This is a genomic window from Pseudoalteromonas holothuriae (assembly GCF_945859825.1).
In the GTDB taxonomy this organism is placed as follows: domain Bacteria; phylum Pseudomonadota; class Gammaproteobacteria; order Enterobacterales; family Alteromonadaceae; genus Pseudoalteromonas; species Pseudoalteromonas holothuriae.
The window spans coordinates 1-57671 of record NZ_CAMAPC010000013.1 but is presented as its reverse complement, the minus strand read 5'-3'; the positions used below and the strand labels follow the sequence as shown (position 1 = coordinate 57671).

The following is a 57671-nucleotide window of genomic DNA, read 5'->3' as shown; positions in this document are numbered from 1 at the left end:
ATTAGGGTTAGCATTTAAAGTAGAAGACCCTGACAGTTTACTAGGTGGCAAAGAACACCTAGGTATTACTTGTGCGCTGATCCCAAAATCACACCCTGGTGTAGAGTTGGGGAACCGTCATGATCCTATGGGCATTCGTTTTTATAACGGTACTACGCGCGGTGAAAAAGTATTTATACCTATGGACTTCATCATTGGCGGGCAAAAAAATATCGGCCGTGGTTGGCAAATGCTCGTTAGCTGTTTAGGTGCCGGTCGAGGTATTTCATTACCTGCACTTGGTGTTTCAACGGCGCAAGTAGCGCTAAAATCAGCATCAGAATATGCTGCGGTTCGTGAGCAGTTTGGCTTATCAATTGGTCAATTTGAAGGCATTCAAGAAAAGTTAGCTGACATTGCTGGTAAAACATATTTACAAGAAGCCATGCGCGTTTTAACCACTGAAGGTTTAGGCATGGGCTTAAAACCATCAGTAGTTACAGCAATTGCAAAATACCACATGACAGAAATTGGTCGAGATGTTTTAGACTCTGCGATGGACATTCAAGCGGGTAAAGCAATTCAAAATGGTCCACAAAATACCTTAGCAAGTGGGTATGTGGCTCAGCCTATTGCAATAACAGTAGAAGGCGCGAACATATTAACTCGTAACCTAATGATTTTCGGTCAAGGTGTTATGCGTTGCCATCCATATTTGCAATCAATGGTTGAATCTATTCATAGCCAAGAAAGTGATGCAGATAAAAAGTTTAACAAGATTTTTCGTAAAACAGTTGGCTACAGTGTAGCAAACAGCTTACGTGCATTTCGTTTAGGCGTCTTACCATTTACAGCAGGAAGTAAATCATCATTACCTGAAGTGCAAGCATACGAAAAAGCGGCCCACCAGTTATCTGCTAAATTAGCTGTCTATGCTGACTTTTCTTTATTAGTATTAGGCGGTAAGTTAAAGCAAGCTGAAATGCTGTCGGCACGCTTGGGTGACGTAATGAGCTATTTGTATGCGGCTATGGCTTCTATCAAATACTACGAGCAAAAAGTAGCCGTTGCGGATAGACAAGCTGCAGCACCTTATTTTCATTATGCAACACGTTGGGCATTACAAAATGCTGAAAATGCATTACACAAGTTTTTAGACAACTTCCCATCACCGGTAACACGTAAATTTATGCGCGTGATCACCATGCATTTTACACACAAAATGCCAGCTATTAGTGATGATTTAGTACGTGAACTGGCAAAATCAGCACAAATGGATACAGCTTTTAAAGCACAACTTACGCACTTGATTAAGCCAACAGCTGGTGATGGTCATGATATAAATGAGCAGGCATATAAAGCAAAAATGGCTTGCTTAGATTTATTGGCAAAAGTGAAAAAAGCATTACGTAAAAAAGAGATTAAAGCGGGTGTACGTTTTGCTCAAACACTAGATAATGCGCTAGCTGCAAATCTGATCAGCTCAGCTGAATACACACAGTTGATTGATTATAATAAGAAACGTGAAAAAGCGATTCGTGTTGATGAATTTGATTTTGACATGAACTTGCTTGATGACAATGCAAAACCTATTGAGAATGTACAGCAAGCAAGTTAAGTAACTTTCAACAATGCCCTAAGTGCCAGCCGTAACGGCACTTAATTATTTCAAAAAGCCCCAAAACTAAGTTAGGGGCTTTTTTTATGCACGAAACGTGGTAGGGTTTTGATTAAATAACTAACTTTAAAAACATCATGTTATATCAATTTTTGAGTGAACAATTTAGTGAGGTCATTGATAAAGACAAACACACCTTACTTTGGAGTGGCTGTGGTGAAGTTCGTAAAATGTGTCTTGATGAGCAAAATGTTGTGGTTAAGTTTTCATATGTGCCTGAGCAATTGGTTCATCGCCATATTCAGCAGTCTGACTTTGCATTGTCAAGGAAGCGTACTTCTTACAAAATTGAGTTAACATTTTATCAATGGTTTCACACAAATCCAAAAGCGGGGTGTCAAATACCTGAGTTGATATTTTCCAGTCAAAAAAACAATGCGACCTGTTTGGTATTAGCAGACTTTAGCTATCAAGGTTTTGTGCAACATACTGATGTTTCAATGCAGCAACATCATGCAATATTGAGTTGGCTTGCTCGCTTTCATAGTCAATTTATAAATCAAAGTGAGCAGATTGGCTGGCAACAAGGCGGCTATTGGCATTTAGCTACACGCCCTGATGAGTGGCAAAGAATGCATCATCATGGACTCAAAAACCAGGCACAATATATTGACGATTTAGTAACACACTGCCCTTATAGGTGTGTCATACATGGTGATGCTAAAGTCGCAAACTTTGCCCTAGATAATTATTTAAATGTTATAGGTTACGATTTTCAATATGTTGGTGGTGGAGTTGGTGTGCAGGACGTGATGTTGTATTTTACCAGTGTGTTTGACGAAACATCATTATTTAATCATGCTGATAGGTTATTAGAATATTATCTTAAACAGTTAAATGCGCACTTAAGAATTAATCATTCTACAGATTATGTAATAAATGTGATTAACAGTTGGCGAGCACTATGGCCTGTTGTTTGGGCTGACTTCCATCGTTTTTTACTCGGTTGGAAACCTGATCATGTGAAAATAAATCAATATATGCTTGAACACACAAACGCCACTTTAGCGCAAAATAGAGGCTAATATGATTTATGCATTAATAAGTGCGCTGTGTTGGGCTGGGTTTGACCTATGTCGTAAACAACTAGCTCAGTCATTCAGTGCCCCTAAAATGTCGATTATGTTTAGCTCGCTGGTGTTACCCATATTCTTGGTTTTATGGATCTTCAGTGGTGCAACATTGCCAACTAATGATTACTATTTAAGTGCAACGGTTAGTGGATTACTTGCTGCGTTTGGTAGTGTGTCGTTTATCCGAGCTTTGGCGTTAGGTAAAATGGCTATTGTTTTACCTATGTTGTCATTCACGCCTGTTTGTTCAGCCTTACTTGCTTGGCTATGGTTAAAAGACCCTTTGAATTCTATACAAATTATTGCAATTTTAGGTATTACTTTAGGTTCCTTTTGGGTACTAGGTGGGCGTCTTAAAACCCAAGAAGCTGGTGTTTGGCAAGGATTGCTAGCTGCATGCTGTTGGGGATGCTGCATTGTACTCGACAAATTTGCATTACAATACGGACCTAAAGAGTTTCACGCAATCTATATCACTATTATTATTTTATTTACCATTCCAACAATGCTTGGGGTAAAAATAAAGTTTAATATTTTAAAAAAGTTTCCTCTGTGGTGGTTGTTTGCGACTTTATGTTTTTCGGGTGCTGTCATTTTTCAATTTATGGCAATAGAGTTGCTACAACCTGGGGTAGTTGAAGGATTAAAGCGTGCGGTAGGAATTCTAAGTGCATTGCTGGTAGGTATGTTATTTTTCAAAGAGCAAATAAGTGTAAAACAAAGCGCAGCAATTATGTTAATTTTGATAAGCAGTGTAGTTTTGGTGTATTGAAAGCGCCCACCAAAAGTGGGCGCTAAAAATAGCTTAGTTACAAGATCCTACACGTTTCCAAACATTACTAAAGATGTCTGGTTGTGCTTGACGAGACCACCAAATGGCTTCGTACTTATAGTTCTTATATGACACATTATTACCAATTTGGTATGTTTTAGAAGCAGACCACGCGGCAATGCCACCACATCCAATTGGGTCATCACCTTGGATAGTTATTGATTTAGTAACTGAGTTTGATTTATTGCCATCAGAAGCCGTTAATGTCACTTGATATGTACCAGCACTTGCATAGGTATGCGATGGTGATGTTACTGTACTACTTCCTCCATCACCAAACTGCCAAGCATAACTACGCGCGTCTTTAGATGAGTTAGAGAATTTCACATCTTTACCATTAACGCTAAAGTTAAAGTTAGCAACAGGGCCAGTTACAGGGTCGCCACAACCGTTTTGCGCAATATAATCATAGGCTGCTTTAGCTTGTACAATACCGTAACCATAAGAAGTATCACGACCTGCTGCACCTTTATCTTTCGCTGTGTTATTTAAGACGCTACGGATTTCATCATTAGTACAGTTGGTGAAGTGACTCCACACGAGTGCTGCAACACCAGATACATGAGGTGTTGCCATTGATGTACCGCTAATTGACTTGTAAGCGTTATTATTCCATGTTGAATTTACACCAACACCAGGTGCGGCAATTTCAACTTGGTTATTGTACTGAGAAAAAGATGCTTTATTTTCTGAGCTGTCAACCGCAGCTACAGACACAACCGCATTGTAAGAAGCAGGATAGCTTAGGGTGCTGTTACCACTATTACCAGCTGCAGCAATATGTAATACGCCACGGCTATAACTTTGCTCAAATGCATTACGTTCTGCTGTTGAGCTATTGCCACCGCCTAAACTCATACTCGTGATGTTTGCACCAGCAGATTCACATTGTTCGATAGCTTTAATCAAATCAGAGCCATAAGCCCATCTACCTTGATCATTAAATACTTTTACAATGTGCAAACCAAGTTGCCCAGACGGATTAACGCCTACAACCCCTTGACCGTTACCGCCAATCGCAGCAATTGTACCAGCGACGTGTGTACCGTGGCCGTTTCCATCGTTATACCAATTGCCTGTATTATTTGAACCATGCCCATCATTACCTGTGATTCCAGTACTTGGTAAATCTGGGTGATTCAAAGTATACCCAGTATCCATAATACATACTTTACGGTTACCACTCATGGTATCTGCTATTTGGTTCGCTTGAACCATGTTGATCCCGTAAGGTGTTGATTCAGCCATTAAAAAACGTTTAGGATCTACCTCAACGTTGGCAACTTGCGGGTTTGATTTAAGCTCTGCTAGTTTTTCAGATGTTACATTCATAACGACTGCATTAACACTTGGCAGCGCTGTCATTGGCTCTACATTAAGCTGATGAGCAAACGAGTTAAGTGCTTGTTGCTTGTAGTTAGAAGCATCAGAGTTGCTCACAGATAATGGCAATGTATTAATTACATTATCTTTAAGTGTTACTATTACACGTTGTTCCTCACTTGCTGCAACGTGGCTTGCACTTAGTGCTGCACCTACACAAACTGACAGAATTGAAAGTTTTACGCTTTTAGAAACTATATTTTTCATTTTTAATTACCTTTATTACATGTTGTTAACCCCTGTAAATAAAACAGGTAAATAGTTCCATGTCAACAGTCTGTTTTTTGAGCAAAATAAAAGGCGAGAATAATATTTTCATAAATAAACACAAAAAAATATTAATTATTTAATATATTCTTAAAATTCACTTTATTATTCTATTTTATTGCTTATTTAGGTATTAAAAATTATTTGACCAGCGCTGTCATATTATCAAGGGTAAATGGCTTTGCTGTTGGAGTTGCATGTGCAACGGAAAAATAGCGAAAGTCGATTTGAGCTACATTATTACCGTGTATTGCTTGATATAAAGGCGCATATTTAGGTTGGTAAGCTTTAAAAATCGGCAGAGTTAGATCGCCAATGGCATTGCGATTATCGGCGGCAAAATCAGCAATTTTAACAATAGCTAGCGCGCCTAAAGTTACATGGCCACCCACCGAAACATCCAATAACTGATGTTGATTTTTGTCCCAGTTTATTCCCCCAATTTTTATGTTTTGGCGGACCGATAGCTCCTCTGCTGCACGGGATGCACCTACCGCCATTGCATCGTTTGCAGCCCATATTAATTTAGTATTTTCAAAGCGTTTCAATAGCCCTTTAGTAATGCTATAAGCTTCTTGCTCTGACCAACCAGCATTAACTCTTTGTAATAACTTTAAATAGTAAGAGCGGTTACTGTGGCTCAGTAAGCCTTGTTCTCGTAATCTGGCGGCATCTGTTGCTAAGTCACCAAGCAATGCCAAAGTGTTAATAGTTGGGTTTTTTGCAGATTTTATAATAAGATTTTCTAATTCTTGAATAAGTACCCGACCAGCTTGAAAGTTGTCTGGCACTATGCTTCCTAATATTCCCATTCCCCGAGCTTTTAAACGCAGTACTTCTTGCTTGCTAGGTTTATTAAGAAGAAATAAAACTTTATTGTGTATATGCTTTGATGTGAGCAATGCCTGAGCTGCTGCTGATTTTTCATCAACTAAAATGATGTAATGATCTTTGCGCGTTAAAACTTGATCAATCAGGTTTTTCATACGTATATGATTGCGCTGAGCATACACGGTTGTTAATTCAATATTTAGATCATCTGCCGCGGCATCCATTAGTGAAGACACATTAAACCAAAAATTACCGGTAGGGTTTTCTTGTGCAAAGCCTGGGTTTACAAATGTCACTTTTACCTGCTGTGCCTTGCTAGGCAATGCTAAGAGCAATAAAAGTACAATAAATGCAAAGTTTTTTAGCAACACTTACCTCCTTATCTTTTGTTAAGTAACTATTATGGCACAAAAACCTAAAAGTACTTGTGTAACTTCATGCTAGTTTTTTACATTACTTTGCTGGTATTAAAAAGCACATTATAATGCTCGCAATTTTTAGGAGGATGTATGTACAATTTTCTATTACTCGTTTTACTAAGCCTGAGTACACAGTTATTTGCTCAGCAAAGCAGTAAGTTAGAAGTGACAATGAAAAACATGGGCCATGCCTATAAGCAAGCAATGAAAAGCGAGTCACAGCAACAGCTATTAAGCAGTATTAAATTACTGACTGATCACCTATTAGTAAGTAAACAACATCAGTTTAATGCGCAGCTACATGATAAATCGCAAGCAGGACTAGATAAGGTACTTAGAATAGTCAACGATAGTAAATTGTTAGCTAATGAAGGAAAATTAGCCGATGCAAAAACTAAGCTTTTAGAAGTCGACAAATTACGAAAGCAATACCATAAATTGCATGAGCCTCCGAGCATTTGGGATTTGCTGTTTGGAAACTAAGCGCTTGCTCAATGATATTGCTTAAATTTGAGTCCATATTATGAATTATTTCCTTAATCAGTTTGAATATTATGCAACTATGTATAACAGGGCTAGCTATTCGTGTTCAGCCTGATATAAAGGAAAGGGTAATGTTTAAGAAGGAGCCGCTATGACGGAACAAAACCTACAACTAGATAATAGCGTCATTGCAACATTAAAAAATAAAGATCACTCAGCTTTAAGTGAAAAGCTTGATAGTATGGCTTGTACACATACTGATATTATTGAGCTTCTGGCTCAATATCAGGCACTAAGTGAACAAGAAGACGATGAACGATTTGATAATTGGTATGATGGCTTATGCAAGTCTCAACTTGATGTACTGAAGGCTTTTGAAGTCATGCGTGCGCATTTTGAGCAAGAGCATCAATAGCAATATAACTAAGATAAAGCATTTTAGTGTTCCGCTGAGCGAAATCATGAAAACATAACATGCGACAGAAACTGTTGTTTTTATTAAAGATATTTACTGTTTAGTAATTTATGTAGCTGATTTTGCTTTATCTAAGACTTTTGCGTATTTTCATTGAACAATGAATTGGCAATGAAAGTACTACGAAGATGAAATGTTTAGTTTTGTGGACTGTAGTTTTCTGTTAAATAACGTAGCCGCAGCATGTGCGATTAATGCTCAGATATTATTAAGTGGGCCAGTTATTGTGTGCAGCCCAGATGATAATGCAGCAATAAAAAAACCTAGTGCCAGTTAATAAGCTTATTCTTAATACTAGATAAACCTATAAATGGACTATTTGATAGAAAGGTCATACTTGCTAATTAATGCATCAATGTAACGCTCACGCAAAGAATGGTTGTGTTCATGTTTTGCTGGGTGACTAAAAGCACGATTAAGTAATTTAATTGCTTGTAATAAGCGAGGCCGTTGTTCAATGCTTACACTCGGTGAGCTTCTTCCTTCTGTTATTTCATCGACAATAACGCGCCCTAGCTCAATGTGAACCAGCTCTTCAATTAAACCATTTTGGCTTAGCACACCATACTTACTACACAAATATTGTTGCCACGCTGTTTGAATTTGTTCACATAAATCATCACTAAAGCATTCGTCGTGACATTCAAACCCCTGTTGTTGGCATTTACTTAAACTCTGCGTGTAGTGTTGATAAAAAAGTTCATAGGCTTGCGCAGAACTTGATATTTTGTGTTTTATTAAATCTAAGCCCCACTGCGTACACCCTCTAGGGTAATAATCTGTAAACTCTTCACATTCGTACAAGCCAAGAAAAGAACTGCACTTTATTTGGTTTTGAATACTATAACTGGGTTTAGGGAACAACCCGGTTTGTTGCCAATCATATAATTGCTCAGCACTTATTTTTAAGCCATGGCAAAGCTCTTCAGTACGGTAAAAATGTGTATTTAGATGATTAAGTAAGCTCATTATTTTTACTGGATAAATGTACAGTAAAATCATTGTGGCTGATATTACTTTTAGTTTCAAGCAATATGGATGTATTTTTGTAGTCTCTAAAATAACAAAATTAAATTACGACAATGCTAAGTTATCTTTAACCGCAAATTTGGGTAAGAGTTTGGAAATAGTAAACATCCAAAAGCGCTGAACATTCATCATCCAATAACGCGATTTAGCTCAACATCACGTTACTTTCACATGTAATAACCGACTATTACAAGTGAAAGTAACGCAGATAATGGTCGAAATAACTTTATTGGGCAAATTCATCTTACCAAGAGCTAAGGTTATTTAAATAATTGTGCTGTTTTTGCCAAATTTAATACTTTGCTACTCGGATAATATGTCTATTTATGGTAAAACAGTGCGCAAAGTCAAAACTGCAAAATTAGAATACGATGCGAACAATTCAAACGATAAAACAAGCGAGCTTAATCACGGCAATTAAAACTCCGTACACTGAAAATGGAGAAATTGACCTAAATGCTTATGATGATTTAGTTAAGCAACAAATAGCTGGTGGAGTTGAAGGTATCATTGTTGGTGGCACAACGGGCGAAGGTCAACTAATGAACTGGGAGGAGCATTTAATGCTCATCGCGCATAGCGTAAACACATTCTCAGATAAATTATTGATTGTTGGTAATACTGGAAGTAATAACACCCGCGAAGCAGTTAAGGCTACCGAATATGGGTTTGCATCAGGAATGGATGCTGCTTTGCAAATAAATCCATATTACGGCAGAACATCAATCAAAGGTGTGATGACGCATTTTGAACGTTTACTAGATATAGGCCCTGCGTTTATCTATAACGTACCCGGTAGAACGGGACAAGACCTAACTCCCGACATTATAGAGCCATTATCTAAACATAATAACTTTATTGGTGTAAAAGAGTGTGCAGGCAATGAGCGAATTGCTCATTATGAAGCTAAAGAAATTGCTTGCTGGTCAGGTAATGATGATGAAGCACATGATAGCCGCCATCATTATCAATCACATGGTGTTATTTCAGTCACTTCAAACTTAATTCCAGGATTGTTCCGTCAATTAATGGATACTGAAAATAATGAGTTGAATCAGCAGTTACAACCACTCATGCAATGGTTATTTAGCGAACCCAATCCCATCGCGATTAATACTGCTTTAATCATGACTGGCGCCGTAAAACCCGTGTTTCGCTTACCATACTTACCGCTAGAAGACGCGCAACAACAACAGGGTATTAAACTGATCAACCAACTTAACGAAGTTGACATTGTTGGCTCAAAAGCTCGGGTTATTGACGAAACACGATTAAAACTTTGTTAGGCTTGCACAAATAACGTATAATCTGCGGCCCTTAAGTATTGGTCGCAGGTTTTTACCATGAATTTTAAATCTTTTAGCTTTTCACCTTTGCTGCTACAAGCATTAGAGGAATTAAATTTCCATACCTTAACCCCAATACAGCAAGCCGCTATACCTGTTGTGCGCAAAGGGCATGATGTATTGGCAACAGCTCAAACGGGAACTGGTAAAACAGCAGCGTTTGCACTACCTATCTTACAAAAATTACTCGAAGGAGAGGGTGGACCTCAACCACGAGCGCTTATTGTTGCACCAACGCGAGAATTAGCGGAGCAAATAGCGAAAAATTGCGATGCATTTTGTAAACACACGTCGCTTAAAACCGTTGCACTATTTGGTGGCGTGAGCACTGAGGGACAAGCGCAACAGCTCTCTAAAGGCAGTGATATAATTGTTGCCACACCGGGACGACTACTAGACCAAATACGCTTGGGCAATTTAAGTTTAGCGAAAGTTACCCACTTGGTACTTGATGAAGCAGATCGCATGCTAGACATGGGCTTTATTAATGATATGCAACAAGTGATCGAGCTTGCGGATGAGCATCGCCAATTACTATTATTTTCTGCCACTTTCCCTTCAGCAATGAAACAGTTTGCTGCGCAAGTATTACGTCATCCTAAATATGTACAAGTAACACCTGAGAACACAACCGCTGAAACAGTTCGCCATGTTGTATACCCTGTAGAACAAAGCAGAAAAAGAGAATTGCTGTCTGAATTGATTGGTAAGAAAAATTGGCAACAAGTCCTTGTTTTTGTCAACATGAAAGATGTTGCCGATGGGCTAGTGGAAGAGCTAAATTTAGATGGCATACCTGCTATTGTATGCCATGGAGATAAAAAGCAAGGCGCACGTCGCAGGGCTTTACGAGAGTTTAAAGAAGGTAAATACCGAGTGTTAGTGGCAACCGAGGTGGCTGCTCGAGGTATTGATATTGAAGGCTTACCACGAGTCGTAAATTATGACTTACCTTATCTTGCTGAAGATTATGTTCACCGTATTGGCCGCACCGGTCGAGCAGGTAATCAAGGACAAGCGATTTCATTTGTATCTCGTGAGGAAGAGCAAGTGCTGGTACATATTGAGCAGTTGATTGAGCAACACATTAAACGCTACTATTTACCTGGCTATGAAGTTAGTAATCGAGAGTCTTTGATTAAAAAGTTGACTAAAAAACCGGCACATCAACGTCGCCAGCCACGAAGCAACCGCCCTAGCAATCAGGCCAGTGGTGAAGCAAGGGCTAAAAATCGCTCTCGTATAGCCAATGTACGAAAGCAAAATAAAGGCAAAAGCTTAGGCTTAGATAAATAAACTTTGTTTTAAAATTGCCCGCTATCAAATTGGCGGGCAACAATCATTAGCTTCATTATCAAGTTTGACCTTTGTTCACCAGTGCAACTTTCCTGTTTATATAACTCTTTTTAATACATTATCTGTTCTGCCTATTGATATGAATACTTACTTAGGTCTAAAGTGTTGTTTTGCTTTTTTTGATCAGGATGTGTTATGAAATTACCAATTTATCAAGTTGATGCTTTTGCCAGTGATTTATTCAAAGGCAATCCCGCTGCAGTCATACCACTAGATGACTGGCTTGATGACACGCTCATGCAAAAAATTGCTCAAGAAAATAACCTCTCAGAAACTGCTTTTTTCGTAAAAGCTAACACAGGGTACGAGTTACGTTGGTTTACTCCCAAAGAGGAAGTTGATTTATGTGGCCATGCAACACTTGCCACCGCCCATGTGCTCTATCAACACTTAGGCTATGATGAAAAAAGCATATCTTTTCACACTAAAAGTGGCATGTTGGAGGTCAGTAAAACCACACAAGGCTATAGCATGGATTTTCCAGCCTCTGTTTTGGAAGAAGTGCCCGTACCGCTTGCACTGCTACGTGGGTTAGGCGATATAGAACCAGTGCAAGTGCTTGCCGCGTTTGATTATGTTGTTGTGCTCAAAAATGAGGCTCAACTCAAAGCTCTTGAACCTGATTATAATGCTTGGCGTGAATTAGAGCTACGCGGGGTGGTTGTGACTGCAAAAGGTGACAATATGGACTTTGTTAGTCGTTGTTTTTTCCCTAAACTTAAAGTTGATGAAGACCCAGTGACAGGCTCAGCTCATTGTGAATTAGCACCTTACTGGGCTCGTACGCTTGATAAAACGCAGTTATGTGCCTCACAAATTTCGCATCGCGGCGGAACTATTTTATGTAACGTTAAAGATGAAAGGGTGATGTTAATTGGCCCCGCCATTGACTATATGCATGGTGAAATAAATTATATAGAGTAATTAAGTATGACTAGTTTAGGCCTACTTGACTATCAATAGTGGATTTAAGCCTTTACTGCTCAGGTGCTGCTCTTAACAATTCACATATTGTGCATTGGTTTATGCAATACTTACTTTCTACCACTTTTAACCAAACTCGCCTTTATTAGGTCTGTGTTATACCTATATTCACTTTGATTGAATGAGCTTAAATGCGAACAAGTAGATAAAATTAACACCATCTTACGTTGTAATTTTTAGAAACGTTAAACTTGTATGGGTAGTAAAATAACCGCCAGCGTGTGCTGGCGGTTATTAGTCACTTATAGTATTTACTTCGTTGCTTTGTACTTAAGTGTTACATTCGCGTAAGGGAAAATACCTCTTAAACCAAAGTGCCATACACCCGCTTCAGGGTTATCTAATGAACATTGCTCTTCACTTCCCCAAAGGTATGGACGACAATCATATTTGAAGTAGTGTGTTTTCTTATTGTGACGAACATACAGGTCTGCTTCGCCATCGCCACTAATGCTTACTTCAAGGTTTTTATACCCTTCAGGTAGTTCAATAGAAAAACGTTGCCACCAAAACCATCCAGATAAATTAGTAAATTCACCTTCAATAACTTCCTGCTTTGTTTTAGTTTTCAACTCGATGATTATAGGGTCATGATCTGAAGCTCGATAAGCATGCTCTGCATACAAACTGGTTTTGTGTTTATCAGATTTATATTCAGTATTGTAATCAAGCGCTACAGGTTCATCTGCGTTGATATGCCAATCGACAATATCGACCACTTTCTCCATCATAGTTTCACTGGCAAAAGCATGGTCTAAACTGCCTATACGGCCTTGATAAACATACGAGTAATCTGTATTGGTTTGATGAAGCTGCTTTTTAATATCTTGATAACCTTGGGCCACATAAGTGCGAATAGGGTCTTCTTGACCATAGGCATTCATATCACCAAGAATGATTGTATCTGGGTCGTCTTGGCCCGTAGGTGAGGTTGTTAGCCAGTTAGATAATACTTCTACCGCGTTTACGCGAGTTTGGTTCCAACATCCTTGACCATCACTTTGATCTTGGTCTAAACCTTGTGCTTTAGAGCAGCTACCTTTTGAGCGCAAGTGTGCAACCACCAAATTAAAGGTTTCTTCATTTTGTAAATCAGTAAAGGTTTGTATGACCGGCGGACGATTACCATAATCAAATGGTACTGCTTCTGTAAATGCCGCAGTGCCTACTTCTTTTACTTTATTGCTACGATAAATAATCGCAGACATGATAGCATCGCCACCTACTTTATCCGTGCCCAGATCAACATAAGCATAGGTGTTTTCTGAGTCCTGTGCATTAAGCGCTGCGGTTAAATCAGCCAATGCACTTAGCTCACCAAAACCGTCGTTTTCCATTTCTAAGATACCAAATAAATCAGCATCAAGTTTCAACATTGCTGAAACCGTTTTAGCTTTTTGACGCTCAAATTCTTCTGCTTTATCTGCACCACGAGGTGTAGGGAAGCCTGCACCTTGGCCATCACCGTTGAAGTAATTTAGCACGTTAAAGCTTGCTATACGTAAGTCACCTCTCGTGGTAACTTCAGGTGCATCGGTACGCGGGTTGGCTGAAATAAAGTTAGGTTGTGACGTTGGTTGGACCCGATATTGACCAAAGCCATAACCTAAGACACCTTGCACATTCGTTACTTTATCACCTAAACGTAAAGTATTGTAGGCATCTAGTTCAGGGTTTGGATAGGGGATCACATCAGGGTTTTGCGCTGTTGAACCATCATCTAACAATATCTCTTTCGACTTATTTTGTACTTCTACTGCGTTAGCAGCATCACCAGGTAATGTAATTTGAGTCGCTTGAAACAAGCGTTCAGTCGCCAAGCGCACTTCACCATATCTTTTTAAACCATATGTATCATTAACAACTAACTCATTGCTAATTTCCACCAGCATACCTTCAACTGCTTCAAGGCCACTATCATAGGGTAATGTAATAGTTGTTGTTGGTACTGATGCATTAGTACCACACACTTTAAGTGTGGTTACTGAACTCAATTGAGTTTGACCGTATTTTTCTTCTACTTTACCAAGTACTTTTACTATGTCACCGTTATTCACCACTGTGCCAGTGTAGTAAACAAATATGCCTTCTGAAGAGAGTACCTCATTATCTTGGTCAGCTAATTCTTCTTGCAAGAAAAAACCTTTCAATTGTTCATCACCCTGCAAAGCAGCGGTCACAACCCCTTGTAGCTCTACAGTTTGACCTTTAAGGGGGCTTTCATTAGTTGTGCCTTGAACTTGGTTTATCAAGACATTGTTTAAATCGCAGACTAAGTCTTCAGGTTCTGGTGGCAGTTCGTTTGAGTGTACACCTATATTTGAAAAGTCATCTTTTGCATTAGCTAGCCATTGAGTTGATGGTAAAAACTCATCGCTGCCATTGGTATCGCCAATTAAAAATTCTGGTTTGCGAACTAAGCTTTTATCTTTAGTATTAGCTTCATCGTCTGACCAACTAGCACCTGGGTCAACACCAATCTGACCTAAGCTGTCGACAATATTGTCAGCTTTTAGCAATGCAACGGCATCATCGCCATTGAACCAACTTCCACCAGATAATAATTGTGCTTTATTGGTTAGTGTTTCATTTGCACTTGAATGAGCAACAACATAAGTTGTTTTACTTGCTAAGGTGCCATCTAATGTAATTGTACGACCCGCATCGCTTTTGCCATTAAAGTAAAAAGAAATAGCATAGCCTGCTAAATCAATGGATTCATTGCCCGTGTTATAAAGTTCAACTGCTTTGTTGTAGCTACTGCCTTCAACATATTCAGAAATAATTAATTGTGCATGAGCTGGAATGCAAGCCGCTGAGATAAGCGTTGCTAATAGTGTTTTTTTTAACATTTTATTATAGTTCCCGTGTTTAGTACTAATCTAGCGAGTTCACTAGAATTGAATATTCTACCCTATATTTATTGCATTTGTGTTTAGAAAGTTTCTCAATACACAAGCATTAGGTAAATAGATGTAAAATTTTTAATTACATTTGTACGGGTTTGTTGGTTAGAGGGGCTTAAGTTTAGTGATGATTTGGTAAATAAAAAACCAATAAAATTTACATTTTGGTAAGTTATATTGGTTTATGGGAATGCGGTGAGCACGTCAGCGCACCTAAAAATTAAAAGTAGGCATTAAATGAGATGGATGCCATATTGCCTTCATCTATATAACCGATACGATAAAAGTACTTGTCAGATATAAAGTACTTTGCTTCAAGCTGTACTCTAGAATCTAATAACCCTAAGCCAAAAGCCAAATTTTCATTCAAATAGTAATTTGCCATTACGGTAGTCACTGAGCTGCTATAAACATAATTATAATGTGAAGCATCAATAGAAAAATATGCTCCACCGGCAAGTTTTTTGAAGTAACGGCTAGAGACCATCCAGTCATCAGGGTTATCTTGAATGCCTACGGTCACACCTAAGTAGTCGGAGTCATTAATCTGGTGATTATATTGCGCTTGATACCAAATTTTGTCTGAGTGATTATCTGAACGCCGACTCTGTATTGATAGTTTTAGCGCGTCATTGTACAAATAACCAAAACCAATACTGTGGTTATCTTCTTCGCTTAGGTCGCTAACCGCGGCACTAACAAAAAAGTTATTATAAAACGCTTCACCTGAAGCGCTAAAGAAATTGTTATTGTCATTATCTGTATAACTCACAGACACCTTAGAATCTGTATCTAAATACCCAAAGTCATCCCATACCCCTGTATTGTGTTGTGGAGTAAAATAGTACGCACTATTAACTCGCAACGAATTAAAGCTGGTTTTTTCCGTATGCGCGTAACTGGCGCTATTGAACCATTGCTTGTCGTTCGCTTGGGCACTCGTGGTTAATATACTGATTGGAATTAAAAAGGCTGTGATAGGTAATAAGTAACGCATAGTATTCCTTACTGAGTTAAGCGTTAAAAAAATCAACGAGCTATGCAATGTGCATCTCGCTGAGGCGTAAAATATATAAACTTCACTTCTATCGCAAGCCTAAAAATGTAAAATTTATAAATATAAGCTTAATAATCAAAAGGAAAAGCTATATTTTACTAGAGGCTGTTGATCTTTGAGATGTAAATTTTGTTCAAATCAAAGGCTGTCATTACGCGAAATGAGTAATGCAGCATAATAGTTTATGTCAGTTACGAATGACAAAGTAGTGGCAGCCTTTGGCTGAACCGTTTAGGAAGCGCCCATTGGGCATTTTTTCTACGTCATCAGCTGACTTACATAGAATAACTATGGGTGCAGGTTTTGCCTTGAGAAAATACCCGAATAACTGCTGTAAAAGCACATAGCAAAGGTCAACAGCCCCTAGCTATGTTCAAAGTAAATTCTATAAGTTGCAGACCAAATAGGAAAGTCAACATCCATTAGATAGCAAACAAACTGTTCTGCATCGAGGTTAGCATACTCCAAGAGGTATTTAACTTTAGAGTGCATTTTACTGTTTTTGTTCAGTAAGTTTTGGGGAGCCTGTAAGCTTATCACTCTTAGTTCAGGAAAATCTGGCAAACGTTCAGTCCACATATCACTGACATTGAGCTTACCTTCTTCAACTTTTTGGTTACCATGGTAGCAACCCACATTAACGTTGCTACTTCTATCAATCGCTTTATCAAGTAACACAAGTAATGTGAGTCGCTTAGTTGGGTTCTTAATTGAAATGCTGGTTGAACTACATTGGCTCTTATTTGTGAGCGGATTTACCAGCTCATCAGGGTTATTAAAAATAAAAGTGGCATCAAAACGTGGCGCGTCTGGCAGTTCGTCAAATACAATTCCTGAATTACTGGGGGAGTAGCTGCTATAAGCTTGCTCAAGCCCCGGTGTTGAGTACTCTTTTGCAATACCAATGGTAAATTCATTAGCGCTAATTTGACTCGACTTTGAGAGTAATTTAGGGCGAATAAAATCACTTGGGTGGGGGTGAGTATAAAACTGTACGAATGGTGGTGCCCCTCGTTGGCGTTTTATTCCTGTTTTGCTGATCAATGCAACTTCTTGTAAATAATCGGCTTGCGGGTTTTGACGTGTGAGTATATAGGTACAAAATACATGATCTATGCTAAACCCTAACAATGACTTTGCTGCGTAATATAACTGCGCTCGTTTGTCTTGTTGGTGGGGGATTTCATCCGTATTTGGCTCATGTAGCTTTTGCAACTGCCGTTTTAAATCAGCATGGCTGCTGGCATAAGTGCTAATACTTTCAGCAAATAGATGACATGACTGGATAAACTGTTGAAGATTGGATTCGCTGATATGTGGTTTGAGCTTTTGTGAAAATTCTTCTAAGGCTTTAATTCCTGGAAGTTGCAGTAATACCTGCTCACCAGTGGCCGATTTTTTTGCATTAAATACACGCTGACTGTTCGATCTATGGAAATTTAAAAACTGCGTTAGGCCATTGATTGTGTTTGCACTTGCAGGAAGTTCAGCAAAAATTGCATTAAGGTTTTTTTTAAGTCGTTCGCCTAATCTGGTTAGTTCACTCGCTGTTTGTTGATTAAGTCCCATGATATCAAACCGTTATTTGTATATAAAAGGTAGATTACATGGGACTTAGTTGTTTTTAAAGTCCGGTTGAGAAATTAAAAATTTTAATTACTGACATGTGCCAACACGAGCCCAAGGACCCCAAGGACCTGAGTTTGTTGGGTTTTCACCTTGTACCCACCAATTTGCACGATATACAACACCTGCTATTTGAGCCACGTCACCTTTTTGATACACCGTTTGTGCTGACCATACTCCAATACCGTTACAATCACCCGAGCCTGTGTCTGTCACCGTTACTGATTTAGTCACTGACGTTGTTTGGTTGTTGCTGTCGGTAATTGATAGCATTACTTGATAATTGCCTGCTTGGGCATAAGTATGGCCAGGCGAAAATGCATTACTTAAATTGCCATCACCAAAATTCCATTGAACAGCGGTAATGTTGCCAGTACTACTATTATCAAAAGATACTGTTAACCCATTTATTGCAGCAGTAAAATCAGCTACCGGTGTTGACGCATCACCACAACGAGCACCTTTTTGCCATACATTTGGATAGATATCTGGTTGAGCACCTTGAGACCACCAAATTGCTTTGTACTCATAACCATTAAAACTGACCACATCGTTTAGTGCATAGGCTTTATTTGCGTTCCATGTTTCAACACCAGAACAATTACCAGGGTCTGTACCATCTGTTACATTAACTTGCTTAGAAGTGGTGTTAGTTTGCCCCTTAGTATCAGTAACTGTAAGTTGCACATTATAAGTGCCGGCAGCACTAAACTGATAGGTTGGGTTTGCTTGTGATGAAGTGCCACCTTGGCTATCACCAAAGCGCCAGCTGTGACTTTGAACACCTTTATCGTCACGAGAGCGGTCAGTAAAGCTTACTGATAATTGATTAGCACTATAATCAAAATCAGCAATAGGTGCACTATCAATTGGGTCAGTATTACCAATGCCTGTTTTCGCTTTAATCCAATCGAGGTAACTTGTGGTGCGAGTGAAAGCAGATGCTCCTTGACAAGCAATACCCCAGCTAACCGTACCAATACTATAATAATCAGCTCCTACGCGTACTGCATAAGGGCCGCCGCTATCGCCATTACATGCAGAACGGCCACCTTGACCACCACCGCAAATTACTGAGCTTGGAATGTTGAAATTTAATTGACTGCTACAACTTGCGTTACTGATCACCGGTAAATCAACTTCACGAAGTACATCACTTGCCCTTCCTCTGTTTGAAGTTAGCCCCCAACCAGAAACCGTAACATAATTACCAATGCTTGCATGTTGTTGTTCTATGTCAGCAGTAGGAAGTTTTGCCGGTGTATGTTGGCTATTAGCAGGAGATGCTAAGCGCAATACAGCAATGTCGTAACCTGAACGAATACTGTTCGCACCGCGCCACTGCTCATGACTAATAATCTGAGATACGCGCAGTGTTTGGCCATCATTGCGACTAATTGAATGAGCACCAACACGCACAGTTAAGCTACTTGTTGAGGCACTGTCTACGCAATGTGCAGCGGTTAAAACCCAGTCTTGACTTATCAGCGTACCGCCACAACCTTGACGACCATTCATAAGCAGAGCAACTTGGTAAGACCTCGAATTTGGTTGCGTTTCTGAACCACCAACAATATTTATATCCATGTCTGGAGTTGAAGATGGTTTTGCCATTAACAGCGGCGAAGAAAGCGTTCCTAAAACCGCCAATGTGATCGTGGTCATTTTTATGTTGTTCATGTTGTATCCTTGTTGTTACCCGTAAATGAGTAATCTAGGAATAATCTGAGATACACATTAGATCAATAGCTGGATTAAAGTTTAACCATGGTCAGACCAGATTGCAGGGCAAACTTTGAAGCAATAAATTCACCTAAATTAGGAACTTATACGTATTGAATTGTTTACAACTCAAATGTAAATGAATGTAAAAATATTGGTTTTTTATGTTATTTAAGTGAAATTTTTACTTTTGTAGCCAGAGATTCATTGCTTTTAGTTCAATCTTACTCAAAATATTATCATTGGTTAGCGGCACATGTGGGTCTTTCTTTGCTTTGAGTATCTTACATACTTCACAATGAGTTATTGAATTCTGGTTTCAAAAGATTTCCCTCTTATTTACTGATGTGTCTGTTGAATAATATTGTTTTTAGCATAAATGCGAATATGTACTTAAAACACTATTTTTACACTGTAATCTCGGCTAAGAAAAAGTACTGAACAGTCGTGCTGTATTAGTGCTGTTGAATTTTATTTTTGCCGATTTTGGGATTATTTTTGCTTTTGTATTAGACTTAACTGAGGTGGGTAGAAACGATTTAATAATTGGTGTAGCCCAGCGCCAAAGGACATTGGTTCATTTCATGATCTGGGCAAGTTGGAGGCGTATATTGATTGAATTGGTTTATGTTAGTCGAGCTAAGTGGCACTTTTCTGAGCCTGAGTTATTTGGGCTGTTAGAACAAGCTAGAGGCAATAATGCAAGTATGGGCGTGACTGGCTTATTGCTTTATGATAATAAAGGGACTTTTATTCAAGCACTTGAAGGAGAAGAAAAACAAGTAGATATTCTCTATAACAAGATACTTGCAGATGAACGTCATAGCCGAATTAATCGTATCAGTCGCAAAAACATTAAGCTCAGAGCATTTCCAGATTGGCAAATGGGCTTCAAAATGGTGGACTACCAGTCAATACAAACACTCCCCAGTTTTTCTCAATGCATGCAGCAACCAAACCCAATAATAGGTTTTAACGACGAGAGCAGCTTTGCCGTTGACTTGCTAAATTATTTTAAACTCAGCGAACACCAATATTTGGTTAAGGGGTCATAAGTGCTTTCTAAAATTACGATATCGAAAAAAGTATATCTCCTCGGGTTTTCTAATTTAATTTTAATGATAATTTTGGGCTGGGTATCGATTTCAAGTATGAATAAAATAGGCAAAGAGCTGATAGACATTGCAGAGGAAGATATACCATTAACCCAAGCTCTTACAAAAATCACTGAACATCAACTTCAACAAGCAATCTTATTTGAGCGATTTTTATTGCATACTTTGATGGCGGAACACGGTAAATTTCCTGCTGCGCAGATCTCGACTGAACGAGATAGAGTCATAAAGTTATTAAACAAAACAAAGCAAGAAATCATTGATATACAGAGCTTTATAGAAAAATCCATTCCATCATTACATTCCCAACTCGCCAAACAAGAATACCAAAAACTATTAACCGACCTGATATTAGTCGATAAAGATTATGTATTGTTAGCGCAAAAATTGAATGAGGTAATGCAAATGGGGCTAGATGGCGATGTTGATAAAATGCTATCACAGGCAAAGTCTGTTGAGGTTTTAGAAGACAATATTGATCAAAGATTAGTTACTTTGTTAGACAAAATTCATGCTTTTACATTGACTGCTGCTATTACTGCTGAGCAGCATGAACAGCAAGCCATACGTGTAATTATTGTAGTTTTTGTTATTTCAATCATTTGGGGCACTATTATGCCCAGCCTTATTGCTCGAGCTATTACTCGCCCTATTAATAATTTAAACGAACGTCTTAAAGAGTTAGCCAGTGGTGATGGTGATTTGCGTATCCGCTTAAATGATAAGGCTAATGATGAAACCGGCGTACTTGCTAAGTCTTTTAATAATTTTCTCTTGGTTTTAAGTTCAATGATAGGAAAGGTAAATAATCAAGCTAATAATTTAGGGAGTTCTTCTGAAGTGGTTGTATTGTCGATGCAGCAAACCCTAGAAAATGTATTACATCAGCGTGAAGAGATCAGTTCCGTCGCCAGTGCGATTCACGAAATGAGCAGCACAACGCAAGAAGTGGCACGTAATACTGCTGAAGCAGCAGTAGTAACTGAAGCCGTTAAAGAAAAAGTGATACTTGGGCGTTCAGGTGCTGCGCAAACACAAACGGTAATTAAACAAGTTGCTGAAGAAGTAGCTAATGCTTCAAAAGTGATTGAGAGTTTAGTTGCTGAAACAAACAGCATTGGCACCGTGTTAGAATCTATTCAAGGGATTGCTGAACAGACCAATCTTTTAGCTTTAAATGCAGCCATAGAAGCTGCAAGAGCTGGAGAAAGCGGACGAGGCTTTGCTGTTGTAGCAGATGAAGTACGTCAGTTGGCGCAGCGTACTCAAGTTTCAACGGTTGATATCCAAAAGTTAGTAGTGCGTTTGCAACATGAAGCGAATAATGCGGTGGCATCAATGCAAAAAGGCAGTGAAAGTACCCAAATTTGCCTAGATAAAAGTAACGAAAACGTTAGGTTGTTTGAGCAAGCAGCGCAATCGGTTGGTGAAATATCAGACCTGAATACTCAGATAGCAACAGCAGCAGAGGAGCAGTCAGTGGTAGCGAATGAAATTAGCCAAAGCTTAGATAGTATCAATAATATTGCCAATACAACCTCAGAAATGACTGAACAAAGTGCCACTGAAAACAAAAATATTGCAAAGCGTATTATCGATTTACACAAAGCACTTAATATTTTTCAAATTGCGTGTGAAAAGTAATATTTAATCAGTAATTAGAGGAATAACACAATCTCAGTTTGGTGAGTATTGTTTAAGTTCATAAGTAAGTATTTCTCAGCACTGGATTTCTGCAAACCGACTCTTGGTACGTTAAAACTCAAATGCTAATCGTGTACCTACATAATGGTGCTGCAATGGTATGTTCGTTAATATGATTAGTAAGCACTTTTATTCATAACACTCATCGACCAAGGAGGTTAAATGTCCAAAAAGTTACAACAATTACGTGATGTACTAACATCGTATTCAGCTATTTCTGATGCAACATGGCAGCAAATGTTACCTCTGTGTCAGCACGCAGAATTCAAAAAAGATGAATACTTATATCCATATGGCAAACTACCTAACAGCTTTGCTTTTCTTAATCGAGGGGTCGCCCGCTTATTTGCATGTGATAATAATGGTCAGGAGTATAAGAAACGTTTTTTTTGCTCCGGTGAATTCCCAGGTGTTATGAGCGCGCTTCATCAACAAAAAGCACAAGAGCAGGGGGTTCAATGCTTACAAGACTGTGAGGTTACCCTTATAGGTTTTAAACCTTTTCGGCAATTATTATTTGCTAATAATGAACTAATGCAATTTCAAATAAAATACCTTGAACAAAACTGGCTGCTCGAAAAAGACCAGCGTGAGGTCTGCCTAATTCAACAAGATGCGACACAGCGCTACCTATTATTTTTAAAACAAAATAGTGCTCTTTCAACCCAAATCCCGCAATATCATTTGGCTTCACACTTAGGTATCAGTCCAACCCAGCTAAGCAGAATACGAAAAACACTAAAAAGTATGAACTTATTTACATAGGTAAATGAGTCCCGAAATCATCTCCTTTATCCTGCATCGTAAAGTCACAACAAACAAGGTTTACCATGCAATCAGAATCAATCCACACATTACAAGACACACTTTATTGGCGATATGCTGTCCGCCGTTTTAGCAACAAACAGGTAAGTGATGAGACACTAACTGAGATTTTAAATAATACACGTTTAAGCGCTTCTTCTTACGGATTACAGCCCTACAAGATAATTGTAATCAAAGACCACACATTAAAGAATCAGTTAGTAGAGTACAGCTTCGGGCAAAATAAAGTCGCCGATAACAGCCACCTTCTAGTTTTCGCTGCAGATATGAGCTGCATAACAACTATGATTGACAATCATACCCAAAGGTACTCTCTATACAATGATTTGAGTGATGAAAGATTGATTTCTATAAAAAATAGCATGCTTGATGCTTTATCAAGCCTAACCACCGATAAACAATATAAATGGGCATCTGAGCAAGCCTATATTGCACTTTCTACTTTACTAATCTCTGCAGCATCGTTGCAAATAGATACATGCCCTATTGGTGGTATAGAACACCAAGAATATGATCGAATATTAGATTTAGATGGCTTGCAGCTTAAAACTGTGATTGCTTGTCCAATTGGCTACCGCCACCCTTTTGATTATAGCGCATTGAGGTATAAAATAAGGAGGCCCCTTAATGAGTTAGTTCTGGGTATGGAACTATAATGTTGTTTACCTTGTTAGCATTTTTCGCTGGCGCTGCAATAGCCTTACAAGCAAGTATGAACGCACAACTTGGCATGCTACTTAAAAGTCCAATTTTGGCAACAGTTTGTGCACTTTTCTCTCTTGTAATACTAGGTGTTTCAAGTGCCGGTGCTCCTAATTATAAAGTGATTAGTCACATACCTTGGTATCTATGGGGAGTTGGTGGCATATTCAGTGCTGTTGGTGTTGGCCTGTGCTACTTTTTAATTCCCAAAATGGGCGTTGGAAATTTAATGTCGATGGTACTCAGTGGGCAGTTATTAATGGCTATGTTGATTACTCATTTCGGTTGGTTTAATGTGCAACAAGCCAGCATTTCTCCTCAAAAATTACTCGGGATCAGTGCAATGTTAATCGGACTAATTCTAGTGAATAAGGACTTCAGTGCCTCATAGCATTAATGTATGTGGCACCACTCACAATGTCAGTTGTTAAAACTTATTTATATGCACATAAATCGGTTTGCTCATTGTCACATACCGCTTTTATGGCAGGGTGCTTAGCAAGCCCTTTAAGGTATCTATTTAAGTTTTTAAAACTCAGAGGCGGGTTTTTTAATTCATCCGCCCAAATGCAAAGCATAAACATGTAGCAATCGCATACAGTAAATTGCTCATTAACCATATACACTTTTTCACCAATATACCGATTGAGTAACTCCAAACATTCACGAATGCGTGACTGCTGAGTATTCACAATATCGTCATACATAATAGCGCTTTGCGTATGCCTTTCGGGGTAATAGTAAACCATCAATTCATTTTGCAAGGTCGTCGTTAAATACATGAGCCATTGATAAAATTCAGCTTTTGCTTGGGGCTCGGTAGGTATCAAATGACCATTAGGGTGCTTTTCGCACAGGTATAAACAAATTGCAGCGCTTTCAAACAAAATAAAATCGTCATCAACTAACGTGGGGATCCGTCCAGTTGGATTCATTTGTACATATTGCGCAGACTTTTGCATCAGCTTTTTACGGTCAACAAGTTCTAGTTGATAGGGAACGTTAAGTGCTTTAAGAACAAAATGCGGTGCAAGGCTGGCGTTTCGAGGGTAATAAAAGAGTGTATACATAAACTACCTTTGTGATTTAGTCATGTTTCGTGAGAAACCTAAGCTCCTTTTTTGGTAAGTTCTATTGAACTGTAGGTGAGCATTTGTCTTTTAACAAATCTATTTATTACATTATGCTAGTATTTTATATAATCTCGCTCCCTTTATTAACTCACTACAATGAGCAACGCCAGCAAACAAAGCTGGCGTTTTTTTATTATATTTAGGGAGTGTAATAAATCGGTGAGTTCGGCCCTACAGGCAGCCCAAAACCAAATACCCAGATGTAGAACAGCAATACCCAGCCTACAAAGAAAAACATACTGTATGGCAGCATAGTCGCAACCAAAGTACCAATTCCCATATCCTTTTTGTACTTCGTCGCAACGGCTAAAATAAGGCCAAAGTAGCTCATCATTGGCGTTATTAAGTTAGTCACTGAATCTCCAATTCGATATGCTGCTTGAATCGTTTCTGGTGCGTAGCCAACAAGCATTAACATAGGTACAAATATCGGTGCGGTCACGGCCCACTGTGCTGATGACGATCCTAAGCTTAGGTTAACTAGCGCACACATAAATATAAATAATACAAATACTTCAGGGCCAGTGAGGTTGAGCGCGGTAAGTAATGCAGCTCCATTTATTGCCAAAATCGTACCTAAATTAGTCCACTTAAAAAACGCAACAAATTGGGCAGCAAAAAACACTAATACGATATACATGCCCATTGAGCCCATTGATTTGCTCATCGCATCAATAACGTCACGGTCATTTTTCATCGTGCCAACGACACGACCATACACAAAACCAGGAATTGCAAATGTCACAAAGATGAATACCACAATCCCTTTTAAAAAAGGTGAACCAGCAACTAAGCCTGTCTCAGGATGACGTAAAATACCGCTTTGTGGCACTATTGTTAGTGCAAGTAAAGCTGATACAATTAGTAATGAAAAACCAGCCCATTTAAGCCCCGACTTTTCAATTGCCGATAAATGCTCTATGTTGTTTTCACCTAAGTCAATACTTGCGTCATTTGGGTTATATTTACCAAGACGCGGTTCAACAATTTTCTCTGTTACAACAGTACCTACGATAGCAATCAAAAAGACCGATATCATCATGAAGTACCAATTTGCTTCAGGACCTACTTGATAAGTGGGGTCTATCATTTGTGCCGCTGGTGTTGTAATACCAGCCAGCAGTGGATCAATCGTTCCAAGTAATAAATTTGCACTATACCCACCTGACACCCCTGCAAAGGCTGCTGCTAAGCCAGCCAGAGGGTGACGGCCTAAACTATGGAAAATCATTGCAGCCAAAGGTATAAGTACAACATAACCCAATTCAGATGCTGTGTTGGATAATATAGCGGCAAATACCACCATAAAAGTCACTAATCGCTTCGAAGCGCCCATCACCATACCGCGCATTGCCGCTGATAATAGTCCTGAATGCTCAGCAACACTAACACCTAATAACGCCACTAGTACTGTTCCAAGTGGTGCAAATCCAGTAAAGTTCGTAACAAGACCGGTGACAATTTTTTGTAAACCTTCTGCACTTAAAAGACTAACGACTTCAATAATACCATCAGGATCTCTGCCCTTAGCACCTTCAGGGCGAGGGTCAATTGCACTTAACCCCATCCAATCAGCAATACCACTAAAAACAACAATGGCGACACAGAACATCGCGAACAAAGTAATTGGGTGAGGCAACATATTGCCTAAAAACTCTACAGTCGCTAAAAAGCGGTTAAACCAGCCCTTACTTTGCTGGTTTTTGGCCTGCGTCTCTGTAACATTTGACATAGCTTACAATCTCTAAATCTAAAAAATCGCGATAATTTAACATTTTTTACTTTTATAATCACAAAGATTCGTCGACCGACCACTCAGATAGGATAAAATATTTGTTTTGAACATATTACCACCGCCACAAAAACTTTAGCTCATCAAAACAACGACAATTGACTGCGGTGTTGCTTATTTGTACCTGATTTATTATTGGCTTGGCTTGCTCTAGATGCATGTACACGCACGACACGCCGAGTTTCAGAGCTATCTATACACCGCTTATAGTAACTTGATACTTTAGCCTTCGCTTGTCTTGCTGCATCTTTTGGTAATATATCTGGTTTATCGTACAAGTCAGTTTTTAAACCGCTATAAAGCCAAGGGGTATGCAAATAGGCATTCGGTACATGCGCCAGCTCTGGTAAATAGCGACGTATAAAATCACCTTGAGGGTCAAGCTTTTGCCCTTGTGCTACTGGGTTATACATCCTGGGTGGGTTAATGCCAGTCGTACCCGATTGCATTTGTATTTGAGGATAATGAATACCCGGCTCATAGTCGATAAAAGTACTTGCTAAGTAAGCTGCCGTTTTAGGCCAATCTAACCATAAATGATAACTGGCATAGGCAACCAGCATCGCTCTCATCCTGAAGTTAATCCAACCAGTATGTATCAACATGCGCATGCATGCATCAACAAATGGCACACCTGTATAACCTGCTTTCCAACGCTCAAAGTTTATTTCGTCAAACTCACCTTCGCGCATTTTAACCAAGGAGCGATGCACGGCCTCTAATTCATAGCGTGGTTCAGATTCCAGTTTTTGCACAAAATGACTGTGCCAATAAAGCCGAGAAATAAACCCTGCTTTTTGTCGTTTGTTTACGCAAAGGGCATAAGACTCGTTAATTACTTTTTTTAAGCTCAAGCTGCCATAACATAAGTAGGGGCTTAATCTAGAACTACTTGAAACTGAACTTACTGGGCTAGATATGCCATATAAATATTTATTGATGCGAGTATTAAAAAAGCTGTTTAAGGTATTTTTTGCATTTGGTATGCCACCCAGCTGCATATCTTGGGCGACAAAGTTATCGTTTCCTGGATATATATCTAATAACTCTAACCCGCTGTGAAAACTTATTAAAGAATTGAGACGATTCGGCGCACTGATTAATGGGCTATCTAGCCACTGAGCTGCCTTTTTTTGCCAATTTGCTCTTTTAATATTACCCCGAAATACAGCTTGTTGACGATACTCATGTATACCAATGTGTTGTAGGTTACACCAATTAAAAACTTGTTTATCTCTTTCGTATGTCCAATTATTTCCCGTTTCTTGATGACAAAATAACGCACTGATTGGGTAGCAAGTATTAATTTTTGACAAAATATCAACTACGTTACCAAATCGAATACACAAAAAACCTCCAAGCTTCTCAAGCTCTTCTGCGTAAGAACGAATGGTTTGCGAGATGAAATAAAACTGCCTCGCACTGGTGTCATTAAGTTGCCAGTATTTTGGCTCTATGACATACAAAAACAAAGTGGGTAAATTGTTTTTTTGACTGTACTTTAGTGGTGCATGATCCTCTATCCTAAAATCACGCTTTAACCAAACCACATTAATCACAGATAACACCTTTAAACAAAAGTGGATAACGCCTTAAACGATTTCCTATATAATCATCTGCTAGTACTTGTTTGGCGATTCGTTGTACGTCATCGTCTATTGCAAATACCCACTCAAAACGCTCCACTGCGAGCAGTAAACCTCGCTTTAAGTATGGTTGCTGCTTAAATTCAGCACAATTTGTTTTGATGATTTCTAACTTTTCAGGGTGTACCTTTAATTCGTTTAAAGCGGCAATAATAAACTCAAAGTCGCGACTTTGATGTTTATTATTGCTCAGCTTACGCGTTATTTTAGCCATATAGCTATTTGTCACTCTCTAGCTGTTTTTTTAACGACTCTATTTTTACAAGGAAGTCTTCTTTATGCTTATCATGCTCATAATCTAGGTGATAAGTATTATGAAACCCATATCGCATAAGTACACCACTGCCTTTAAAGTAAATCGTATATCCATCGATATCAGAAAAGGCTGTTATACCACCATATAGCTTGCCCTCAGATGTAACTTCACCATGTTTTTGAATATACTCATAAACACTCAAAATGGTTCTGCTATCTATTTCATTTTTCATTGCAACTCCTATTAGTAAGTTATTCTACGTATTAGAATTGGTGTAGGATCAATAAAATACAAGCTTACCAGCACTGAGTTTATGCAAATTCAATTTTTAGGACCACCTTCAGGCATCCCAAGTAATTATCGCCACATGTCAGCGACTGCAATAAGCTTTGCAACATCAAAACAGTGGTTACTCATAGATTGTGGCGAAGACACTCAGCATCAGTTACTTAAGACAAGGCTTTCACCAGCAAAATTGGCGGTTATTTGCATCACTCATATCCATGGTGAACACTGTTATGGATTACTAGGTTTGCTATCGAGTATGTCTTTGCATGGAAGAGTCGCTCCTGTGACATGAATTGCACCTCATAAACTTATTCAGTTTATTCATTCTTGCTTTAGGGGCTGTTGATCTTTGCTCTGTGTTTTTGCAGCAGTCATTCGGGTGTAATTGCCGAATTTGCAAACAAGCATGCTATTAAACGCTTAGCGCTTACCCACTTTAGGATGCGCTACCACGGCCCTGGTATGCTAGAACCACTCAAAAAAGAAGCCAAAGAACATTACCAGGGAGAATGACATTTTGCACAAGACTTACTTTGCTTGACTCTGGCGAAGCAAAACCTGAAGTAACTCTTGATCTGACTGGACGATAATCGCATATTGCTCTGCTGCTTGTATTAAGCTGTCTATTTGCGGCGTTATCTTCTCTATACATGCTTGTTGAAACAAGGTAGAACGCCTATCACCACGCATGTGGGCTAGTGCGAGCGTGTGGCCACAACTGGCTGCATATTGTTCAAAACCATTTTTTTGTGCCGCTCGTTTACCAAGCATAAAATCTTCCGGTTCACACCCGACCCTTGCATGGTGCCTAGAGCGAACTAGCCAATGCTTTGCCTGCCAATAAACATCATCCAGCACAATATCTGGACGACGCTGCATTTTACGTTGGCAGTTTACAGTCAAATGAGCTGCATTAAGCCGGTTTATTGGACTCAGTTTAGTAAAGTAATTTAAGGGGGCAGCAAGGCGCTGCTGTTTTATCTCTACGATATGACACAAGTGGAAATCTTCAGCACACATTTTTGCAGATTCCGGCCCTACTAACACGTAATATCGCGTTAGATTATGCGAACCGGTTCCTGCGCTTAAACGCTCAACAACATCTAGTATGTAATCATCAACATAAGGCAAAAATGTGTCGACTATGTCATTATAAGTTTGTTCAGGCAAACGTTTAAAACGCTGTTCGTCATGTTTAAACGCTAAAGGCAAAGTATTAAAGTCTAGCTCTTTAGCTAAAGTACTATTTGTCTTGAACGCCGCGCCACCTGCTTTTCTTTGTAGCGCTTTTTGCCAACGTTTATACAGAATATGCTCATTATCAAACTCAGAAACAGCTGATTGCGTTGTTAGTTTATTATCGACAGATAGCTGGCATGCATCGAGATACGAGTCAACAAAAGCTTGAGCGCCTGCAAAAACTTGCTCTTTAGAAACCAAAGGTTTTTGTCTAACCTTTATATCACTAGAGGTCATTTGTTGGTCGCTTGCATGATGTCGAGCCAAAAATAGACTTGTCACAAAACGAAATAGATCCCAAACAGCGTGACCAATACATGCATCATCAAAATCATTGGCCGTAAAAATGATAGTGTCGCCATGAGAGCCTTCTTCACTAATAAACCCAAAGTTTCCTGTATGACAATCGCCAAGAATACTTGTTAAAGGCATCTCAAAAAGCGCATCAGGCAATGCAATATTACCGTTGGCAAAGTCATGATACATCAACGCTGCGCTGCCCCTTAAAAATAGAAATGGGCTAGTTGCCATTTTTATGTGTTTTTGTAGTGTTCCAACTGGGCGCACACAATCAATGTTGGTCAATATCGCTTCTATTTGAGTCTGCCTGTTCATATTAACTCCTTCACATTGACAGATAAGTTTCCTATTAATGGTTTATAAACCATCAAGTAGAGGTAAAACCTTCTAAAACACTTTACCACACGCTAACTAAAGGATGTGACAATTTAGTTGCAATAATATGACTTAAACTTGCTTAGTTTTAAGTTTTGAAAATTATTAAAACAAGTTGTTGCAAGAAACAAATTAATTTCTTATTTAACCTAAGAAACGGATCAGAAGGTACTTTGGTTATAATTTTGAACAACAGGAGGGAAAGTTAAGTCAGAAAATCCTACTGGCAAAGCCAATTGAACCCTAAACAGTAGCTCGGCATTGCACATTCGTCAATATACAAGATGAATTTATAGTGTATCTGAGATTACCTCACTGTATCTCATGGGTTACTTTTTAATCGCTCCGTAAGAATTTCAATACACAAAATGATGCAATTAAATCTGTCCTCAAATTGACTACGTAGCATTTTTTTCATTATCTATAGGTATGCGAAATCAACTTCACTCAATGCTTGATTTGGCAGTTGCTGTGCTTTGACCAGATAGTCAAACGCTCACATATAATAATAAACAAACCGATAGGATGTAGTATGCGTAATTTTAACCACAGTAAAATAGCCCTAAGTGTGGCGGTATTTTTAGCTGGAGGCACAACTGGCTATACAGCTGAACAAACAGGCGCAGAAGAAGTAGAAAAAATTCAGATCACAGGCTCTCGCATAGCTCGCTCTAGTGCGCAAATGACAACACCAACCACTGTTTTAGATGCAAAAGCCATTGAAATGTCGGGTGTAAAAAATATTGGCGATTTAATGCATAAGCTACCTGCAATGATTGACGGCGTAGGTGGTGTTACAGCACGCGATCAAAATGGTTCCGGACTCTCAACGGCGGGGCAAGAATTAGTCAACTTACGAGGCTTAGGCACTGAACGAAGTTTAGTATTGGTTAATGGGCGTCGTCATGTACCTGGGGATGCAGGCAACTCAGCAGTCGACTTATCAATGATCCCAACAGCACTGGTTGAGCGAGTAGAGATTATAACTGGTGGGGCGTCTGCAATTTATGGCGCAGATGCAGTAACCGGTGTTGTTAACTTCATCATGAAAAAGGACTTTGTTGGTTTTGATATTGACGCCTCTTACGGCGAAAGCGCTGAGGGTGATGCCAAAAGCAACGACCTGTCAATTACTTTTGGCCAAGACTTTGCCAATGGAAAAGGTAACTTTACAGTACATGCAACCTATTCTAAAAAAGATGAAGTAAAAGCAACCAGCCGAAACTATGCCAACTTAAATCATTCATTTTTGTCAAATCCAGATAATACAGGGCCTAACGACGGAATTCCCGATACCTTATTTGTCAATGATTTACGGTTTCAAGCACTCAGCGCTGAAGGGTTAATTTATGTACCTAACGACAATTACTTCTTTGGTGATATGCCAATTACACAAGCACCTGTGCCAACATTTGCAAATGACCCAATTGAGTTTCCTTTTGGTAAAGTAGGGTATGACACATTCACAATCGACAGAGCTGATGGGCGCTTTAGGCCTTTTGAAAATGGCGCATTTTGTAGTGGACCTGTAACGTGTGATGGAGGTGATGGATTTAGGACTCCTGAAACAATCTACCTTGTTGCCCCAAGCGATCGATTTTTATTTGATTTTGGCACCCGCTATGACATTGCAGATGACTTAACTATTTTTGCTAATGCTAAATACGCTAAGGTTGAGTCTTTTGCTACAGGCCAAGCAAGCATATTTCACGATGACAACTTTGGCCCTTTAGTATCACTAAAACTTGATAGCCCATTTTTACCTGAAGGTTTGCGCCCGTTAATGCAAGAGCGAGCTTTAACAGAAGTAGGCCTAGCCGTTGTCGGTTTACCTTCAAGCGCTGATAACACGCGTGAAACGAAACAGTTTACCTTTGGTGGCGAAGGGCAGTTTAGTGATTATGACTATGAATTTTACATTCAACATGGACAAGTAGACGGTGATATTTATGAGCAAACTACTTATAACGAGCGTTATTATCGCGCACTAGATGCAACGACCAATGAAGCTGGAGAAGCCGTATGTCGTGATACTTCAGATTCATCATGTGTCGCATACAATCCGATTTTCAAGCAAGCTTCCCCAGAAGCTTTAGCGTACGCCGGCGTAATACTTCACCGCCAACAAAAGATGAAACAAACACTCGCAAGTTTTGTGGTAAATGGTGATTTAGGGTCAACCAGTCTTGGTCCTATTGCATTTGCTGCTGGGTTAGAATACCGCAAGGAGCAATCATCAAATTTACCCGACCCCCTTACTTATGGCCGAGATGAAAACGGTATTGGCCTTGGGTTAGTTGGGCTGACCACTGGCCAAAGTGCAGAAACCAACATATTTTTAAGCCCTGTAGAAGGTAGCTATGATGTTAAAGAGTTATTCGCGGAGGTAAGCGTTCCACTGCTTTCGGACTTGCCGCTTATTGAAAGTCTTGATTTTGAAGTTGCTGGACGATATGCAGACAACAGCATAACTGGAGGCGACTTTACTTACAAAACAGGTTTTAATTGGCAAATAGGGTATGACATTGGTAGTAGGGTTAGCTTTTCAAGAGCGGTCAGGGCACCCAATGTACAAGAATTATTTGCACCAAGTTCAGCGGGTGCTAATAACTTTACAGACCCATGCCATAATACAAACCTAACCGCTAATGCTGCAGCAGCAGCTAACCGTAAGGCAAACTGTGCAGCTTTAGGTCTAAGTGAAGAATTTGTATCGAATGCTTCTTTTGGTACTGTATTACAACAAACCAGCGGTAATGAGCAGCTCAAGCCAGAAACAGCGGATACTTTAACAGTTGGTTTAACCTATACACCAAGTGCTGATTTTAACCTAGCAATTGATTATTGGGATATTGAAATAACTGACGCGATAACAGAGATAGACGGCACTGATGTGCTTGAAAACTGCGTAGATGGCGCTCAATTAGATAGCAACTTCTGTGACAAGGTAAAGCGTGCAGACAACGGTAATATTTTATATGTCGGCGTAAATAGCATTAATGCTGCTAGGTTTTCGGCAAGTGGTGTCGACGTTGAAGGGATGCTAGGCTTTGATTTAGCATTGGGTCGCTTAAGTTTTAGAGTGAATGCCTCATATTTAGATGAGCGTATTTCAGAGCAAAACCCTAAAAGTGGGCAACCTATTGAAAATCAAGCGGGTAACCGAGAGTATCCTCGCGTTAGAGCAAATATCAGTACAACCTATCAATATGAAGACCTTACGGCGAGTATAAATAGTAACTATGTAGGGAGCTCTACCTTTAATAAAACCCGTTCTGACGAATATTACCCATCAGAGTTTGGTAATCAAGTAGCAAGTTATACCACTCACAATTTGCGCGTAAATTATCAAGCATCTGATGAAATAGTCGTCTATCTTGGCATAAATAATTTTGCTAACAAAAAACCACCAAGGCTTCCGTTACTAAACCAAGGTAACATGTATTATGACGCAATTGGCCGTACATACCGTGCCGGCGTAAAATATAGTTTCTAAATAAATCAAAACTTATATGTAAAAAAGCAGAGCTGATGCTCTGCTTTTTTATCAATTGCTCGTATTATCGGGCATTGGTGCTTTCAAATATTTTGTCAGCAGAGGCTGCTACAAATCCTGTGTAAATCTCACCATTTGCTTGCTCATAGCGCAGTGCAAATTCATAAAAACAGCTTGGGATCTTAAACTCACCATCGCTGAATATTACACTGTGGTGGTCAGCCAAAGTCGAAGACTGTTCTAACAAAACTTCAGCAGAGCCTTTAATTTCACCACCAGATGTATTAAGCGTAAAGCCTGCATCTTTAAGTGCTTGGTTAACCGCTTCAATCGTATTAAACCCAGATAAATAATTAATACTCACAGTAAAGTGATTAGCACGGTATCCCCATGCAGACATCCAAGCCGCATATTCACTTTCTTGTAAAAGCTGTTGATATGTTTCGTGGCTCACTTGCCAATGCGTTCCAGAATATAAGAAGTCCTCAGCGGTCACTGCACTTTCATCAATCTGCTCAACCATGTCATTGACAATAGCTTGCAGCTCTGGTGAGCATTGCTCTACTAATAACTCTGAAATAAATACTTTTGGCTTTGTTGGGTCTGAATGCTCATAGTGCTTAGCGTATAACTTCTTTGCTTCAAAGTGGTATTCGCCACACTCTTTGTAACCAACTGCTATGAAGTGAGACGCTAATTTTTCTAGTCCAACTTTCTCGTGGTTAAAGGTACGAAGTGCAATGTGATCATTAATCACATCATCTTTTTGTGTTGACCCTAACAGCTCATGTACCTTCACTGCTGAAGGCGTAACTGACAGGTAGTTGCTCCAAAGTTTGTCAAATAGTTGATCAACATTGTTGTGCATAATGGGTTCCTTAATTGTGCGGCTATTTCCGCGTTAACTTGGTACGATTAAGCGCGACGCAGCAAGTTTATAAAGTAAATGTTCTAACAGAATCACCCGTTTCAAGCCCCAAAGCTTGGGCTACGCAGGGTTCGATACTCAATGTTTTAGTGGTGCTATCATATGAACATTTATCAGTAAAAGTCGCTTTAAAGCTGGTTAAACCTTGGTTTGAAATAGCACGAGCTTGACCACTAATATTGCTATGAATGCTCACCTTAGCCACTACAGAGTGCTGTACGGTTCGTATATTGCTAAGCTTAGCTTCAACAGTAGGACCTGCATCGAACAAGTCAATATACCCTCGGTGCTCAAACCCTTCCTTTTCTAATAGTTTTAGTGCTGGTTTGGTTTTTTCATGAACTTGGCCGATAACAGCTTGTGCTTGCTCACTGAGTAAATTGGCATAGATAGGGTATTTTGGCATCAGCTCACTTATAAACACCTTATCGCCTAAGCCAACCAAATGATCCGCTTGAGGAAACTCAATGCTGAAAAAATGCTCTTGCAACCACTGCCAAAATGGTGAACGGCCATTATTATCGCTCACACCACGCATTTCAGCTATAACAGTTTGTGCGAAACGTGTTTCGTGATCAGCCATAAATACAAAACGCGAACGACTTAAAAACCGACCCGCTAGACCTTTACGAAATGGTTCACGTAAAAATAGTGTACATATCTCTGAGCAACCGGTGTAATCATTACACATGCTTAAAATATCGACGGTATTGTATACACCAAGCGTACGCGAGTGATGTACTGTTTTGCCTAAGTGATAGTGATACAAAGGAATTTGCATACCCACTGCCGCCTCGATGGCGGTGGTACCCATGATTTCACCCGTTTCACTGTCTTCAAGCACAAAAACATACCCCTCATCAAAGGGTTTATTTAATTGTTTAGCGAAGCTACGTTCTGAGCGAGAGATTTTCTCTTGTAATAAATCATTATCCACTGGCAATGAAGTAAAGCCATGACCAGATTCTATGGCTATCTGTTTAAAAGCAGCAAAATCATTGCTGTTTATTGGTCTAAGTATCTGCATAATTGCAATCAATGAGAGGTGTTACCACCTCTCATACCTATTAGCCGTTTACCACGTCAGAGACTGCCATCTCAAAACGCGCCAAGCCCGCAGTAATGTCTTCATCAGGTATAACCAGTGATGGTGTAAAACGAATAACATTTGTACCAGCTACTAAAGTCATAAGACCATGTTTTGTGCTGGCTACTAAGAAGTCACGAGCGCGGTCTTTAAAGCTGTCATTTAATACAGCTCCTAATAACAAACCTTTACCGCGTACCTCGGTAAATACATTGTATTTTTCATTAATGATGTTTAAGCCATCACGAAATAGCTGCTCTTTATGCTTAACTTGGGCTAACACTTCTGAGTTATTCACTGTATCAAATGCGGCTTCTGCTACCGCACAGGCAAGCGGGTTACCACCGTAAGTAGACCCATGAGTACCCACTTTTAAATGCTTAGCAATATCAGTCGTTGTGATCATCGCACCGATAGGGAAACCACCACCTAACGCTTTAGCTGTGGTCAATATATCTGGTGTTACATTTAAACCTTGATAAGCATAAAGCTCACCAGTGCGGCCAACTCCAGACTGTACTTCATCAAAAATCAATAGTGCATTGTGTTTGTTACACAAAGCACGAACACCTTCTACAAACTCTTTAGATGGGCTGATAATACCGCCTTCACCTTGTAATGGCTCCATCATAACAGCACATGTTTTATCACTAATTAATGCTTCAAATGCAGCTAGGTCATTGTAATCACAATGAACTACATCAGCAGGTTTTGGGCCAAAACCATCTGAGTAAGCAGCTTGTCCACCTACAGTCACGGTAAAAAATGTACGCCCGTGGAAACCTTTATTGAATGCAATAATTTGTGTTTTATCTTCACCATGCTTATCTAATGCAAAACGACGTGCCAATTTAAGCGCCGCTTCATTTGCTTCAGCACCAGAGTTTGCAAAATAAACTTTGTCTGCGAATGTGGCATCGGTTATTTTTTTTGCCAAACGTAAGGCTGGCTCATTAGTCATTACATTTGATAAATGCCATAACCTTTGACCTTGCTCAGTTAATGCATTTACTAGCGCAGGGTGACAATGACCAAGACAGTTAACAGCAATACCGCCTGCAAAATCAATGTATTCGTCGCCTTTTTGATCCCATACTCGTGACCCTTTGCCTTTTACAGGGATCACTTCTGATGGGTTATAATTTGGTACCATAACCTGATCAAATAATTCGCGGTTTGTTTGCATGACGACGTCCTCTTATTTTACTTCAATTTGAACGCACCTTTTTTATACAATTTTAAAGATGCCTAATTATCTTCATTATTACGTTGTTCAAAGTAAATTTGCAGTGCAAATTTATTCAAATTGATTAAAATAAGAAGCAAATTAACGATCCTTTTATTCAAAATGATAAATTCACACGATGAAAAGCTAATTGCTCTATTACGCTCAAACGCCCGTGCAAGTATTTCAGAATTAGCAAGAAGCTTAGACTTATCGCGTTCTACTGTACAAAGTAGGCTGCAAAAACTCGAACAATCGGGTGTTATTCAAGGCTACAGCGTCGAGTTTGGTAAAGAGTATTTATCAGAACTCGTTGAAGCCCATGTATCAATTAAAGTTAAACAAAAGTTGACCACTAAAACCAACATCGCCTTAAAGCATTTAAATAATATTAGTGCGCTGTATGCAATCAGCGGTGAATACGACATGATAGCTGTAGTTGAAGCTCAGAATTTACAACAACTGAGCACAATTCTTGATGACATTGGCAATTTAGAAGGGGTAGAACGAACGAATTCATCGGTTATTTTAGAGACTAAATTTAAACGCTAACTGCAACGCCATTTAATATAGAGTTGATGCAACTCAATTAGCATGCTAGTACTTTTGTCTAACTGACTATAATATCATCTACAATATAGTAAATATAAACAATAACTTAATAGCATAACTTAATCAAAACCATCGTTTATGGCCTATGTTACTAAGAGAAGTCAGCAATAACTTTGCATCTACAGTTATTTTTGCTAGAACTTAGCAACGTGAGTAATTATTATCACACAAAATTTTAATTTACATTTCAAAATTGATTATTGCATTATTTTAAGCAAATACCACATGCAATTTGACTACTTAAAAGCACTCTAAGCACTAAAGGTTTACCTTTGGTCTGTAGCTGAAAAATACAAATAGCTATCATTATCAGCAGTTTGTTTTTAGTCATATCTTGCTACGTTTGCCCTCAGAAAAACCCATCTATATTTGTGTACATATTTTTTATTACCTTACAAAGCACTAGTTACTCATAATAATGCAATAGTATTTTTTAATGCAGATAAAATTACTCTAACCTGTTGAGTGTTATATTAATTTTATTCACTTTACAGAAGTAAGGCTTAGTATTAGCTTAGTGTTCTCAACAGTTGGTCTGTGTTTTGCTCTACTACGATGAGAACCCTTAGCACAGCCTGATCTTAATTAAAATTGCACTGTTATGGTGCAGTTTTAATTAAAAATGCACTGTCATATTGCGTAAACACAAGTTTGATTTACTGTTGATATGACTACCACTGTTTCCGATTGTTAAGCAGTTAAAGGCACGGCACTGTGGCAAGGATTAATTTACCATCACTGTGGTTTATTTGGAGCCTGCTATGTTAACCAAACGCTTTTTTAAAACGAAAGAAGAAGCCGAAGTCACTTTTGAATTTGTACACCCAAACGCCCAAAAAGTTGAACTTGTCGCTGAGTTTACTGATTGGAAACCTATGGCAATGAAATTTGTCAAAAAAGACAAAGCATTTAAGCTTAAAAAACGGCTTCCTGTCGATAAGCAATACCATTTTAAATATCTGATCGATGGTAAACTTTGGGACAACGACAATCAGGCAGACGCCTATGTACCAAATAATTTTGGTACAGAAAATAGCATCGTAAATACTCAGCGTTTAGCGTAGTTCCGCTTATGCAGGGGTTATCTCAGCTATATTATTTACACGGCATTGGCTACGATTTTATAAAGTATACAGGCGAACACGTTGTGTTTGATGAGCAAACTCGTTCACAAGCACTGCGTTGTTGTGGGATTGACACAGCAAATCAAAAACAGATTAATAAACTCAATTTTGAACTGGATATTGCGCCTTGGTTAGTTGCTGTAGGTGACGTTAGTATTGTTGAACAAAAGGACACTTTGTTTAAAGTTCGCATGCCAGATTATCAATGTCATGGTATTGCGAGTATTCATATTAAAAATCTTAACTATGAATATCAATTTGACTTGAGCAAAGGAATGATTGTTGGCGAGTTTATTCATGAAGATACTCGCTATGTCGAAGTTGCTTATCAAATAATGGGGATGCCAGCTGGCTATTTTGACGCAAAAATTAATCTACCTGAAGGGCAGTATAATACCCAGATTTGGTCGGTTCCCAACGAATGCTACAAGCAAACAACACACCCTACAACGGGTATTTCAGTGCAACTATATACTTTATATAGCGATAGAAACCTAGGCATTGGCGATTTTGCTGACCTTGATGAGCTAATCATACATAGCGCGCAAAGTGACTGTGATTATATACTATTAAACCCCTTACACTTGTTGTTTACAAATCAGCAGCATAGGGTGAGTCCATACAGTCCAAATCATCGGTGTTTATTAAATCCACTGTACATTGCAATTGACCGTACACAAGAATATGCAATGAGTGAACAATTACAGAACGATTATCAGCAGTGCTTAGTGTCACTGCAAGCACAAAAACAACAGCCTTTTATTGATTATAAATTAATTAGTGAATACAAGTATGACCTTTTAACAGCTGTGTATACTCACTTTAAGCACAATAAAACCCAACAACATCATGATAAGTTCATTGCGTTTACACAACAATTCGCTGCTCAGCTTAAAGTATTCAATAATGATGAGTGCGCTATCTACTGGCAATATTTAGCACACCAACAACTCAATGATTGCCAACAACTGTGTATAAAAAAGGGAATGGCTATTGGCCTAATCAATGATTTGGCAGTTGGCTGCTCACAAGATAGCCTCGAATATAAAATCAACCAAGATCTTTATGCCGCAGATGCGCATATTGGTGCGCCACCTGACCCCTGGGCTGAGTCGGGTCAAGACTGGGGGCTCCCCGCACTAAATCCGATGCAACTAAGCAAAAATAAATATGCATTTTTTAAGCAATTGCTGCGTAGTAACATGGCCTCAGTTGGTGGATTAAGGATTGATCATGTTATGGCCATTAGGCGTTTGTGGTGGTGCTTTAATATCAACAATAAAGCCCAAGGTTGTTACGTCTATTATCCATTTGAACACCTCATTGCATTGCTCAAGATAGAGTCTCAGTTACAAAAAAACATGATAATTGGTGAAGATCTTGGTGTTGTGCCGCCTGAAATTAAAACCGCAATGCAAGACGCTAATATGCTTGGTAATATTCTCTTTTATTTTGAAAAAGATCAACACGGCGAATTTATTCCCCCAACACAGTTAAGGCACCAAGCTTTACTCATGGTAGCAAATCATGATGTGCCGCCTTTTGCGGCATGGTGGCAGGCACAAGACTTATCCATAAAAGTACAATATAAGCTTTTAGCTGATAATGCATTAGCCTCTGAACGAGCTAAGCGAACAGCAGAAAAAGTAAAACTACTACACTGGTTTACAAATGCAGGTGTGACTCATTTGCATGCACAAAGTGAAGCGCGTGAAGTGTATGAAAACTTACTTTATGTGCTAGCAAAATCAACAGTATCGATGTTGTGTTTACAACTTGACGACTTAGATGAACAAGCCTTGCCCGTTAATATTCCAGGAACTTATCTTGAATACCCGAATTGGCGACGCAGGTTATCACAAAGTGTTAGTGACATATTTATCAACAGAAGCGATTTTATTAAAACGTTAACTCAAAGCAGGAAAGGATTATGAACAGCGTAGTATCACCAGACAAACCCGTTCGCGATTACTCAAAACAACTTGATGCGCTCCAAAATGGCTGTTTCTCAGACCCCTTTTCGTTTTTAGGCCTTCACCTTAGTACAGCGCAAGAATATGAACTCAGAGCCTACATGCCTGGTGCTAAATCCGTTAGTGTTGAAATAGCAGGCACATCTCAACCGCTCAAGCGGTATCTAAATAGTGATTTATTTTTATTAACAACTACAGCAAGTCTCCTCACTCACCAGAACAAGTTCACTATAACTTATAGTAAAAGTAAGCAAATCAAACATGATGTTTATCGTTTTGGCTGCCACTTGGATGAACAAGCACTGTATTTGTTTAATGAAGGCACGTTAGAGCATGCCTATCGGCATTTAGGCGCGCACTTTATAACGCATGAAGGTATTGAAGGTGTGCGGTTTTCAGTTTGGGCACCAAATGCCCAAAGCGTGTCAGTTATTGGAGACTTTAACTGTTGGAACCGGTGCGAGCACTTTATGAGGTTTCACCCTGCAAGTGGTATTTGGGAATTATTCATACCAGAGCTTAGTGCTGACCAATGTTATAAATATTCTATTACGGATGCATATGGGAATAATCAAGACAAAGCAGACCCTTTTGCATTTAAAATGCAACAGGCACCAAGTACAGCCTCTGTACTACAGCCACTAATAGAACATAAGCCACTAACAAAACAACAACAAGCAGCTAGAGCTAAGCGTAACCATGTGAGTGCGCCTGTTAGCATCTATGAAGTGCACCTAGGTTCTTGGAAACGCCGTGCTGAACAGGGTAACCGCTATTTAACCTATCGAGAACTAGCTGACGATTTGCTCCCTTATGTCAAAGATATGGGCTTTACTCACCTACAACTTATGCCTATCAGCGAATACCCATTTGATGGTTCATGGGGCTATCAACCTGTTGGGTTATTCTCCCCCTCAAGTCGCTTTGGCAGTTTTGAGGATTTTGTGTATTTTACTGAGCGCTGTCATGACGCCGATCTTGGCCTACTCATTGACTGGGTGCCTGGACACTTTCCATCAGACCCGCATGGATTACATAAGTTCGATGGCACACATTTGTATGAACATGCCGATATGCGACAAGGCTTTCACCCTGATTGGAATACCTATATTTACAACTATGACCGTCCAGAGGTGAAAAGCTTTTTACTCGCAAATGCAATTTATTGGTTAAAAGAGTTCAAAATTGATGGTTTACGTGTTGATGCTGTCGCATCAATGCTGTATTTGGATTATAGCCGAAAGGATGGTGAGTGGGTTGCTAACCAGTATGGCGGGCGTGAAAACTTAGGTGCTATCGACTGCTTACAACAAGTTAATAAAAGGTGCTACGGAACTGATGCAAGCATTATGATGGTAGCTGAAGAGTCAACAGCATGGCCCGGCGTCACCAACAGTGTTGACAATAATGGACTTGGTTTTGGTTTTAAATGGAATATGGGCTGGATGAACGATAGTCTGAGTTATATGAGCCGCGACCCACTTTATCGTCAACATCACCATCATGAAATGACCTTTTCAATGGCTTATGCCTATTCAGAAAACTATATATTGCCTTTAAGTCATGATGAGGTAGTTCATGGTAAAGGATCACTGCTGAGTAAAATGCCAGGTGATGACTGGCAGCAGTTTGCTAACTTGAGAGCCTATTTTGCATTTATGTATGCGCACCCGGGCAAAAAGCTGTTATTTATGGGCAGTGAATTAGCAAGTCGACAGGAATGGGACCACAATCAAGGGCTCGATTGGGACCTACTTGAGCATGCATCACACAATGGCATTCAATGTACTGTAAAAAGACTCAATAAACTGTATACCTCGACGCCTGCTTTGTACGAATGTGACCATACACCTGCCGGTTTTCAGTGGATTGACTGTAATAATGCATCGCAAAGCTTATTTAGCTTTGCTCGGTTTGGTAAAGAGAGTAAAGAGTTATTAATCGTAATTAGCCACTTAACACCACAAGTTTATCATCAATACCGAATGGGTGTGCCAAAAGCTGGCGTATATGAAGTGGTGCTCAATACAGACGATGAGCCGCTATTTGGTTCGGGTATAAAAGTGGTCGGTTCTAAGCAACAGCTGGTACAAACACAGCCAACACCCTCCCATGGTTTTGAACATAGTATTGTTATTAGTATCCCGCCTTTAGCAACCCTTTATTTACACTGGATAACGGGTTAAGCCATGTTAAATTCAAGACCGGGTAGCTGTCGACCGCTTGGCAGCACGATTGTTGAAGAGGGCGTTAATTTTGCAGTTTATGCCCCCGCAGCTAAATCGGTTTGTCTGTGCCTGTTTGATAGCAGCGGTCACACAGAAGTCGCACGCATTGAAATGTATATGAATGAAGGGGGAGTTTGGAGCTTATTGGTATACCCCTTACCCGTTGGTAGTCTTTATGGCTATAGAGCCGATGGTGACTATGCTCCACAAAAAGGTAAATTATTTAACGCAAACAAGCTACTTCTTGACCCATATAGCAAAGATTTACATGGTGAGTTTACTTGGAGTGAACGACACTTTTGCCATATGCCAGTCGGTAAATTGAGTCAGCTTGATAACGCCATTGATATGCCAAAATCTAAAGTGGTTGCACTGCGTAAATATGATGGCAAAAAACCTAACGTGCCATGGTCAAAAACCTTCATTTATGAATGTCATGTAAAAGGGGCAACAGCTCGACACCCTGAAATACCCCGTTCGCTTCGAGGTAAACTTAAAGCACTGGCAGAACCTGCCTTTGTCAAGCACCTTAAAAGTTTAGGCGTAACAACATTAGAGCTTTTGCCAGTTCATGCGTTTGTCAGTGAACAGTTCCTAACTACAAAAGGACTTACAAATTATTGGGGATATAACACCTTAAACTTTTTTACCCCACATAAAGCGTATTTAGCAAGCGATGATATTAGCGAGTTTCAAGCAACGATTAAGGCGCTTCACCAAGCTGGTATCGAGGTGATTTTAGATGTTGTTTACAATCACACAGCTGAGGCAGGCGTAGATGGACCCACACTGAGTCTTAAGGGCCTGAATAATCATGGCTATTATCGAAGTATTCTCAATCAGCCCGATGTGTATATCAATGACACTGGCTGCGGAAACACACTCAATATAGATGACCCTTTTGCATTAACCTTAGTATTAGATAGTTTACGTTATTGGGTCGAAATAATGGGTGTCGATGGCTTTAGGTTTGATCTAGCATCAATCTTAGCCAGAAACATAAATGGTTTTAATCGCTACCACACTTTTTTGCAAACAATCATGCAAGACCCAATTCTACAAGACGTGAAGTTAATAGCAGAGCCATGGGATATTGGACCAGGAGGCTATCAACTAGGCGCATTCCCCGCACCTTGGCGTGAGTGGAATGATAAATATCGCGATACCGTTAGGCGCTTTTGGCGAGGCGATGATGGCGTATTACCTGAGCTTGCAAAACGCGTACATGGCTCTCATGACTTGTTCGAGCATAATTTACGTGGTCCCCTAAGTTCAATAAACTTTATTACTAGCCACGATGGCTTTACTCTAGCTGACTGGGTGAGTTATGAAAATAAACATAATGAGGCCAATGGCGAGCAAAATTTAGATGGACACGGTGCCAATCACTCGATGAATTGTGGTCAAGAAGGGTTTTCTACCACTCCCAAAATCATCTCACTGCGCTTAAAAATGCAAAAAAATGCACTGTTAACGTTATTCTTATCTAAAGGCGTTCCCATGCTCTGTGCAGGCAGTGAGCTTGATCATTCCCAAGGGGGCAATAACAATGCCTATTGCCAAGACAATCGTAGTAACTGGTTAGCATGGAAAACTTCTCAATTTAATCATAACTTAACTTTTTTTATTAAAGAGTTAGTCGCTTTACGTCAACAATTTGCAGCATTTACCCACGCATTCTTTATTCATGCTAACGACAACCGGTTTTGCGTCCATTGGCTTAATGAACAGGGTCAACCCATGCAACCTCAACAGTGGCATGAACAAAATCGCAAATGGCTTGTTTACATGCTTGTCGACAATCAACAGCAAAAGGCGTTACTTATCATGTTTAACGCTAGTTTAGAGCCTGTCGATATGACATTTCCCGAGCCTGTATTTAGCCAGCAGTGGCAATTGGCCTTAACAAGCTGCAAGTCAGCCGAGCACATTGAAAATTCAATTTCTATTTCCCCCCAATCTAGTTGGGTTTTTACATCCGTAAAAGAAGGAATCACACATGGCTAAAAAAAATGCTGACGTGTGCGTAGTAAAGCATTGGCAAGAAGCACCAAAACTTAATGAAGATACATTCAATGATGACCTAATGCGTCATTTCTATTATACATTAGGCCGAGACAAGTTAGGTGAGTCTCAATTGTACCTTTATCATGCATTGGCTATGACTATTAGAGATAGATTAGTGTCTCGCTGTAGAGCAACAAATCAGTTTCTAAAACAACGTAAAACACGCAAAGCGGCCTACTTATCACTAGAATTTTTGATGGGACGGGCTCTGGGCAATGCAGTGTTAAATTTAGACTTACAATCTAGCGTATCGAGTGCACTCCAGCAATACTGCACAAACCTTGAAAATGTAGGTGATGCAGAGCATGATGCAGGCTTAGGTAATGGGGGCTTAGGTCGCCTTGCTGCGTGCTTTTTAGATAGCTGTGCAAGCCTTGCTTTACCGGTAGTTGGTTATGGTATCCGTTATGAATACGGTATGTTTAATCAAACTTTGGAACAAGGTCACCAAGTAGAACAGCCAGATAATTGGCTCCGTGAAGGACACCCTTGGGAGCTTGCTGCACCAGAGCAATCGCAACGCATTAAGTTTTTTGGTCATGTTGAAACATTTCAAGATAAAAGTGGTAAAGAGCACAGAGCTTGGGTTAATACACAGGACGTGCTAGCAGTGCCCTATGATGTACCAATTCCCGGTTATCAAAATGGTGTAGTTAATACCTTGCGGTTATGGAAATCTGGCGCAACAGACGAATTTGACTTGTCCGAATTTAATGCTGGGAGTTATTCAGAAGCAGTAGCTAGAAAAAATCTTGCAGAACAAATTACCATGGTGCTTTACCCCAATGACAGCAGTGAAAATGGTAAAGAACTGCGTTTACGCCAGCAATATTTTTTATCCAGCGCTAGTTTACAGGATATTTTAGTACAGTGGGTTGAGCAATATGGTGCAAACTTTAGCGACTTTGCCGAATATCATGTTTTTCAATTAAACGATACTCACCCTAGCATTGCTGTTGCTGAGCTAATGCGCCTATTTGTAGACGCCTATGAGCTAAGTTGGGACCAAGCTTGGCAGATAACCACACAAACTATGGCTTATACCAATCATACCTTATTGCCTGAAGCACTGGAGAAGTGGTCAGTCCCATTGTTTGAAAAGTTACTCCCTAGATTGCTAGAAATTATCTACGAAATAAACGCCCGTTTTCTTAAACAGGTTTCGTTACAATGGCCTGGTGATATTAATAAGCAACGAGAGCTATCACTAATAGAAGAAGGAGACGTACCACAGGTTCGCATGGCGTACTTGGCTATCGTTGGTAGCTACTCTGTTAATGGTGTAGCTGCATTACATACTGAATTACTTAAATCAGGGTTATTTAAAACATTTTATGAGCTTTGGCCTGAAAAATTCAACAACAAAACCAATGGTGTTACACCAAGACGATGGCTTGCACATTGTAATCCAGAACTAAGCACCCTCATTAATGAGAAAATAGGTGCAGGTTGGGTTGCGAACTTTAGCGAAATTGAAAAGTTACGCCGTTATTACGATGATGAAAAGTTTCATAAACAATGGCAAGCAGTTAAAAATATCAACAAGCAAAAGCTATGTGACTTAGTTAAAAAGCGCTGTGGTATTGAGTTTGATGTCAACATGATGTTTGACGTTCAAGTAAAGCGTATTCACGAATACAAACGCCAATTACTGAACGTATTACATATTATTCATTTATACGATCGTATTTTAAAAGGTGATGTAGAGTCAATGGCACCACGATGTGTTTTAATTGGTGGTAAAGCTGCGCCAGGTTATTACATTGCAAAAAAAATAATTAAACTTATTAATAATGTTGCAAGCGTCATTAATAGCGATGAAAAAGCGAGTCCATATCTAAGAGTTGCATTCTTTCCAAACTACAATGTGACTGCCATGGAAACTATTTGCCCGGCAACAGACTTATCAGAGCAAATATCCACGGCTGGTAAAGAGGCATCTGGCACTGGCAATATGAAGTTTATGATGAATGGCGCGATAACCATTGGCACGCTAGATGGTGCAAATATTGAAATTCGCGATAATGTTGGCGCCGATAACTTTTTCCTTTTTGGTGCTCACGCCGAGCAAACCGATGAAATACGCAAACACTACAATCCTCAAAAGATTATTTCACAAGACCCTCAATTAAGTTCAGTTCTGCGATTGTTAGAGAGCGGCCACTTTAACTTACTTGAACCAGGTATTTTTGACGACCTTATCAACGCGATTACAAGCCCTCAAGACCCATGGCTGACTGCTTACGATTTTGCAAGCTACATAGAAGCACAACAAAAAGCATCTGATACCTACTTGGATCAGCCGACTTGGACACGCATGAGTATTTTAAATACTGCGGCCAGTGGAAGTTTTTCCAGTGACCGAACAATTTCGCAATATTGCGACGAAATTTGGCGCTTGTCGCCAATGCAATAGATCACGACACAAGGATATTTGGAGAAAGTTATGCCCAGTTATGCAAACCGCTACATAAGTAGCTTAACCAGAGAAACTTATGCTTTAATTTTAGCTGGTGGTCGAGGCTCTCGTTTACATGAATTAACCAATTGGCGTGCTAAACCAGCCGTCTATTTTGGTGGTAAACATAGGATCATCGATTTTCCCTTATCAAACTGCATCAACTCTGGCATTCGCCGAGTTGGTATTGCAACGCAATACAAATCGCACTCACTTATTCGTCATGTTAATCGCGCGTGGGGGCACTTCAAAAAGGAACTAGGTGAGTCAGTAGAAATTTTGCCAGCATCACAACGTTACTCAGATGAATGGTACTGTGGCACTGCAGATGCTGTATTCCAAAACATGGATATTATTCGCCATGAGTTGCCTAAATTTGTGATGATTTTATCTGGTGATCACGTTTATCGCATGGACTATGGGGCATTATTAGCAAAACACGTTGAGACTGGCGCTGATATGACGGTTTGTTGTATTGAAGTACCTTGCGAAGAGGCCGCGAATACTTTTGGGGTAATGACTGTTGATGGAGACAAACGCGTACGTCGTTTTGATGAAAAACCAGCACAACCTTCATCTATTCCGGGTAAAGATGGCACCTGCTTAGCGTCAATGGGCAATTATGTGTTTAATACAGAGTTTTTGTTTGAGCAATTAAAACAAGACGCTGAACGTGAAGGTTCTGGACGTGATTTTGGACACGATATAATTCCAGCTATTATTGAAGAGCACAATGTATTTGCATTTCCTTTTCGAGATCCTAGTCACGAAGGTCAGCCATACTGGCGCGATGTGGGTACCTTAGATTCATTTTGGGAAGCCAATATGGAACTTGTATCCCCGGAGCCACAATTAGACTTGTATGACCCGACTTGGCCAATTTGGACTTATCAAGAACAGCTTCCGCCAGCCAAGTTTATATTTGATGATGATGAGCGACGAGGTATGGCTGTTGACTCTACCGTTTCTGGTGGTTGCATTATCTCAGGCTCAGCGGTTAAAAAGTCGCTATTGTTTTCCAATGTGCATGTTCACTCATACTGCCATATTGAAGGGTCAGTTGTGCTTCCGGGGGCAATTATTGAGCGAAATTGTAAAGTACGCAATGCCATTATTGATCGTGGCTGTCATTTACCCGAAGGTCTGGAGATTGGCTTTGACCCTGAATTGGATAAAGACAATGGCTTTAGAGTGTCGAATAAAGGTATAGTGTTGGTTACAAGAGAAATGTTGCTTGCTTATAGCCAAAGGCAGCAATCAAACAAAGAAAAACTTCAAACTGCATAAGTAAGGCGAAGCATGCGGGTATTAATGGTTGCAGCCGAGAATGATCGGCTGCCAGATTGTAAAGTAGGCGGCGTTGCGGATGTCATTCGAGACATCCCTTACGCTTTAAACGCACAAGGCATAACGGTAAAAGTTGTAGTGCCTGATTATGGTCAATATCAACTAAATAGAACTTTTGTTAGTGATATTGCGGTGCCTTTTCGACAACATTTAGAAACAGCAACCTTATGGCAAGTTGAACAAGGTGATGGGGTAATACAGTATGTAATCTCTCACTCACTATTTAGCGAGCATCAAGGTGCGATTTACTGCAGTGATGAACATCGTCCTTTTGCAACTGATGCAACAAAATTTGCTTTTTTTAATGCTGCGGTGTGCGAAGCCATTGAACACAAGATGTTTGATGACTTGGAAATATTGCATTTGCACGATTGGCATGCAGCCTGTATCACTGTATTACAAAAGTTTAGTCCTAGGTTCGTCTACTTAAAACAGCTCAAGACTGTGTACACTGTACACAACTTGGCGTTGCAAGGAATACGGCCATTTAATCATGATGAGTCTAGTCTGGAAGCATGGTTTCCAACATTAAGCTATGATGGCCAACAACTGTGTGATCATCAACATCCACATTGTTTTAACCCAATGCGCAGTGCTATTGCGCTAGCTGACAAAGTGCATGTTGTTTCAGCAACATATAGTGATGAGGTATTACATACCAGTGAGCCTGATAGAGGTTTTTTTGGTGGTGAAGGCTTAGAACATGATATGCAAATTGCTAAACGCCAAGGTAAATTAGTAGGCATACTTAACGGCTGTGAATACCCAGCAGAGTCTGATGAAAAAATATCGCTCACAGACTATTTTTCGTTAGTTGATTGTGAACTTATTCAATGGATGGCAAAACAATCGCAGCTTAGAGCCTGTCACTATATTGCGCATCAACGACTAAAACAATGGCAACAAGCTCATTTTACTGGCCCCTTAATAACCAGCGTAGGTCGATTAACAAATCAAAAAGCACTTATACTCAGGCAACCGTATAGTACTGGGAGTGTCATTGATGAACTTGCCAATCTAATTGCTAAAATTGACGGCAGAATTATTATTTTGGGTTCTGGTGATGTGGAGCTCGAAAACCTCTTCACGCAGGTCATGTCCAGACATAGCAATTTGCTCTATTTAAATGGCTATGGGCAACACATTGGAGATCTACTGTACAATTTGGGTGACTTATTTTTAATGCCTAGCTCTTTTGAACCATGTGGTATCAGCCAAATGCTTGCAATGAGGGCAGGGCAGCCTTGTTTAGTCCACCAAGTAGGTGGATTGGTCGATACTGTTACGCATTTACACAATGGTTTCTCTTTTCGTGGTGAAGACTTAAATGATCAAGCAATGCAGCTAATCGACACCTTTAATCTGGCATTAAACATCTTCAAATCCAATCCTGAACAATATCAACAAATAGCAAATAATGCTGCACATGCGCGTTATACTTGGCAAGCCTCAGCACAGGCGTACATTAATTATCTATACGAATAATTAATATACAAAAAAATTACAAATTACCTACTTATTTGTAGCACTACCCATAAGCAGGCCATTGGTCTGCTTTTTTATTTGTAGATGCTATAGTTATTAAGCTATTTTTCTCCAATATTAATAGCTTAGTTCTATATTAATTTTAGTTATTTAGGGTTAGAATCTGATTTTTATTAAAGAATAAAGTGCTGCATTTGCAGTTGCAAATACCGAGGAGTCAATATTTGAAGGTTTTTGTTGCTAGACAAGCAATTTTCAACCGCCGAAAACAGGTGGTGGCTTACGAGTTATTATTTCGAGACGGTACACGCAACAGCTTTCCAGATATCGCAGACGATGTTGCCACAGCTAAGCTCATAATGGATAACCAATTAAACTTGGGGACGCGATATCTTACGTCAGGAAAAAAAGCACTTATCAACATCGGGCCAGATTCTTTAAAGCAAGAACTTGCTCATTTTCTGCCTGCCAGAGATGTTATTTTAGAATTACTAGAAAGTATAACTCCGACAACAGAGAACTATGAAAAAGTCAGGCAACTATTTCATCAAGATTACCGACTTGCACTCGATGACTTTGAGTATACCAAAAAGTGGGAGCCGTTTTTAAAGCTTATCCGGCTAGTTAAGTTTGATATTCAACAAAATTCATTAGAGTCTATAAAAGAATTAGTTGAAGAATTTAAGCAAAAAAAGAATATGAAGCTGCTTGCTGAAAAAGTTGAAACTGAAGCCGAATATGAACTTGCTAAAAAAATGGGGTTTCACTTTTTTCAAGGCTACTTTTTTGCAAAACCAAGAGTGATCCAGCAAAACGATATTGAAACAAACCATGCTATCGTGATGTTGATATATTCAGAAGTTTTAAAAAAGCATATGAGCATTGACAAAATTGCCCGTTTATTTGCGCAAGATACCGCTTTGGCATATAAATTGTTACGCTTAATTAACTCGGGTGTGTTTCCGCTTAAAAGTCGTATTGAATCTTTAAAACAAGCTTTGGTGTATCTTGGTGATGAGCGCATTAAAAAGTTTGTAGGTTTAATAATGACCGCACATGTAGCTGAAGGAAAACCGACTGAACTGACACGATTAAGTATCGTGCGTTCAAGGTTTTGTGAGTTAATAGCAAAGTCTATAAACCCAAGTATTAAAAGCATGAGTTTTCTAACTGGCTTATTCTCACTATTAGATGCTATTTTAGACAGGCCTATGGAACAAGTTGTATCAAGGCTTCCGTTTCCTGAAGAATTGCATGATGCATTGATGGGTAAACATAACTTGCTATATTATATTTTGAACGTTGTAAAAGCCTATGAAAGCGGAAGCTGGTGGCAGTTACAAGAAGCGTGTAGTTTATTAAATATTAAGGATGACCACTTGCCTGAGTTTCATGCTGATGCAATACGCTGGGCCGACATGTACAACGATACCATTTTTTAATGAATAGAGTCTCTCAATTAGATAGTTTACGGGGCTTGGCCACTTTGGGTCTATTGCTACTTAATGTATATTATTTAGCATTGTTTGAATCAGGTTATATCCCGTCTGTTAACCCTCCCTTTAGCGATATGATAATTCAGTACGCTAATATATTACTTCTAGATAGCCGCTTTCGTTCTATATTTTGCATGTTATTTGGAGCTGCTTTAGCACTACAATATAGCAAGTGCCTAAATGAAGGTGCATTGAAGCCTCGGTTGATTGCATTAACTATTTTTGGCGCATTACATGGTATTTTAATTTGGCCAGGCGACATTATACTCAGCTATGGAATTGCGGGCTTTTTGGCATTAACCTATCTGCAACAAAGCGACCAGCGAGTGTTATATCATGGTAGTGCCATATTTGTAGCAAGTTGTATCTTATTATTAATACTTTCGTTAGTTGATAGTAGTGATGTTTATTATCGCAATAGCGCTAAATTTGAAGAAATGCTCACTCATGCACCCGTTGATTTATTTAGCCTGCTGATACATAACATCACCATGTTTGTAGTTATGTTACTAATGTTGCCCATACTCACACTGTGGAATGCACTAGGCATCATGTTAATAGGTATATATTGCTATCGAAATGACACCTTTATAAACGGGCTCTCAAAGCGAGCCTTCAGTTTAATTCTATCCTTTATCGTATTGCTTAGTACAGTTAGTAGTACTTTAGAATATATTGATAGCAATAAGTTTGCAGCGATTAATGAATCAATCACATGGTTAAATGCCTTATTTGGTGCGCTTTTAATAGCACACATAAATGCAAAAGTATCAGCAACCAACAAGTTGGTTAAGGCGTTACAAGCAGTTGGTAAACTCGCGTTAACTTGTTATTTATTACAATCTATTGTGATGATCACTTTTTTTGTTTGGTTCGCCCCAGAGGCACGCTTAACCTTTAATCGTATTGACTATGTGCTGTTAGCGTTATTTGGCATCGGCGTACAATTGGTGATCGCCCCTTTATATTTGAAGTACTTTACACAAGGGCCTTTTGAACGACTACTTAAGCTTCTTACATTACAGTTGGCTAAAAACAATTCTATTTAACGCTTTTCTGCAACATTGAATAATAAACCCAAGTATTTTGTACGCTAATCGTTTAAAATGCGCTTTTTAAGTAATTCTAAATGGGTGCTCGGTGACGCAATTAACACGACTAAATAAATATATCAGTGAAACAGGGTTTTGCTCTCGTCGAGAAGCTGACAAACTCATTGAGGCAGGTCGCGTTAAAGTTAATGGTAATTTACCTGAAATGGGTGTTAAGGTCAGTGATCAAGATGAGATTCAAATTGATAATACCCCGTTAAAAGCCAAGCCCAAAAGAGTTTACATTGCATATAACAAACCCGTAGGTGTTACATGCACTACTGAGCGAAAAATTCAAAGTAACATTGTAAGTGCTATAAACTATCCTGAGCGTATATTCCCCATTGGCCGATTAGATAGGCCCTCTGAAGGGTTGATATTTTTAACCAACGAAGGCGACATTGTTAATAAAATTCTACGTGCAGGCAATAACCATGAAAAAGAGTACCTCGTTACCGTAGATAGGCCTATAAACAAACGCTTTATTGAACGTATGGCTGGTGGCATACCCATCCTAGATACAGTTACTAAAAAGTGCTTTGTAAAGCAAACAAGCAATAACACTTTTACCATCATATTAACTCAAGGCTTAAATCGACAAATACGCCGTATGTGTGAATATTTGGGTTATGAAGTGACTAAGCTTAAACGTGTTCGCATTATGAATGTAAACTTAAATGGTCTTCGCTCCGGCCAGTGGCGTCATTTAACCGATGCAGAAATGAAACAAATTAACGACTCAATTGCCGGCTCAGCTAAAACGGAAGAAGGCTCTGTTGATCCTAATAAAAAAGAAGCTAAAACCCCCACACACAAACCCGCGACTGATAAGAAACGCTTCAGTGATACAAACTCTAAGCCGCGCTTTGATTCAAAAAAGCCTAATTCAGAATCTAAACGTAAACCGGGCACTCTATCTATTAAAAAACGTTGATATACAAGCATAAAGGCTGTGACTAAAAACTACCTTTAGCTTTAAACTAAACTTTTTTATACGACTATGAACAACATAAGGTTTAGGAGAAGTAATTAATTTCAGGTTTATTTATAGGGCAGACCATATACGCTTTAAGCAAGTCATGGGGAATACCACTACTTACTATGCCGGCACGTATATAAAATAGTCCCACTAATATCTTGATATCTATGATTTGATCTACAAAACTCTTCTAATTGGAAAAATGATCGAACTGGTGAATTTCCTTATTTACGCTTTTATCGAGAAACTGGCTAAAACCTAGGTGATGAGCACTTTGTTATTATAGGAACATCACCAACAGGTATTTGTAAGGTTGAGTTTTTATCATCATCCGCGATACGTTCAGATTCTCTGAAATTTGGGCATCTCTGCTCTACTGTGACTTTCTTGTTAAATAAACAAATAAGCCAAGAGCCGCAAGCAGTAATGCCGTACTAGTGATAATTGCAACAGGGTAGTACAAATTCCCTGCTAAATCTAATTGACTGTATTTAATTACCATGATTAGACCTTCTAAAGAAAGTGCTACACATACCATTCCAATAAATTTAGGAAGTGCTCGTTGGATTCCTGAAATTTGCTCAGATTCAGAGTGTTTGGACTCAGCGTATTCTGTATTGATGATTGTTGCTAGCTCAAAGACAGCCAAAGCAATAATACCGGTATTTATCGAACTTAGAAATATTTGCATACCATGCTTTCCAGCAACAAAAGCGTTAAAAATATCACTCATTAAAGAAATAACGATTGCAAATGCTAAAAATAAGAAAATTAAGACAAAAATGAGAGAAAATGTTCTTTTGACAACGTGAGATACTTTCTGTTTTGAAACAGTCATACAAACTCCTATTGGTTTATCAGCATTGGTTATCATTTTCACATAAACGATAACTTGAAGAATACAAAGCAATCTTTCACATAGTATAGTGATAGTGTGCTAGATGACAGCTGACTATCAGGCTAAATATTCGACGAATTTTACTCATCGATATAAAGCATCGCGGGATAGTAAATCACCCAAACTTCATTGGGGAAATAAACAAGACATATGTGGATGTATTAGGTCGAGTAGTGACTCGCACAGCCACAGGCGAAAATGATTTAAGCTACAGTGACGACACCAATAATGGCTACGGGCAAATGACTGTCGCCAGTGGCAATGGCGTATGTTGATTTAAACCCCATCAGAGCGAAGATGGCAAAAACACCAGAAAATTCTGAGCACACCAGCGTGCAAAAGCGAATTAAATCAGCCAAAGACGCTAAACAACCCAAACAACTTGCTCGCTTTGCAGGTAGCCACAGAAAACACATGCCCAAAGGGTTACCCTTTGAGTTAAAGTCATACTTAGAGTTAGTTGAGCTAACAGGGCGTTGTATGCGAGAAGACAAACGCGGACATATAGAGCAACGCACTCTTCCACTCCTAGAGTGACTAAACATAGCACCTGAAAACTGGTTAAAACTCACCACACAATTTATCAAAGTGTTCAAAGGGGCGGTAGGGCGAACCGGCATCAGTCAATGCGAAAAGCTATTCGCTTAAATAACTCAACAACACAAAACACCAACCATGCTGATAAAGTAGGCAAAACCGCGACTAATTTTTTGCAATTACCTCTTAAACCCTAGGATAAAACTAAAAATAGTAGTAAAGATGTACTTTTGGCATAGAAATATCAAAGGTACTGGCTTTGCGTGTCCATTGTTTGATAATTTAAAAATGGCTGTCTTGTTTAATTTTATTAATTTTATGGCTGTCTGGTTTAATTTGGTTGTTTAGTTTGGGCTACACACGGGTCCGATACATATTGGGGTGTAGAGCGCAATGGACTTGATGGAATAAAATCTAATGGGATATTTAAGCAATTATTTTTTAATATTATTTTCGCTAATATTAATCTCCACAAATATAATAGCTGCTGAATATCAATGTTTAGGCAGTTCAGTACGTTTTTCAAATGGTGGAGTCGCTACAAAATTTGAACTCAATGGAAAACTTCATATAGTTCTAACTGACAATATACCCAGTTCAAATAACTTCACAGTTGATGGCACTGAATATTTTGTTTTTGAAGAGCACTTTGTTGATGATTCGTACTATTGGGTTGGTTTTACAAGGACGCACAATTTAGTTAAATCGGGCTTATTTACAGGAAAGTATGATAAAAACCCTTTAATAAAAGGTGACTTTGTCAAATTATTTTCTTTTAGTAAGCAAATCTATGTAATTTCTGAAGACTCTAAAAGTGGCAAAACGATAGTTTCGGTAGTTAATAATGATTTCTCTGGAATAAAGTCTATTTTTGAAACAGATGGTCGGCCAACTGATACATTCTTAGATACAAAAACTAGAGCACTGAGCGAGCAAGGTTATTCGTTTTATCAAGTGATATCTGGTTATCCTAATTGGGCTGTAGCTATAACACCAGATAGTAAAGTGCACCCTATGCATTGTCATAAATACGAATCAAAGGATATAAAGCCTTTGATTGAATTTTAAGAATAAAAACATGAAATAAACATGACACCAACTTTTATTTGTAGCCCCAAAAGAAGGCGGAACGCTTTTTTACAATAGAGGGGCTAATAAGAATGAAATTCTTAGTATATATGGTGGAGCTGCTTCGTTTATAAATGCAAATGACACTTTCGGTATATATAATTCCGGTAAAAGTGCAATAACAGAGTTCAACAAGGCGGGTAACTAATTGCTAGTTTTTATTACTATTTTCATAGTTCAAGTATGTTTCTTAATAGCTTATACATACTATAAGTTTTACAACAGAAAAAAAGCTGGGAAGCTTAACCGCATTATATCGTATTGCGCTATAGTTTCCGGTGTGTTTAGTACAAATTTGAATATGGAAGGTGGAGGAATATTTTACTTAGGAGTGATCTCGCTGTTGCTTTTATTTATTACATTTTATCTGATGCCTCTGCGTTTGTAAGTTAATGCCAAATAAACAAGACATATATGGACGCTTAGCTTTTGTCAAACACTACTAACCAATCGAGGTGACTTTTTAGTCGCCTCGTGCCTTTCTTATATTATTTTCCTGCTTGGTAAAATAAACTAAAATAAACTAAAATAAACTAAAATAAACACCCACTTTTATTGGCTTGCTTTTCATTCATCGCCTATCTTTTATCTATCTAGTCAAAAGGTAGGCAGCTAACATGGCAACGGCACGCAAAAGACAGGTAAGTCTTGTTGATACAAAATACTATCACTGCATTTCACGGTGTGTTCG

General features: G+C 39.2%; 45 protein-coding genes and 1 pseudogene (1 of these 46 running past the window's edge). 29 read left to right on the top strand and 17 right to left on the bottom strand.

What is annotated here, in order from left to right; all coding sequences use genetic code 11:
• The 3 genes from OCI93_RS15070 to OCI93_RS15060 all read left to right on the top strand — a co-directional run.
• On the top strand, positions 1–1597 hold the 3' portion of the coding sequence (locus OCI93_RS15070; RefSeq protein ID WP_261594942.1) for an acyl-CoA dehydrogenase. The gene continues 653 nt to the left of window position 1, outside the view; 1597 of the gene's 2250 nt are visible here — the last part of the coding sequence; the start codon falls outside the window, past its left edge; the stop codon is at positions 1595–1597.
• 137 nt (positions 1598–1734) lie between these two features.
• A complete protein-coding gene (locus OCI93_RS15065) occupies positions 1735–2682 on the top strand; it encodes a kinase (protein WP_261626752.1) in 948 nt (315 codons plus the stop codon).
• A gap of 1 nt (position 2683) precedes the next feature.
• Positions 2684–3502 carry a DMT family transporter gene (locus tag OCI93_RS15060; protein ID WP_261626751.1) on the top strand — a complete coding sequence of 273 codons (819 nt, stop codon included), beginning with the start codon at positions 2684–2686 and terminating at the stop codon, positions 3500–3502.
• A 33-nt stretch (positions 3503–3535) separates the two neighbouring features.
• Here OCI93_RS15060 and OCI93_RS15055 read toward each other — a convergent pair whose 3' ends face one another.
• Positions 3536–5152: a S8 family serine peptidase gene (locus tag OCI93_RS15055; RefSeq protein ID WP_261594946.1), complete on the bottom strand. Its 1617-nt coding sequence runs from the start codon at positions 5150–5152 to the stop codon at positions 3536–3538.
• 200 nt (positions 5153–5352) lie between these two features.
• On the bottom strand, positions 5353–6414 hold the full coding sequence (locus OCI93_RS15050; RefSeq protein WP_261594947.1) for an ABC transporter substrate-binding protein: 1062 nt from the start codon (positions 6412–6414) through the stop codon (positions 5353–5355).
• A gap of 138 nt (positions 6415–6552) precedes the next feature.
• On the opposite strand from OCI93_RS15050, the gene OCI93_RS15045 reads away from it, so the two are divergent.
• Positions 6553–6945: a cytochrome b562 gene (locus tag OCI93_RS15045; protein ID WP_261594948.1), complete on the top strand. Its 393-nt coding sequence runs from the start codon at positions 6553–6555 to the stop codon at positions 6943–6945.
• A gap of 151 nt (positions 6946–7096) precedes the next feature.
• Entirely contained in the window at positions 7097–7360 is a 264-nt protein-coding gene (locus tag OCI93_RS15040) for a hypothetical protein (protein WP_261594949.1), read from the top strand.
• A gap of 375 nt (positions 7361–7735) precedes the next feature.
• Here the strand turns inward: OCI93_RS15040 and OCI93_RS15035 are convergent, their stop codons facing one another.
• A complete protein-coding gene (locus OCI93_RS15035; RefSeq protein WP_261594950.1) occupies positions 7736–8389 on the bottom strand; it encodes a DUF6058 family natural product biosynthesis protein in 654 nt (217 codons plus the stop codon).
• Positions 8390–8820: 431 nt separating this feature from the next.
• Here OCI93_RS15035 and dapA point away from each other — a divergent pair, with 431 nt between their 5' ends.
• The 3 genes from dapA (at position 8821) to OCI93_RS15020 (ending at position 12075) form a co-directional block, all read left to right on the top strand.
• The gene (gene dapA, locus OCI93_RS15030) at positions 8821–9735 is read left to right on the top strand and encodes a 4-hydroxy-tetrahydrodipicolinate synthase (protein ID WP_261594951.1); all 915 of its coding nucleotides are present in this window, start codon (positions 8821–8823) and stop codon (positions 9733–9735) included.
• Positions 9736–9792: 57 nt separating this feature from the next.
• Positions 9793–11091, top strand: a complete 1299-nt coding sequence (locus tag OCI93_RS15025; RefSeq protein ID WP_261594952.1) for a DEAD/DEAH box helicase — start codon at positions 9793–9795, stop codon at positions 11089–11091.
• A 195-nt stretch (positions 11092–11286) separates the two neighbouring features.
• The gene (locus OCI93_RS15020; RefSeq protein ID WP_261626750.1) at positions 11287–12075 is read left to right on the top strand and encodes a PhzF family phenazine biosynthesis protein; all 789 of its coding nucleotides are present in this window, start codon (positions 11287–11289) and stop codon (positions 12073–12075) included.
• 311 nt (positions 12076–12386) lie between these two features.
• Here OCI93_RS15020 and OCI93_RS15015 read toward each other — a convergent pair whose 3' ends face one another.
• From OCI93_RS15015 to OCI93_RS15000, 4 genes are all read right to left on the bottom strand, one after another.
• Complete coding sequence (locus OCI93_RS15015; RefSeq protein ID WP_261626749.1) at positions 12387–14987, bottom strand: ExeM/NucH family extracellular endonuclease; 2601 nt, start codon at positions 14985–14987, stop codon at positions 12387–12389.
• Positions 14988–15261: 274 nt separating this feature from the next.
• Positions 15262–16038 carry a putative porin gene (locus tag OCI93_RS15010; RefSeq protein ID WP_261626748.1) on the bottom strand — a complete coding sequence of 259 codons (777 nt, stop codon included), beginning with the start codon at positions 16036–16038 and terminating at the stop codon, positions 15262–15264.
• 423 nt (positions 16039–16461) lie between these two features.
• Positions 16462–17667 (bottom strand): hypothetical protein, encoded by a 1206-nt coding sequence (locus tag OCI93_RS15005; protein WP_261594956.1) that lies wholly within the window; start codon positions 17665–17667, stop codon positions 16462–16464.
• Between the two features lie 87 nt (positions 17668–17754).
• Complete coding sequence (locus OCI93_RS15000; protein WP_261594957.1) at positions 17755–19404, bottom strand: trypsin-like serine protease; 1650 nt, start codon at positions 19402–19404, stop codon at positions 17755–17757.
• A 653-nt stretch (positions 19405–20057) separates the two neighbouring features.
• On the opposite strand from OCI93_RS15000, the gene OCI93_RS14995 reads away from it, so the two are divergent.
• The 5 genes from OCI93_RS14995 (at position 20058) to OCI93_RS14975 (ending at position 24183) form a co-directional block, all read left to right on the top strand.
• On the top strand, positions 20058–20501 hold the full coding sequence (locus OCI93_RS14995) for a BLUF domain-containing protein (RefSeq protein ID WP_261594958.1): 444 nt from the start codon (positions 20058–20060) through the stop codon (positions 20499–20501).
• Between the two features lie 96 nt (positions 20502–20597).
• Positions 20598–22205 carry a methyl-accepting chemotaxis protein gene (locus OCI93_RS14990; protein ID WP_261594959.1) on the top strand — a complete coding sequence of 536 codons (1608 nt, stop codon included), beginning with the start codon at positions 20598–20600 and terminating at the stop codon, positions 22203–22205.
• Positions 22206–22427: 222 nt separating this feature from the next.
• On the top strand, positions 22428–23030 hold the full coding sequence (locus OCI93_RS14985) for a Crp/Fnr family transcriptional regulator (protein ID WP_261626747.1): 603 nt from the start codon (positions 22428–22430) through the stop codon (positions 23028–23030).
• A gap of 65 nt (positions 23031–23095) precedes the next feature.
• Positions 23096–23746 (top strand): NAD(P)H-dependent oxidoreductase, encoded by a 651-nt coding sequence (locus tag OCI93_RS14980; protein WP_261626746.1) that lies wholly within the window; start codon positions 23096–23098, stop codon positions 23744–23746.
• A complete protein-coding gene (locus OCI93_RS14975; RefSeq protein ID WP_261594962.1) occupies positions 23746–24183 on the top strand; it encodes a DMT family transporter in 438 nt (145 codons plus the stop codon). Before OCI93_RS14980 ends, OCI93_RS14975 begins: the two co-directional genes overlap by 1 nt.
• Positions 24184–24226: 43 nt before the next feature.
• On the opposite strand, the gene OCI93_RS14970 is transcribed toward OCI93_RS14975, so the two are convergent.
• From OCI93_RS14970 to OCI93_RS14950, 5 genes are all read right to left on the bottom strand, one after another.
• Positions 24227–24862: a glutathione S-transferase family protein gene (locus OCI93_RS14970; protein WP_261626745.1), complete on the bottom strand. Its 636-nt coding sequence runs from the start codon at positions 24860–24862 to the stop codon at positions 24227–24229.
• 202 nt (positions 24863–25064) lie between these two features.
• Positions 25065–26657, bottom strand: a complete 1593-nt coding sequence (locus tag OCI93_RS14965) for an AbgT family transporter (protein WP_261626744.1) — start codon at positions 26655–26657, stop codon at positions 25065–25067.
• Between the two features lie 143 nt (positions 26658–26800).
• On the bottom strand, positions 26801–28276 hold the full coding sequence (locus tag OCI93_RS14960; protein WP_261626743.1) for a cryptochrome/deoxyribodipyrimidine photo-lyase family protein: 1476 nt from the start codon (positions 28274–28276) through the stop codon (positions 26801–26803).
• Entirely contained in the window at positions 28269–28577 is a 309-nt protein-coding gene (locus OCI93_RS14955) for a hypothetical protein (protein WP_261594969.1), read from the bottom strand. Before OCI93_RS14955 ends, OCI93_RS14960 begins: the two co-directional genes overlap by 8 nt.
• A 4-nt stretch (positions 28578–28581) precedes the next feature.
• Positions 28582–28851, bottom strand: a complete 270-nt coding sequence (locus OCI93_RS14950; RefSeq protein WP_261594970.1) for a DUF3081 domain-containing protein — start codon at positions 28849–28851, stop codon at positions 28582–28584.
• A gap of 81 nt (positions 28852–28932) precedes the next feature.
• Between OCI93_RS14950 and OCI93_RS14945 the strand changes: the two genes are divergently transcribed.
• Positions 28933–29199, top strand: a complete 267-nt coding sequence (locus OCI93_RS14945; RefSeq protein WP_261626742.1) for an MBL fold metallo-hydrolase — start codon at positions 28933–28935, stop codon at positions 29197–29199.
• A gap of 236 nt (positions 29200–29435) precedes the next feature.
• Here the strand turns inward: OCI93_RS14945 and OCI93_RS14940 are convergent, their stop codons facing one another.
• Positions 29436–30761, bottom strand: coding sequence for a DUF2252 domain-containing protein (locus OCI93_RS14940; protein ID WP_261626741.1), 1326 nt, complete (start codon positions 30759–30761; stop codon positions 29436–29438).
• 592 nt (positions 30762–31353) lie between these two features.
• Here OCI93_RS14940 and OCI93_RS14935 point away from each other — a divergent pair.
• A complete protein-coding gene (locus OCI93_RS14935; RefSeq protein WP_261594977.1) occupies positions 31354–34317 on the top strand; it encodes a TonB-dependent receptor domain-containing protein in 2964 nt (987 codons plus the stop codon).
• Positions 34318–34381: 64 nt separating this feature from the next.
• Here the strand turns inward: OCI93_RS14935 and OCI93_RS14930 are convergent, their stop codons facing one another.
• From OCI93_RS14930 to OCI93_RS14920, 3 genes are all read right to left on the bottom strand, one after another.
• Entirely contained in the window at positions 34382–35185 is an 804-nt protein-coding gene (locus OCI93_RS14930) for a DUF1338 domain-containing protein (RefSeq protein ID WP_261594978.1), read from the bottom strand.
• 67 nt (positions 35186–35252) lie between these two features.
• Positions 35253–36272 carry an arginine N-succinyltransferase gene (gene astA / locus OCI93_RS14925; RefSeq protein WP_261594981.1) on the bottom strand — a complete coding sequence of 340 codons (1020 nt, stop codon included), beginning with the start codon at positions 36270–36272 and terminating at the stop codon, positions 35253–35255.
• Positions 36273–36312: 40 nt separating this feature from the next.
• Positions 36313–37518: an aspartate aminotransferase family protein gene (locus OCI93_RS14920; protein ID WP_261626740.1), complete on the bottom strand. Its 1206-nt coding sequence runs from the start codon at positions 37516–37518 to the stop codon at positions 36313–36315.
• Between the two features lie 162 nt (positions 37519–37680).
• Between OCI93_RS14920 and OCI93_RS14915 the strand changes: the two genes are divergently transcribed.
• The 11 genes from OCI93_RS14915 to rluF all read left to right on the top strand — a co-directional run bounded on the left by OCI93_RS14915 (position 37681) and on the right by rluF (position 54372).
• Complete coding sequence (locus OCI93_RS14915) at positions 37681–38109, top strand: Lrp/AsnC family transcriptional regulator (RefSeq protein WP_261594983.1); 429 nt, start codon at positions 37681–37683, stop codon at positions 38107–38109.
• 821 nt (positions 38110–38930) lie between these two features.
• Positions 38931–39233, top strand: coding sequence for an isoamylase early set domain-containing protein (locus OCI93_RS14910; RefSeq protein ID WP_261594984.1), 303 nt, complete (start codon positions 38931–38933; stop codon positions 39231–39233).
• A gap of 8 nt (positions 39234–39241) precedes the next feature.
• Entirely contained in the window at positions 39242–41227 is a 1986-nt protein-coding gene (malQ, locus tag OCI93_RS14905) for a 4-alpha-glucanotransferase (protein ID WP_261594985.1), read from the top strand.
• A complete protein-coding gene (gene glgB, locus OCI93_RS14900) occupies positions 41224–43452 on the top strand; it encodes a 1,4-alpha-glucan branching protein GlgB (RefSeq protein WP_261626739.1) in 2229 nt (742 codons plus the stop codon). The genes malQ and glgB overlap by 4 nt, the downstream gene beginning before the upstream one ends.
• 3 nt (positions 43453–43455) lie before the next feature.
• Complete coding sequence (gene glgX / locus OCI93_RS14895) at positions 43456–45501, top strand: glycogen debranching protein GlgX (RefSeq protein ID WP_261626738.1); 2046 nt, start codon at positions 43456–43458, stop codon at positions 45499–45501.
• Complete coding sequence (locus OCI93_RS14890) at positions 45494–47977, top strand: glycogen/starch/alpha-glucan phosphorylase (protein ID WP_261594988.1); 2484 nt, start codon at positions 45494–45496, stop codon at positions 47975–47977. Before glgX ends, OCI93_RS14890 begins: the two co-directional genes overlap by 8 nt.
• A gap of 30 nt (positions 47978–48007) precedes the next feature.
• The gene (gene glgC / locus OCI93_RS14885; protein WP_261594989.1) at positions 48008–49306 is read left to right on the top strand and encodes a glucose-1-phosphate adenylyltransferase; all 1299 of its coding nucleotides are present in this window, start codon (positions 48008–48010) and stop codon (positions 49304–49306) included.
• A gap of 12 nt (positions 49307–49318) precedes the next feature.
• Complete coding sequence (locus tag OCI93_RS14880; RefSeq protein ID WP_261626737.1) at positions 49319–50851, top strand: glycogen synthase; 1533 nt, start codon at positions 49319–49321, stop codon at positions 50849–50851.
• Positions 50852–51075: 224 nt separating this feature from the next.
• Entirely contained in the window at positions 51076–52293 is a 1218-nt protein-coding gene (locus OCI93_RS14875; protein WP_261594991.1) for an EAL and HDOD domain-containing protein, read from the top strand.
• A complete protein-coding gene (locus tag OCI93_RS14870; RefSeq protein ID WP_261594992.1) occupies positions 52293–53396 on the top strand; it encodes a DUF418 domain-containing protein in 1104 nt (367 codons plus the stop codon). The genes OCI93_RS14875 and OCI93_RS14870 overlap by 1 nt, the downstream gene beginning before the upstream one ends.
• A gap of 91 nt (positions 53397–53487) precedes the next feature.
• Positions 53488–54372 (top strand): 23S rRNA pseudouridine(2604) synthase RluF, encoded by an 885-nt coding sequence (gene rluF, locus OCI93_RS14865; protein WP_261594993.1) that lies wholly within the window; start codon positions 53488–53490, stop codon positions 54370–54372.
• Between the two features lie 418 nt (positions 54373–54790).
• On the opposite strand, the gene OCI93_RS14860 is transcribed toward rluF, so the two are convergent.
• Positions 54791–55255: a hypothetical protein gene (locus tag OCI93_RS14860; RefSeq protein WP_261594994.1), complete on the bottom strand. Its 465-nt coding sequence runs from the start codon at positions 55253–55255 to the stop codon at positions 54791–54793.
• Between the two features lie 212 nt (positions 55256–55467).
• Here OCI93_RS14860 and OCI93_RS14855 point away from each other — a divergent pair, with 212 nt between their 5' ends.
• The 3 genes and pseudogenes from OCI93_RS14855 (at position 55468) to OCI93_RS14845 (ending at position 56920) form a co-directional block, all read left to right on the top strand.
• Complete coding sequence (locus tag OCI93_RS14855; protein WP_261626736.1) at positions 55468–55590, top strand: hypothetical protein; 123 nt, start codon at positions 55468–55470, stop codon at positions 55588–55590.
• Positions 55577–55963 (top strand): annotated as a pseudogene (locus OCI93_RS14850) (transposase); the annotation flags it as partial. The gene OCI93_RS14855 and the pseudogene OCI93_RS14850, both read left to right, overlap by 14 nt.
• Positions 55964–56269: 306 nt before the next feature.
• Entirely contained in the window at positions 56270–56920 is a 651-nt protein-coding gene (locus OCI93_RS14845; RefSeq protein WP_261626735.1) for a hypothetical protein, read from the top strand.
• Positions 56921–57671: the final 751 nt, after the last annotated feature.

Excerpts from the sequence above, each read along its gene's own strand:
- OCI93_RS14970 (WP_261626745.1), bottom strand. The coding sequence starts at position 24,862 with ATGTATACACTCTTTTATTACCCTCGAAACGCCAGCCTTGCACCGCAT.
- glgX (WP_261626738.1), top strand. The coding sequence starts at position 43,456 with ATGTTAAATTCAAGACCGGGTAGCTGTCGACCGCTTGGCAGCACGATT.
- OCI93_RS14930 (WP_261594978.1), bottom strand. The coding sequence starts at position 35,185 with ATGCACAACAATGTTGATCAACTATTTGACAAACTTTGGAGCAACTAC.
- OCI93_RS14915 (WP_261594983.1), top strand. The coding sequence starts at position 37,681 with ATGATAAATTCACACGATGAAAAGCTAATTGCTCTATTACGCTCAAAC.
- OCI93_RS14980 (WP_261626746.1), top strand. The coding sequence starts at position 23,096 with ATGCAATCAGAATCAATCCACACATTACAAGACACACTTTATTGGCGA.
- OCI93_RS14990 (WP_261594959.1), top strand. The coding sequence starts at position 20,598 with ATGAATAAAATAGGCAAAGAGCTGATAGACATTGCAGAGGAAGATATA.
- OCI93_RS15010 (WP_261626748.1), bottom strand. The coding sequence starts at position 16,038 with ATGCGTTACTTATTACCTATCACAGCCTTTTTAATTCCAATCAGTATA.
- OCI93_RS14920 (WP_261626740.1), bottom strand. The coding sequence starts at position 37,518 with ATGCAAACAAACCGCGAATTATTTGATCAGGTTATGGTACCAAATTAT.
- OCI93_RS14870 (WP_261594992.1), top strand. The coding sequence starts at position 52,293 with ATGAATAGAGTCTCTCAATTAGATAGTTTACGGGGCTTGGCCACTTTG.
- OCI93_RS14860 (WP_261594994.1), bottom strand. The coding sequence starts at position 55,255 with ATGACTGTTTCAAAACAGAAAGTATCTCACGTTGTCAAAAGAACATTT.
- astA (WP_261594981.1), bottom strand. The coding sequence starts at position 36,272 with ATGCAGATACTTAGACCAATAAACAGCAATGATTTTGCTGCTTTTAAA.
- OCI93_RS15035 (WP_261594950.1), bottom strand. The coding sequence starts at position 8,389 with ATGAGCTTACTTAATCATCTAAATACACATTTTTACCGTACTGAAGAG.
- OCI93_RS14910 (WP_261594984.1), top strand. The coding sequence starts at position 38,931 with ATGTTAACCAAACGCTTTTTTAAAACGAAAGAAGAAGCCGAAGTCACT.
- OCI93_RS14950 (WP_261594970.1), bottom strand. The coding sequence starts at position 28,851 with ATGAAAAATGAAATAGATAGCAGAACCATTTTGAGTGTTTATGAGTAT.
- OCI93_RS15020 (WP_261626750.1), top strand. The coding sequence starts at position 11,287 with ATGAAATTACCAATTTATCAAGTTGATGCTTTTGCCAGTGATTTATTC.
- OCI93_RS14965 (WP_261626744.1), bottom strand. The coding sequence starts at position 26,657 with ATGTCAAATGTTACAGAGACGCAGGCCAAAAACCAGCAAAGTAAGGGC.
- OCI93_RS14985 (WP_261626747.1), top strand. The coding sequence starts at position 22,428 with ATGTCCAAAAAGTTACAACAATTACGTGATGTACTAACATCGTATTCA.
- OCI93_RS15005 (WP_261594956.1), bottom strand. The coding sequence starts at position 17,667 with ATGGGACTTAATCAACAAACAGCGAGTGAACTAACCAGATTAGGCGAA.
- dapA (WP_261594951.1), top strand. The coding sequence starts at position 8,821 with ATGCGAACAATTCAAACGATAAAACAAGCGAGCTTAATCACGGCAATT.
- OCI93_RS14955 (WP_261594969.1), bottom strand. The coding sequence starts at position 28,577 with ATGGCTAAAATAACGCGTAAGCTGAGCAATAATAAACATCAAAGTCGC.
- OCI93_RS15000 (WP_261594957.1), bottom strand. The coding sequence starts at position 19,404 with ATGAACAACATAAAAATGACCACGATCACATTGGCGGTTTTAGGAACG.
- OCI93_RS15055 (WP_261594946.1), bottom strand. The coding sequence starts at position 5,152 with ATGAAAAATATAGTTTCTAAAAGCGTAAAACTTTCAATTCTGTCAGTT.
- OCI93_RS14940 (WP_261626741.1), bottom strand. The coding sequence starts at position 30,761 with ATGAACAGGCAGACTCAAATAGAAGCGATATTGACCAACATTGATTGT.
- OCI93_RS14880 (WP_261626737.1), top strand. The coding sequence starts at position 49,319 with ATGCGGGTATTAATGGTTGCAGCCGAGAATGATCGGCTGCCAGATTGT.
- malQ (WP_261594985.1), top strand. The coding sequence starts at position 39,242 with ATGCAGGGGTTATCTCAGCTATATTATTTACACGGCATTGGCTACGAT.
- OCI93_RS15045 (WP_261594948.1), top strand. The coding sequence starts at position 6,553 with ATGTACAATTTTCTATTACTCGTTTTACTAAGCCTGAGTACACAGTTA.
- OCI93_RS14845 (WP_261626735.1), top strand. The coding sequence starts at position 56,270 with ATGGGATATTTAAGCAATTATTTTTTAATATTATTTTCGCTAATATTA.
- OCI93_RS15065 (WP_261626752.1), top strand. The coding sequence starts at position 1,735 with ATGTTATATCAATTTTTGAGTGAACAATTTAGTGAGGTCATTGATAAA.
- OCI93_RS15040 (WP_261594949.1), top strand. The coding sequence starts at position 7,097 with ATGACGGAACAAAACCTACAACTAGATAATAGCGTCATTGCAACATTA.
- OCI93_RS14935 (WP_261594977.1), top strand. The coding sequence starts at position 31,354 with ATGCGTAATTTTAACCACAGTAAAATAGCCCTAAGTGTGGCGGTATTT.
- glgB (WP_261626739.1), top strand. The coding sequence starts at position 41,224 with ATGAACAGCGTAGTATCACCAGACAAACCCGTTCGCGATTACTCAAAA.
- OCI93_RS14975 (WP_261594962.1), top strand. The coding sequence starts at position 23,746 with ATGTTGTTTACCTTGTTAGCATTTTTCGCTGGCGCTGCAATAGCCTTA.
- glgC (WP_261594989.1), top strand. The coding sequence starts at position 48,008 with ATGCCCAGTTATGCAAACCGCTACATAAGTAGCTTAACCAGAGAAACT.
- OCI93_RS14890 (WP_261594988.1), top strand. The coding sequence starts at position 45,494 with ATGGCTAAAAAAAATGCTGACGTGTGCGTAGTAAAGCATTGGCAAGAA.
- OCI93_RS14945 (WP_261626742.1), top strand. The coding sequence starts at position 28,933 with ATGCAAATTCAATTTTTAGGACCACCTTCAGGCATCCCAAGTAATTAT.
- OCI93_RS15060 (WP_261626751.1), top strand. The coding sequence starts at position 2,684 with ATGATTTATGCATTAATAAGTGCGCTGTGTTGGGCTGGGTTTGACCTA.
- OCI93_RS15025 (WP_261594952.1), top strand. The coding sequence starts at position 9,793 with ATGAATTTTAAATCTTTTAGCTTTTCACCTTTGCTGCTACAAGCATTA.
- OCI93_RS15015 (WP_261626749.1), bottom strand. The coding sequence starts at position 14,987 with ATGTTAAAAAAAACACTATTAGCAACGCTTATCTCAGCGGCTTGCATT.